General features: G+C 72.6%; 55 protein-coding genes and 3 pseudogenes (2 of these 58 cut by a window edge). 35 read left to right on the forward strand and 23 right to left on the reverse strand.

Going from position 1 to position 54729, the window contains the following annotated elements:
* A protein-coding gene (locus RBL05_RS08315; protein ID WP_308739904.1) for a helix-turn-helix domain-containing protein crosses the window boundary here: on the reverse strand, window positions 1-244 show its 5' portion. Its footprint begins 659 nt before the window's first position; the window shows 244 of its 903 coding nt (coding positions 1-244); it begins with the start codon at window positions 242-244; its stop codon lies off the left edge, out of view.
* A 137-nt stretch (window positions 245-381) separates the two neighbouring features.
* Between RBL05_RS08315 and RBL05_RS08320 the strand changes: the two genes are divergently transcribed.
* Window positions 382-1404 carry a zinc-dependent alcohol dehydrogenase family protein gene (locus RBL05_RS08320; RefSeq protein ID WP_308739903.1) on the forward strand — a complete coding sequence of 341 codons (1023 nt, stop codon included), beginning with the start codon at window positions 382-384 and terminating at the stop codon, window positions 1402-1404.
* A gap of 75 nt (window positions 1405-1479) precedes the next feature.
* On the opposite strand, the gene RBL05_RS08325 is transcribed toward RBL05_RS08320, so the two are convergent.
* Window positions 1480-2538, reverse strand: coding sequence for an NAD(P)/FAD-dependent oxidoreductase (locus RBL05_RS08325; protein WP_308739902.1), 1059 nt, complete (start codon window positions 2536-2538; stop codon window positions 1480-1482).
* A gap of 92 nt (window positions 2539-2630) precedes the next feature.
* Here RBL05_RS08325 and RBL05_RS08330 point away from each other — a divergent pair, with 92 nt between their 5' ends.
* The 10 genes from RBL05_RS08330 (at window position 2631) to ykgO (ending at window position 6898) form a co-directional block, all read left to right on the forward strand.
* Window positions 2631-3209, forward strand: a complete 579-nt coding sequence (locus RBL05_RS08330; RefSeq protein ID WP_308739901.1) for a helix-turn-helix domain-containing protein — start codon at window positions 2631-2633, stop codon at window positions 3207-3209.
* Between the two features lie 349 nt (window positions 3210-3558).
* Window positions 3559-3804 (forward strand): hypothetical protein, encoded by a 246-nt coding sequence (locus RBL05_RS08335; RefSeq protein WP_308739900.1) that lies wholly within the window; start codon window positions 3559-3561, stop codon window positions 3802-3804.
* A gap of 132 nt (window positions 3805-3936) precedes the next feature.
* Window positions 3937-4209 (forward strand): type B 50S ribosomal protein L31, encoded by a 273-nt coding sequence (locus RBL05_RS08340; protein WP_308739899.1) that lies wholly within the window; start codon window positions 3937-3939, stop codon window positions 4207-4209.
* Window positions 4210-4498: 289 nt separating this feature from the next.
* On the forward strand, window positions 4499-5347 hold the full coding sequence (locus tag RBL05_RS08345) for a PrsW family intramembrane metalloprotease (protein WP_263312102.1): 849 nt from the start codon (window positions 4499-4501) through the stop codon (window positions 5345-5347).
* Window positions 5348-5456: 109 nt separating this feature from the next.
* Complete coding sequence (locus RBL05_RS08350; RefSeq protein ID WP_263312101.1) at window positions 5457-5726, forward strand: hypothetical protein; 270 nt, start codon at window positions 5457-5459, stop codon at window positions 5724-5726.
* Window positions 5727-5810: 84 nt separating this feature from the next.
* Window positions 5811-5996, forward strand: a complete 186-nt coding sequence (rpmB, locus tag RBL05_RS08355) for a 50S ribosomal protein L28 (RefSeq protein ID WP_263312100.1) — start codon at window positions 5811-5813, stop codon at window positions 5994-5996.
* Window positions 5997-6009: 13 nt separating this feature from the next.
* Entirely contained in the window at window positions 6010-6177 is a 168-nt protein-coding gene (gene rpmG, locus RBL05_RS08360; protein WP_308739898.1) for a 50S ribosomal protein L33, read from the forward strand.
* Complete coding sequence (rpsN, locus tag RBL05_RS08365; protein WP_308739897.1) at window positions 6177-6482, forward strand: 30S ribosomal protein S14; 306 nt, start codon at window positions 6177-6179, stop codon at window positions 6480-6482. The genes rpmG and rpsN overlap by 1 nt, the downstream gene beginning before the upstream one ends.
* Window positions 6483-6524: 42 nt before the next feature.
* Window positions 6525-6776 carry a type B 50S ribosomal protein L31 gene (locus RBL05_RS08370; RefSeq protein ID WP_263312097.1) on the forward strand — a complete coding sequence of 84 codons (252 nt, stop codon included), beginning with the start codon at window positions 6525-6527 and terminating at the stop codon, window positions 6774-6776.
* Window positions 6773-6898: a type B 50S ribosomal protein L36 gene (gene ykgO / locus RBL05_RS08375; protein ID WP_308741193.1), complete on the forward strand. Its 126-nt coding sequence runs from the start codon at window positions 6773-6775 to the stop codon at window positions 6896-6898. Before RBL05_RS08370 ends, ykgO begins: the two co-directional genes overlap by 4 nt.
* Here ykgO and RBL05_RS08380 read toward each other — a convergent pair.
* The 7 genes from RBL05_RS08380 to RBL05_RS08410 all read right to left on the reverse strand — a co-directional run bounded on the left by RBL05_RS08380 (window position 6876) and on the right by RBL05_RS08410 (window position 13779).
* Window positions 6876-7001 carry a hypothetical protein gene (locus RBL05_RS08380; RefSeq protein WP_318604302.1) on the reverse strand — a complete coding sequence of 42 codons (126 nt, stop codon included), beginning with the start codon at window positions 6999-7001 and terminating at the stop codon, window positions 6876-6878. The two genes, ykgO and RBL05_RS08380, sit on opposite strands and share 23 nt — an antisense overlap.
* Before the next feature lie 121 nt (window positions 7002-7122).
* Window positions 7123-8298: a Gfo/Idh/MocA family protein gene (locus tag RBL05_RS08385; protein WP_308739896.1), complete on the reverse strand. Its 1176-nt coding sequence runs from the start codon at window positions 8296-8298 to the stop codon at window positions 7123-7125.
* A 224-nt stretch (window positions 8299-8522) separates the two neighbouring features.
* Entirely contained in the window at window positions 8523-8909 is a 387-nt protein-coding gene (locus tag RBL05_RS08390; RefSeq protein WP_318604303.1) for a hypothetical protein, read from the reverse strand.
* A gap of 43 nt (window positions 8910-8952) precedes the next feature.
* Window positions 8953-10341 carry a serpin family protein gene (locus tag RBL05_RS08395; protein WP_308739894.1) on the reverse strand — a complete coding sequence of 463 codons (1389 nt, stop codon included), beginning with the start codon at window positions 10339-10341 and terminating at the stop codon, window positions 8953-8955.
* Window positions 10342-10604: 263 nt separating this feature from the next.
* Window positions 10605-11567: a carbohydrate ABC transporter permease gene (locus RBL05_RS08400; RefSeq protein ID WP_308739893.1), complete on the reverse strand. Its 963-nt coding sequence runs from the start codon at window positions 11565-11567 to the stop codon at window positions 10605-10607.
* Window positions 11564-12448, reverse strand: coding sequence for a carbohydrate ABC transporter permease (locus RBL05_RS08405; protein WP_308739892.1), 885 nt, complete (start codon window positions 12446-12448; stop codon window positions 11564-11566). The genes RBL05_RS08400 and RBL05_RS08405 overlap by 4 nt, the downstream gene beginning before the upstream one ends.
* Window positions 12445-13779: an ABC transporter substrate-binding protein gene (locus RBL05_RS08410; RefSeq protein ID WP_308739891.1), complete on the reverse strand. Its 1335-nt coding sequence runs from the start codon at window positions 13777-13779 to the stop codon at window positions 12445-12447. The genes RBL05_RS08405 and RBL05_RS08410 overlap by 4 nt, the downstream gene beginning before the upstream one ends.
* A 158-nt stretch (window positions 13780-13937) precedes the next feature.
* On the opposite strand from RBL05_RS08410, the gene RBL05_RS08415 reads away from it, so the two are divergent.
* The 4 genes from RBL05_RS08415 to RBL05_RS08430 all read left to right on the forward strand — a co-directional run bounded on the left by RBL05_RS08415 (window position 13938) and on the right by RBL05_RS08430 (window position 19570).
* A complete protein-coding gene (locus RBL05_RS08415) occupies window positions 13938-15662 on the forward strand; it encodes an ABC1 kinase family protein (RefSeq protein ID WP_318604304.1) in 1725 nt (574 codons plus the stop codon).
* 189 nt (window positions 15663-15851) lie between these two features.
* Window positions 15852-17549, forward strand: a complete 1698-nt coding sequence (locus RBL05_RS08420) for a sodium:solute symporter family protein (protein ID WP_318604305.1) — start codon at window positions 15852-15854, stop codon at window positions 17547-17549.
* A 20-nt stretch (window positions 17550-17569) separates the two neighbouring features.
* Window positions 17570-17899 carry a hypothetical protein gene (locus RBL05_RS08425; RefSeq protein WP_308739889.1) on the forward strand — a complete coding sequence of 110 codons (330 nt, stop codon included), beginning with the start codon at window positions 17570-17572 and terminating at the stop codon, window positions 17897-17899.
* 153 nt (window positions 17900-18052) lie between these two features.
* Window positions 18053-19570: a S10 family peptidase gene (locus tag RBL05_RS08430; protein ID WP_308739888.1), complete on the forward strand. Its 1518-nt coding sequence runs from the start codon at window positions 18053-18055 to the stop codon at window positions 19568-19570.
* A gap of 73 nt (window positions 19571-19643) precedes the next feature.
* Here the strand turns inward: RBL05_RS08430 and RBL05_RS08435 are convergent, their stop codons facing one another.
* The gene (locus RBL05_RS08435; protein ID WP_308739887.1) at window positions 19644-20609 is read right to left on the reverse strand and encodes a hypothetical protein; all 966 of its coding nucleotides are present in this window, start codon (window positions 20607-20609) and stop codon (window positions 19644-19646) included.
* A 203-nt stretch (window positions 20610-20812) separates the two neighbouring features.
* The gene (locus RBL05_RS08440) at window positions 20813-22204 is read right to left on the reverse strand and encodes a dihydrolipoyl dehydrogenase family protein (RefSeq protein ID WP_308739886.1); all 1392 of its coding nucleotides are present in this window, start codon (window positions 22202-22204) and stop codon (window positions 20813-20815) included.
* A 115-nt stretch (window positions 22205-22319) separates the two neighbouring features.
* On the opposite strand from RBL05_RS08440, the pseudogene RBL05_RS08445 reads away from it, so the two are divergent.
* The 7 genes and pseudogenes from RBL05_RS08445 to RBL05_RS08475 all read left to right on the forward strand — a co-directional run.
* Window positions 22320-22484 (forward strand): annotated as a pseudogene (locus tag RBL05_RS08445) (glycoside hydrolase family 15 protein); the annotation flags it as partial.
* A 90-nt stretch (window positions 22485-22574) separates the two neighbouring features.
* Window positions 22575-24053 carry an NAD-dependent succinate-semialdehyde dehydrogenase gene (locus RBL05_RS08450; protein ID WP_308739885.1) on the forward strand — a complete coding sequence of 493 codons (1479 nt, stop codon included), beginning with the start codon at window positions 22575-22577 and terminating at the stop codon, window positions 24051-24053.
* 184 nt (window positions 24054-24237) lie between these two features.
* The gene (locus RBL05_RS08455; RefSeq protein WP_308739884.1) at window positions 24238-25221 is read left to right on the forward strand and encodes a hypothetical protein; all 984 of its coding nucleotides are present in this window, start codon (window positions 24238-24240) and stop codon (window positions 25219-25221) included.
* A 106-nt stretch (window positions 25222-25327) separates the two neighbouring features.
* On the forward strand, window positions 25328-25654 hold the full coding sequence (locus RBL05_RS08460) for a DUF3870 domain-containing protein (protein ID WP_308739883.1): 327 nt from the start codon (window positions 25328-25330) through the stop codon (window positions 25652-25654).
* Window positions 25655-25820: 166 nt separating this feature from the next.
* Window positions 25821-26972, forward strand: a complete 1152-nt coding sequence (locus tag RBL05_RS08465; protein WP_263311005.1) for a DUF819 domain-containing protein — start codon at window positions 25821-25823, stop codon at window positions 26970-26972.
* Entirely contained in the window at window positions 26969-28111 is a 1143-nt protein-coding gene (locus RBL05_RS08470; protein WP_308739882.1) for a dipeptide epimerase, read from the forward strand. Before RBL05_RS08465 ends, RBL05_RS08470 begins: the two co-directional genes overlap by 4 nt.
* A gap of 82 nt (window positions 28112-28193) precedes the next feature.
* Window positions 28194-29282: a C40 family peptidase gene (locus RBL05_RS08475; protein ID WP_308739881.1), complete on the forward strand. Its 1089-nt coding sequence runs from the start codon at window positions 28194-28196 to the stop codon at window positions 29280-29282.
* A gap of 33 nt (window positions 29283-29315) precedes the next feature.
* Here RBL05_RS08475 and RBL05_RS08480 read toward each other — a convergent pair whose 3' ends face one another.
* A complete protein-coding gene (locus RBL05_RS08480; RefSeq protein ID WP_308739880.1) occupies window positions 29316-30107 on the reverse strand; it encodes a serine hydrolase in 792 nt (263 codons plus the stop codon).
* 129 nt (window positions 30108-30236) lie between these two features.
* Between RBL05_RS08480 and RBL05_RS08485 the strand changes: the two genes are divergently transcribed.
* The 6 genes and pseudogenes from RBL05_RS08485 (at window position 30237) to RBL05_RS08510 (ending at window position 36567) form a co-directional block, all read left to right on the forward strand.
* Complete coding sequence (locus RBL05_RS08485) at window positions 30237-31268, forward strand: LacI family DNA-binding transcriptional regulator (RefSeq protein ID WP_308739879.1); 1032 nt, start codon at window positions 30237-30239, stop codon at window positions 31266-31268.
* Between the two features lie 239 nt (window positions 31269-31507).
* Window positions 31508-32515: pseudogene (locus tag RBL05_RS08490) on the forward strand (ABC transporter substrate-binding protein); the annotation flags it as partial.
* A 301-nt stretch (window positions 32516-32816) separates the two neighbouring features.
* Window positions 32817-33791, forward strand: a complete 975-nt coding sequence (locus RBL05_RS08495) for a carbohydrate ABC transporter permease (protein WP_308739877.1) — start codon at window positions 32817-32819, stop codon at window positions 33789-33791.
* Entirely contained in the window at window positions 33784-34623 is an 840-nt protein-coding gene (locus RBL05_RS08500; RefSeq protein WP_308739876.1) for a carbohydrate ABC transporter permease, read from the forward strand. The genes RBL05_RS08495 and RBL05_RS08500 overlap by 8 nt, the downstream gene beginning before the upstream one ends.
* Window positions 34624-34654: 31 nt before the next feature.
* Complete coding sequence (locus tag RBL05_RS08505) at window positions 34655-35389, forward strand: sugar phosphate isomerase/epimerase family protein (protein WP_308739875.1); 735 nt, start codon at window positions 34655-34657, stop codon at window positions 35387-35389.
* Window positions 35390-35433: 44 nt separating this feature from the next.
* Window positions 35434-36567: a Gfo/Idh/MocA family protein gene (locus tag RBL05_RS08510; protein WP_308739874.1), complete on the forward strand. Its 1134-nt coding sequence runs from the start codon at window positions 35434-35436 to the stop codon at window positions 36565-36567.
* A 578-nt stretch (window positions 36568-37145) separates the two neighbouring features.
* On the opposite strand, the gene RBL05_RS08515 is transcribed toward RBL05_RS08510, so the two are convergent.
* The 3 genes from RBL05_RS08515 to RBL05_RS08525 form a co-directional block, all read right to left on the reverse strand.
* Window positions 37146-37994, reverse strand: coding sequence for an aldo/keto reductase (locus RBL05_RS08515; protein ID WP_308739873.1), 849 nt, complete (start codon window positions 37992-37994; stop codon window positions 37146-37148).
* Between the two features lie 68 nt (window positions 37995-38062).
* Window positions 38063-38530, reverse strand: coding sequence for an NUDIX domain-containing protein (locus RBL05_RS08520; RefSeq protein WP_308739872.1), 468 nt, complete (start codon window positions 38528-38530; stop codon window positions 38063-38065).
* On the reverse strand, window positions 38527-39030 hold the full coding sequence (locus RBL05_RS08525) for a PTS sugar transporter subunit IIA (protein WP_318603557.1): 504 nt from the start codon (window positions 39028-39030) through the stop codon (window positions 38527-38529). Before RBL05_RS08525 ends, RBL05_RS08520 begins: the two co-directional genes overlap by 4 nt.
* A 111-nt stretch (window positions 39031-39141) precedes the next feature.
* Here RBL05_RS08525 and RBL05_RS08530 point away from each other — a divergent pair, with 111 nt between their 5' ends.
* Window positions 39142-40107, forward strand: coding sequence for a sugar-binding transcriptional regulator (locus tag RBL05_RS08530; protein ID WP_308739870.1), 966 nt, complete (start codon window positions 39142-39144; stop codon window positions 40105-40107).
* On the opposite strand, the gene RBL05_RS08535 is transcribed toward RBL05_RS08530, so the two are convergent.
* From RBL05_RS08535 to RBL05_RS08550, 4 genes are all read right to left on the reverse strand, one after another.
* Window positions 40108-41007 carry an aminodeoxychorismate lyase gene (locus RBL05_RS08535; RefSeq protein ID WP_308739869.1) on the reverse strand — a complete coding sequence of 300 codons (900 nt, stop codon included), beginning with the start codon at window positions 41005-41007 and terminating at the stop codon, window positions 40108-40110.
* Window positions 41008-41079: 72 nt separating this feature from the next.
* Window positions 41080-42159 (reverse strand): hypothetical protein, encoded by a 1080-nt coding sequence (locus RBL05_RS08540; RefSeq protein WP_308739868.1) that lies wholly within the window; start codon window positions 42157-42159, stop codon window positions 41080-41082.
* A 249-nt stretch (window positions 42160-42408) separates the two neighbouring features.
* On the reverse strand, window positions 42409-43185 hold the full coding sequence (locus RBL05_RS08545) for a hypothetical protein (RefSeq protein WP_308739867.1): 777 nt from the start codon (window positions 43183-43185) through the stop codon (window positions 42409-42411).
* Between the two features lie 12 nt (window positions 43186-43197).
* Window positions 43198-43353, reverse strand: coding sequence for a hypothetical protein (locus tag RBL05_RS08550; RefSeq protein ID WP_308739866.1), 156 nt, complete (start codon window positions 43351-43353; stop codon window positions 43198-43200).
* Between the two features lie 164 nt (window positions 43354-43517).
* On the opposite strand from RBL05_RS08550, the gene RBL05_RS08555 reads away from it, so the two are divergent.
* Both RBL05_RS08555 and RBL05_RS08560 read left to right on the forward strand, forming a co-directional pair.
* Window positions 43518-45014, forward strand: coding sequence for a glutamate--cysteine ligase (locus tag RBL05_RS08555; protein ID WP_308739865.1), 1497 nt, complete (start codon window positions 43518-43520; stop codon window positions 45012-45014).
* Between the two features lie 66 nt (window positions 45015-45080).
* Window positions 45081-46069: pseudogene (locus tag RBL05_RS08560) on the forward strand (bile acid:sodium symporter family protein).
* 21 nt (window positions 46070-46090) lie between these two features.
* Here the strand turns inward: RBL05_RS08560 and RBL05_RS08565 are convergent.
* Entirely contained in the window at window positions 46091-47890 is a 1800-nt protein-coding gene (locus RBL05_RS08565) for a BCCT family transporter (protein WP_308739864.1), read from the reverse strand.
* A gap of 235 nt (window positions 47891-48125) precedes the next feature.
* Here RBL05_RS08565 and RBL05_RS08570 point away from each other — a divergent pair, with 235 nt between their 5' ends.
* On the forward strand, window positions 48126-48836 hold the full coding sequence (locus RBL05_RS08570) for a DUF4352 domain-containing protein (RefSeq protein WP_318603559.1): 711 nt from the start codon (window positions 48126-48128) through the stop codon (window positions 48834-48836).
* Here RBL05_RS08570 and RBL05_RS08575 read toward each other — a convergent pair.
* Window positions 48779-49279 carry a DUF2306 domain-containing protein gene (locus tag RBL05_RS08575; protein ID WP_308739862.1) on the reverse strand — a complete coding sequence of 167 codons (501 nt, stop codon included), beginning with the start codon at window positions 49277-49279 and terminating at the stop codon, window positions 48779-48781. The genes RBL05_RS08570 and RBL05_RS08575 overlap by 58 nt on opposite strands.
* Window positions 49280-49362: 83 nt before the next feature.
* Between RBL05_RS08575 and RBL05_RS08580 the strand changes: the two genes are divergently transcribed.
* Entirely contained in the window at window positions 49363-50103 is a 741-nt protein-coding gene (locus RBL05_RS08580; RefSeq protein WP_308739861.1) for a MerR family transcriptional regulator, read from the forward strand.
* Window positions 50104-50306: 203 nt separating this feature from the next.
* On the opposite strand, the gene RBL05_RS08585 is transcribed toward RBL05_RS08580, so the two are convergent.
* Entirely contained in the window at window positions 50307-51071 is a 765-nt protein-coding gene (locus tag RBL05_RS08585) for a hypothetical protein (protein ID WP_308739860.1), read from the reverse strand.
* 110 nt (window positions 51072-51181) lie between these two features.
* Between RBL05_RS08585 and RBL05_RS08590 the strand changes: the two genes are divergently transcribed.
* Together RBL05_RS08590 and hrpB are read left to right on the forward strand one after the other, a co-directional pair.
* A complete protein-coding gene (locus RBL05_RS08590) occupies window positions 51182-51727 on the forward strand; it encodes a hypothetical protein (protein ID WP_308739859.1) in 546 nt (181 codons plus the stop codon).
* A gap of 32 nt (window positions 51728-51759) precedes the next feature.
* Window positions 51760-54258: an ATP-dependent helicase HrpB gene (hrpB, locus tag RBL05_RS08595; RefSeq protein ID WP_308739858.1), complete on the forward strand. Its 2499-nt coding sequence runs from the start codon at window positions 51760-51762 to the stop codon at window positions 54256-54258.
* Here the strand turns inward: hrpB and RBL05_RS08600 are convergent.
* Window positions 54245-54729: the 3' portion of a GOLPH3/VPS74 family protein gene (locus tag RBL05_RS08600; protein ID WP_308739857.1), read on the reverse strand. It continues 169 nt past the right edge of the window; only the last 485 of its 654 coding nucleotides appear in the window; the start codon falls outside the window, past its right edge; its stop codon occupies window positions 54245-54247. The two genes, hrpB and RBL05_RS08600, sit on opposite strands and share 14 nt — an antisense overlap.

Raw genomic sequence — 54729 nt, forward strand, 5'->3', positions numbered from 1 at the left:
GCTCGGTCTCGTCCATCCGCAGCGCGGTGGCGAGCGCGTCGAGCACCGCGGCGGAGGCGCCGGCGATCGCGCCACGCTCGAGCTTCGCGTAGTACTCGACGCTCACCCCGGCGAGCTCCGCGACCTCGCTGCGGCGCAGCCCCGGCACGCGGCGGGCGCCCGCGGCGTGCAGCCCCACCTCCTGCGGCGTCACCTTCGCGCGGCGCGACATGAGGAACTCGCGCACCTCGGCTCTGTTGTCCATGGGGTCAGGGTAGGCCGCACCGCCCTGACGCGTCCCGTGCGAGGGGCGCCCTGTCGGTACACCCCCTGCCAGGGACTCCCCCACGCTCCGAGCAGGGCATGGAATGGACCGCGTCCCGATCAGAAGGAGAACACCCCATGCGCGCAGTCATCATGCACGCCCCCGGCGACGTCCGTGTCGAGGACCGCGAGGACCCGCGGATCATCGAGCCGACCGACGCCGTCATCCGCCTCGCCGCCACCTGCATCTGCGGCTCCGACCTCTGGCCCTACCGCGGCGCCGACGCCCCCGACCACCAGCACATGGGCCACGAGTACGTGGGCGTGGTCGAAGAGGTCGGCTCCGCGGTCGAGACCCTCAAGGTGGGCGACTTCGTGGTCGGCTCCTTCGTGATCTCCTGCGGGAAGCGCGAGATCTGCCGCGAGGGCCATCCCTCCCGCTGCGTGCACGCGATCTTCGTGGACGGGCAGATCGGCACCCAGGCCGAGAAGGCCCGGATCCCCTTCGCCGACGGCACCCTGGTCAAGACCCCCGGCATGCCCGACCCGGAGCTGATCCCCTCGCTGCTGGCCGCCTCCGACGTGCTGGGCACCGGCTGGTTCGCGGCCGACGCCGCCGGTGCCGGACCCGGCCGGACCGTCGCCGTGGTCGGCGACGGGGCGGTGGGCCTGATGGGCGTGCTGGCCGCCCGGCAGATGGGCGCCGAGCGGATCATCGTCTTCAGCCGCCACCCCGAGCGGCAGGCCCTGGCCCGCGAGTACGGCGCCACCGACATCATCGAGGCCCGCGGCGACGAGGGCGTCGCGGCGCTGAAGGAGCTCACCGGCGGGCTCGGCGCGCACTCCACGATCGAAGCCGTCGGCACCCAGGAGTCGATGATGCAGGCGATCCGCGCCACGCGCCCCGGCGGCGCGGTGGGCTTCGTGGGCGTCTCCCACGACGTGCAGATCCCCGGGGACGAGCTGTTCTTCTCCGCGGTCCGTCTCCACGGGGGCCCGGCGCCGGTGCGCCGCTACCTGCCCGAGCTGATCGACCTGATCTGGCGTCGCGAGATCGATCCGGGGAAGGTCTTCGACCTCACGCTCCCGCTGGAGGACGCGGCCGAGGGCTACGCCGCGATGGACGAGCGCCGCGCGACGAAGGTGCTGCTCACGCTCTGAGCGGCAGGGGGCCAGGCGCGGCGACAGGACGGCCTCCCGTCGCCGCTCCAGGCCGTCACGCCGCGGCCGGCGCCCTCAGCCCTGCAGGACGAGCGCGGCGACCGCCGCGTCGGCGTCGGCAATGACGAGCGCGCCGTGCAGCTGCGCGCCGGCGAGCGCCCCGGCCGCGGCGGACGCCCCGACCTGCGCGGTGGGGTCCGCGGCGTTCCCGGCGACCCACACGCCGGGCACCTCGGTGGAGCCGGCCTGGCCGGTGGCGACCTTCTGCCCCATCCCGGCGGGCAGCTCCTCGAGGGCGAGCCCGAGGCCGTCCAGCCCGTCCAGGCGCGGGGTCATCCGGGTGCCGGCCGCGAGCACGGAGCGCGCGACCACCTCGCCGCGCGCGAGGCGGACCCCGTCGATCCCGCCGTCGGGCCCGGCGAGGACCTCCTGGATCGCGGTCTCGTGCACGGTGACGCCGAGCGCGGCGAAGCGCTCGCGGGCGACGGGATCGAACTCCACACCTGCGGCGAAGACCTCGACGTCCTCGCTCAGCGCACGGAACAGCAGGGCGAGGTGCGCGTGGGAGGGCAGGCTCGCGATCACGCCGATCGCCTGGTCGCGCACCTCGTAGCCGTGGCAGAAGGGGCAGTGGACGAGGTCGTGGCCCCAGTGCTCGGCGAGGCCGGGGATCTGCGGGAGCTCATCGCGTATGCCGGTGGCGACCAGGACCCGGCGGGCGGTGAGGGCGCGCCCGTCGGCCAGGGTGATCTCGAAGCGCAGATCGCCTTCGGCCGACGGCTCGACGGCGCGGGCGGAGGCGACCTCGCCGCGGACGACGAGCCCTCCGTACTGCCGCACCTCGGCCCGGCCGCGGGCGAGGTACTCCCCGGGCGCCGTGCCCTCGTTGCCGAGCAGGCCGTGGATCCCCTCGGCGGGGGCGTGGCGCGGGTGGCCTGCGTCGAGGACGACGACGCTGCGGCGGGAGCGGGCGAGCATGAGCGCGCCGTTCAGCCCGGCGGCGCCGCCGCCGATCACGACGGCGTCGACGAGGGCCTCGGGCAGCGGGTCGGAGTGCGCCGGGTCGGCGGCGAGCGGGCTGGTCTCCGTCGGCTCGGGCCGGGAAGGGGCGGCGTGCTGGTCATGGCCGGTCATGGCAGGGGTCCTCTCGGTCGGGTGCTGCGCCCCTCGGCGGGGCGATGACTCCACCCTGGACCGACTTGCCCTGCCTGCATACACTCTTGCTCATGTCGCAAGGAACGGCGGAGCTCGACGACCTGGTGCGCAAGAGGCTGCGTGCGCTGCGTCTCGCGCAGGGGCTCACGCTCGACGACCTCGCCAGGCGCACCCACCTGAGCGCCTCGACGCTCTCGCGGATCGAGAGCGGCGGACGGCGCCTGGCCCTCGATCAGCTGGTGGACCTCTCGCGCGCCCTGGACACCAGCCTCGACGAGCTCGTGGCGATGCAGAGCGAGCAGGTCGTCTCGAACCCGGTGAAGGACCACGGCATGGACGCGCTGCGCTGGCAGATGCGCCGCGCTCCCGACACCGTGATCCTGCGCCGACGGGTCGTGGACCCGCCGCCGGATCCCGCACGGATGCGCGCCCACACCGGCCAGGAGTGGCTGGTGGTGCTCTCGGGGACGCTGATCCTGCAGCTCGGCGCTCAGCGCCATCGCATCACCCAGGACCAGTCCGCCGAGTTCGACACCCTGGTCCCCCACGCCTTCGGCGCCGAGGGCGGTCCGGCCGACGTGCTGCTGATCGTGGATCGGGCCGCCGGGCGCGGCCACCACGACGAGGCGCGGGCCGACGGCAGGTCGTGACACACTGGGTGACGCACCCGCGGGAATAAACCCCTGGACATCCCCGTTGATGACCCCGTAGCGTGCAGAGCTCCGGACGACGGCCCCAGCCGTCGTCGGATGTGCGAGCCTCCCGGCCGGACCCGCCACGACGGCGGCGCCCCGGCCCTCGCACCGCGTGTAGCGCGAGCAGCCCGCCCCAGCGGGCGCCGCGAGCACCCCGCCATGGCGCAGCGGCATCGACAGCCCTGCGCAGCGGGACACGGATACCTCGCTCCGCCCCGGCGGAGCTGCCGCACGCACACCCACCCGGCACCGTGCCGGGCACAGACATCACGTCGGCCGCGAGCCGACCTCGAAGGAGAACCACATGACCGACCACCGACAGCACCATCGACCTCAGCCCCATCTCGTCGTCTTCCGCGACCAGAGCGCCGGGCTGCGCTACCTCTCCCGCTCCACTCGCACCTCGGAGCACTCGACCACCTGGGAGGACGGGAACATCTACCCCGTCATCGAGGTGGACCTCTCCTCCGCCGCGCATCTGGAGCGCACCGGAGGCCGTGCCGTGCAGGAGGAGCAGTCCCGACGCACTCTCGTCGGCACCTCCGCCTGACCCTGCGCGGCGCCCGTCGCTTCACGACGGCGGGCGCTGCGACCAGCCGCGACAGACGGCCGGGCCGCGCGGGAATACGTGAACCCCCAGCGTCGTTGACCCTTCAGTCATCGACACGGTGAGGAGAACGCCATGCAGAAGAACATCCACCCTCAGTACCGACCCGTCGTGTTCCGGGACCGGAGCGCCGGGGAATCCTTCCTGACCAACTCGACCCGCACCTCGGACAACACCGTGACCTGGGAGGACGGCCGGGAGTACCCCGTGATCGACGTCGAGGTCTCCTCGGCCTCGCATCCGTTCTGGACCGGTCGCGGCACCGTGCTGGACACCGCCGGGCGCGTCGAGCGCTTCCGCCGCCGCTACGGCGACAAGGTGCTGCCGGCGAGGACCGCGACCGCCTGAGAGCGCCTGCGCCGCCCCGACGGGCGGCGCACACGCACACGTTGAGAGCCGTGATCCGGCGCCGACGAGCGAGCTCGTCCGGCCCGGGTCACGGCTCTCGTCGTCGGCGGGACGCGCCGCCGGCGCCGGCTCGGCGTCGGAGTCGTGCGCACCAGCGCCTCGATGAGGAGTGACCGAGCAGACGATGCCGTCGCCTCCCCGCGGGGGCATACTGTCCTCGACGCCGCCGCGATGACGACGCCTCACCTCGGGTGAGCACGAGCGAGCCCGCCGGATGAAGGAGCGGGCGATGACCGCACAGTTCCCCGTCACACAGGGGCCAGCACCTCGGACCCCGGCCCCGCACGCCCCGGCCCGCTACCCCTGGCACCTGCGCCTCTCCTGGCTGCTGGTGCTGGCGGGCGGGCTGCTCGGCTATGTCACGACCTTCGTGATCATGCTCCTCACCGGCAACCCGATCCTGCTGCCGACGGTGCTGCTGGTGGGCGCGGCGACGATCCCCGTGACCGTGCTGCTGCTCGCGCAGTCCACCCGCAGCGGCCCCGTCGTCCCCGGACGGATCGTGCTGGTCACGGTCGCGGCGAGCGGCCTGTTCGGCATCTGCGCGGCCGGCCTCGAGGAGCGGATCGCGGGCGCCGTGCTCGGCGGCGCCTCGATCCTGCTGGTCGGGGTGATCGAGGAGTCCGCGAAGCTCGTGGTGCCGCTGATCGTGCTCGCGCTCGCCCATCGCGCGACCCGCGGCGGCGGGCTCGTGATCGGCATCGCGGCCGGCACGGGCTTCGCGGTGCTCGAGACGATGGGCTACGGCTTCGGGGCGCTGCTGTCCAGGGGCGGCGGGCTCGGCGCACTCGATGCGACGCTCGTGCTGCGCGGGGTGCTGGTCCCGGCCGGGCACGTGGCCTGGACGGGCGCGGTGTGCGCGGCGCTGTGGTTCCTGGTCGAGACGCCTCATAAGGCCCGGGGGGCGCTCGCCCTGGTGGTCGCCCTTCTCGGAGCGGTCGTGCTGCACACGGCCTGGGACGCGACCGGCAGCCCCGTGCTGCGTATCGTGGTGGCGGCGGTGAGCGTGGGCGCGCTGCTCACCCTCGTGGTCCTCACCCACCGCAGCCACGCCCGACGCACCGTCACGGCAGCCTGAGCACGCCCGCCGCCCCTCTCACACCCTGGCGTCCCGCTCCCCGAGCCAGGGTGCGAGGGGGTCCTCGGCGCCGAGCCACGGCGCGAGGCCTCGCGCCCACTCCTGCGGGGTGGGCGAGGTCGACCAGCTCGTGCTCGCGCACCCCGCCGGCCGCGACGACGAGGCGTCGCAGCGCGGAGGAGTCCTCGACGACCTCGTAGCGCAGGGCGAGGAGTCCCTCGGCGTCCAGGAGGAGGCTCGCCACCAGGGCGTCGCGCAGCACCTCGTCGAGCGCCGTGACGATCGCGACAGGGCGGGAATGCTGAGCCCCCGGGAGCGGTTGGGGGAGACGGGCTTCGAGGAGCGGCTCGCGGGCATGGGTTCTGCACTTCCTGCTTGACGATAACCATTCTCATTACTAGTATCGCTGCCCATGTCCCAGCGCTGTCAAGTCACCGGAGCGGTTCCCCGCTTCGGGTAGTCCGTGTCCCATTCGCACCGCCGCACCTCGCGGCGCTTCGACCCCGACGTGCAGACGAAGAGGTTCTTCGTTTCGTCGCTCGGTCGCACCGTGCGCCTGCGCGTCTCCACCCGGGGACTGCGCACCATCGACCGCCGCGGGATCGAGGCGGTCGTCGCCGAGATCCGCGCCCGCGGAGAGAAGATCTGAGAGGAAACCCCTTATGGCCAGGAAGAACGACATCCGAGGCGTGATCGAGATGCGCTCCACCGCCGGCACCGGATTCACGTACATGACCACCAAGAACCGTCGGAACACCCCCGACCGGCTCGTCGCGCGGAAGTTCGACCCCCGGATGCGCGAGGTCGTCGAGTTCCGCGAGGAGCGCTGATGGCGAAGACCTCGAAGATCGCCGCCGACGCACGGCGCCGCGGGACCGTGGCCCGATACGCCGAGCAGCGTGCGGCCTTGAAGTGCACGATCAAGGACAAGCAGGCGACGACCGCGGAGAAGGTGCTCGCCCAGCGGGCGCTGCAGCGCCTGCCGCGCGATGCGAGCCCCACCCGACTGCGCAACCGCGATGCGATCGACGGCCGTCCGCGCGGGTTCCTGCGCACGTTCGGGCTCTCCCGGGTGCGCTTCCGCCAGGCCGCCCATCGCGGCGAGCTGCCGGGCGTGACGAAGTCCAGCTGGTGAGCTCCGGCTCGCCCCACCCCATCCTCTGAAGGAGGACATCCCATGAAGCCGTCCATCCATCCCGACTACCGGCCCGTCGTCTTCCGCGACGCGAGCGCCGACTTCTCCTTCCTCACCCGCTCCACAGCCACCTCGGAGCGCACCATCACCTGGACCGATGGCCAGGAGTACCCGGTCATCGACGTGGAGGTCTCCTCCGCCTCGCACCCCTTCTACACGGGGCAGTCGAAGGTGCTGGACACCGCCGGTCGCGTGGAGCGCTTCCGCCGCCGCTACGGGCAGGGGACGCGCTGAAGGTCCGCTCCTCGCTCCGCTCCCTCGCCGCCCGCCCCGGCGCCCAGGTGCTGCGCCGCCGCGGCCGGCTCTACGTGATCAACAAGGAGGAGCCCCGCTTCAAGGGGCGACAGAAGGGGTGAGGCAAGACTCCGCGAGCGCCTCGGCCATCCGGGGCGCGAGCCGCTCGGCCATCACCCGGTAGCCCTCGGGCGTGGGGTGCAGCTGGTCGCCGAGCAGGTGCATCTCCTGCGCTGTGATGACCTCGGTCCCGTCGACGACCGTGAGCAGCGGGTCCTCGGCCGCGAGCAGCTCCGCGCCCTGATGGACGATCTCCGCAGGCGGCTTGCACCGGGACCGCGCGACCTCAGACCTGTCCGCCGTCGAAGTACTCCCTGATCTCGTCCGCCACCGGCGGCACCTCGAGCGGCACGCCGCCGGAGCGGATCGACTCCGCGCCGCGCACCCCGGTCGCCACCGCCTCGCGAGCCGCGATCACGGAGACCTCGGTGCGGCCGCCGCTACGGGCGAAGCGCAGGAACTCGGCGACGAGGCTCGGGTCGGCGCCGCCGTGGCCGCCCTCGGCGCGGGCGATCACCACGACGTCATCGGGCCTGCCCGGTCCCGAGCGGCGCGAGGTCCAGAGGTGGATCTGGTCGCCGGCGCCGTCGCCCATGTTCTCGATCCGTCCGGCGTCCCCGATCACGGTGTAGTTCCGCCAGTAGTCGGGGGTGAAGTGGCACTGCTGGTAGGAGGCGAGAACGCCGTTGTCCAGCGTCATCTGCAGCATCGAGATGTCCTCGACGTCGACGACGGGGTTGAGCTCCTTCTGCGCGGTGGACGGCCAGATGTCCTCGTCGTACCACTCCCCCATGCGGCGGTCCGAGTTGTCGCGGCGGTCGGTGATGTCGCCGTAGACCGCGAGGTCGCCGATGCCGGAGACGCGGCGGGTGGCGCCGCCGGCGAGCCAGTGGATCACGTCGATGTCGTGGGCACCCTTCTGCAGCAGCAGGCTCATGGCCTTCTCGCGCTCGGCGTGCCAGTCCTTGAAGTAGAAGTCGCCGCCGGCACCCACGAAGTGACGGCACCAGATCGCCCGCACCCTGCCGATCCGGCCGGAGTCGACGATCGCCTTCATCTGCCGCACCACCGGCATGTGCCGCATGTTGTGGCCGATGTACAGCCGGGCCCGCTTCTCCTTCGCGAGCTCGAGCATCCCGTCGGCGTCCTCGAGGGAGATCGCCATCGGCTTCTCGCAGAAGGTGGGGATCCCGGCGGCGAGGGTCTGCCGCGCGATGCCGGCGTGCGCGAAGTCGGGGGCGAGGATCATCACCGCGTCGACCTCGTGCTCGGCCAGCAGCTCCTCGAAGGAGCGGGCGGTCGCCACGTCCTCGCCGAAGCGCTCGCGGGCGAGATCACGGCCGCGCTCGGCCGGGTCGGCGACGGCGGTGACGCGGGAGCCCTCACCGGGGCGGTGGGCATGGGACGCGAGATCGGAGCGGGCACCCATGCCGATCACGCCGATGCGCAGGTCAGTGGTCATGGAATTCAGTCCTCCTCGATGGCGGGGACGGCGCGGGCGGCGCACTCGACGCGGTGCTCCTCGGCGAGCGCGGCGGACTTCGTCGTCGGCCCTCTCCGCGGTGAATCGGTTTTCGCCAGTCTGTCAGCCGACGAGCGCCTGCGCGAACCGGCCCGCCCACGGGCACGCCGACGGACGGCCCGTGCTGTTCAGCGCTGTCCCGAGGATGGTCTCGGGCAGCACATTCAGCCCTGCCCGGTCAGGAACGCGCGCATCTGCGCCTCGCGTTCCTCGCGCAGACGGCGCGCCCATCCCGGGTACAGGAACCCCGGAAGCGGCAGCGGGGCGATCAGGAAGTACAGGGCGGGGACCGCCAGCACCACCATCCCCGCGATCGCGAGCAGGCGGAGCACGGTCCACTGATGGGGTGCGGCGACCACCGCGAGGCAGACCAGCAGCGCCCCGACAGTCGGCATCCCGAGCAGCACCACCCGTTCTTCCATCCAGTTCTCCGAGAGCGGGTTCATCCAGCGACGCATCGCCGCCGGCCATCCTGCACGCAGCCAGAGCCCGAGGCCGATCATGAGCAGGCCCACCAGGCCGACGACAAGGGGCACCACCAGGTCGTTCATGGGCGACATCCTCGCAGATAGGGAGGAGGACGACGGCCCGCCCTCACCTGGTCTGCCGCGGATCCCCGATCCAGCCGGCGACCAGCGGCGCGCGGGTCGAGCGCTCATAGGCCACGAACAGGAACGGCCGGTCCAGGACGAGCTCCTTCGGCTCGACGGGGGCGGCGGTCGTGCCGGCGATCGCCGCGGTAGCGGCCGCGGCCTCCATGCCCACCTCGTCGACCGTGATCACGGCCTTCTGCAGGATCTCGGTGATCATCAGGTCCTCCTCAGCGGTGATGCCGGAGAGGTCCGCCGCCGCGGAGAACACCTCGGTCATCCCGAGCCCCTCCAACACCGCCACCAGGGAGGAGTCCCAGGCGATGTCGAAGGACGGCACGGCGAGGTCCACCTGCTCCGAGGAGTCCTCGAGCCCGTCGAGCAGCCCGCCGAGGCCCGCCGCGGACGTTCCTGCCACCTCGGCCCAGGCGTCCATCGTTTCGCCGATGCCGTCGGCGGGCTGGACCAGCGCGAGGGCGAGCTCGCCGCCGGCGGCCTCGAGCGCGGTGGCGCGGCACACCGAGTCCTCGAACCAGGCGGAGGTGCTGCCGTGGAGCAGCTCGACGGAGAGCTCCTCGCCCTCGTCGGTGGTGAAGGTGCCGCCGCGCCGCTCGAGCGGGCTGCGCCAGGCCGCCTTGAGGTGCAGGGCGTTCACGAGCACGGCCCGGGTGCGGTCGGAGAGCGCCCCGTCGGGCACGAGCTCCGCGATGAGGTCGTTCGTCTGCGCGAGCACCCAGTCGTTGATCCGTTCGCGGCCCTCCTCGCGCGCCGCCTCGTCGAGGAAGTCGACCTCGAAGACGCCGCTGCCGAACCATTCGGCGAGCCCGTCGAGGAAGCCCTGCTCGACCTGCATGCCCTCCTGCAGCCAGGTGCTGCTGACGAGGGAGGCGACGGCGGGCTCCGGCCCCTCGGGGTCGTCCTCCTCCCGGGCCGCGTCCCCCACGGCGGCGAGCACCGCGGAGAGCGTGTTGGCAGTGGTGGCGAGCTCCTCGACCGTGCCGCCGAGCACCTCCTCCATCTGGGCGAGCGTGTCCCCCGCCGCGCCCAGCGCGGCCATGGTCAGCACGGTCTGCGCCGAGAGCGGGGAGCAGACAGCGTTGACCGGCTCGCGATCGATGCCGGCGAGCAGGCGGGCGGTGAAGGGGACGACGCGCCGGCCGATCCCGTCGGCCTCGGCCGGCTTCCGGCGCGGCAGCTCGGAGACGAGGTCCGGCTCCATGTCGTCACCGACGATCCCCTCGAGCACGCCGCAGCCCGACAGCCCGGCCCCGGCCAGGGGCAGCGCCGCCGCCGCGGCGAGGACGGAGCGCCGCCGCGGCGGGGAAGGGAGCCGGTCCGCGGTCGGCGCGGGGCGTCGGGCAGGGACGGGGGCAGGGCCGCGGGAGGAGCTCATCACTCCATCCAAGAGCACCCGGAGCCGTCCCGCCACCGGATTCCGAAAGCGGGCGGGCTCGGGCGGCGCCGAGGACGCACGCCGCCGCGCCACGGTCCCGGCGGCGCTGCGTACGGGCGCTCGGCAGCACGACGTGGCATATATGCCATGTCGTGCTCCCATGAGCCCGCGCGACGACGACCGCCCCGCCCCCGTGGTCACGGGGTGCGGGGCGGTCGCGGTGGAGGGCGGTCGTGGCAACGGCCGCTCGTGGCGGGGCGGGATCAGCCCTTGACGGAGCCCTCGGTGAGGCCGCCGCGCCAGAAGCGCTGCAGCACCAGGATCAGGATCGCCAGCGGGATCACCGACAGCAGCGCGCCGCCGGTGGTGAGCTGGAAGAACTCCGGCAGGCGGTCCGTCTGGGCCCGCCAGTTGTCCAGGCCCAGGGTGATCGGGTACAGCTTCTCGTCGGCGAGCATGACCAGCGGGAGCATGTAGTTGTTCCAGATCGCGACGAACTGGAACAGCAGGATGGTCACGATCGCCGGGGTGAGCTGCGGCAGGGCGAGGCGGTGGAACAGTCCCAGCTCGCCCACGCCGTCGATCCGGCCGGCCTCCAGCAGCTCGTCCGGCACGGCGGCGCTGGCGTAGATCGAGGCCAGGAACAGCCCGAAGGGGCTCACCAGCGACGGGATCAGCACCGACCAGTACGTGTTCGTGATCCCGATCGAGCTGAACAGGAAGAACAGCGGCAGCGCCACGGCGGTGCCGGGCACCAGCACGCCGCCCAGCACGAGCACGTACACGAAGCGTCGGCCCGGGAAGCGGTACTTGGCCAGCGCGTAGCCGGCCGCGGTGGCGAAGTAGGTGGCGAGCACGGAGCCCACTCCCGCGTACAGCACGGAGTTCAGGCCCCAGCGCGGGAAGATCCCGTCGTTGGCGCTGAGCACAGAGCGGAGGTTCTCCACCAGCTGGAAGCTCTCGCCGAACCAGAACCCGCTGGTGCCGAAGAGGTCCTCGGTGGACTTGGTGGCGTTGATGACCACCCAGTACACGGGCACCAGGAAGTACAGGGCGACGATCACCAGGATCGCGGTGACCAGGATGGTGGTGGTGGGCTTGCGGCCGGCGTCGCGGGCCCCGGTGCGGGACTCGGCGGCGGCGCGCCGGGAGGCGGCCCGTCGGCGCCCGGAGGCCGCGTCGGCATCGGGGCGGGCGGTGTCGTGGGTGGGGTGCGAAGTGGTCATCGACGCTTCTCCGTCCAGGAGGAGACTCCCAGCGCGATCGCCGAGAGGAGGAATGCGGAGACCGCGATGATCACGGCCTGGGCGGCCGCCATGCCGATGTCGTTGTACTGGAACGCGAAGGCGTAGGCGGACATGTTCGGGGTGTACTCCGAGGTGATCCCGGCGCTCATGGTCTGCATCAGCCGCGGCTCGGCGAACAGCTGCAGGGTGCCGATGATCGAGAAGATCACCGTGAGCATCACGGCGGGGCGGATGAGCGGCAGCTGGATCGAGGTGGCGACCCGGAAGGAGCTCGCCCCGTCGATCTTCGCGGCCTCGTAGAGCTCACCGGGGATCGCCTTCAGCTGGGCGATGATGATGAGCATGTTGTAGCCGGTGTAGGTCCAGGTGACGATGTTGGCGATCGACCACAGCACCATCCTCGGGCCGAGGAAGTCGATCTCGATCCCCACCAGCTGCAGCACGTCCACGATCGGCGAGAGGCCGGGGATGTACAGGAACGACCACAGGATCGTGGCGATCACGCCGGGGATCCCGTAGGGCAGGAAGTAGGTGGCGCGGAAGAAGCCGGGCCACTTCGCGTTCGCGCTCTCCAGCAGCAGCGCGAGCACCACCGCGGCCACGATCATCACGGTCACCTGCACCACGCCGAACAGGATCATGCGCCCGATCGACTCCACGAAGTTCACGTTGGAGAGGGCCTTGACGTAGTTGTCGAACCCGGCGAAGGAGTTGGTGATCCCGCCCTCGCCGAGCAGGCCGGAGCGCTCGACGGAGCTGAAGGAGTACCCGATCGCCATCACGATCGGCACGATCATCGTGCCGAGGAAGACGATCAGGAACGGTGCCAGCAGGATCCAGGGTGCGCTCTTGGACCTCATCGTGCCTCCTCCGCGTCCAGTCCCATGTCGCGCATGATCTCGACGATCCGCGTCTGCGTCGCCGGGAGCATGTCCACGAGCGGGACCTCCCCGGTGACGGCGGTGCTCATCCCGTCGCCGACCATGTCCTGCGCGCGCTGCATCATCGGCGCCCACGTCCAGTCGAGGTTCTGCCCCTGCGCCATCGGCAGGATCACCTCCTCGTTGTAGTTCTGGCCGGAGAAGAACTCCGAGGGCTGCTGGCGCACCTCGCCGATGTAGTCCTTGGCGGGCGACCAGCCGATGCCGGAGAACTCGATCATCGCGTCGATCCCCTCGGGGTCGGTGCACATCCAGGTGAGGAACTCGAGCGCCTCGGCGGGGTGCTGCGAGGTGGACAGGATCGCGGCGGAGGAGCCGCCGTGCGCACCGGAGGCGACGCCGTCGGGCCAGATGGGCATGGGCGACACGGCCCACTTGCCCTCGCCGTTCGGGACCGACTGGATGAGCGCGTCGGACCATGAGCCGCCGATGGTGGCCAGCACGTTCCCGTCGCCGGCGGCGGCCATCCACGGCGTGGAGAAGGCGCCGTAGCCGGTGCCGATGATCCTCGCGGCGAGGATCTCGTCCCAGAACTCGGCGACCCGCATCGAGGCGTCGCCGGTCATGTCCACGATCCAGCCGTCGCCCTCGGGGCGGAACCACACGGCCCCGGACTGCATCATCCAGGAGATCAGGTAGGAGCCGTCCGAGGGGTCGAGGGTGATGAGGCTCCTGCCGGCCTCGGAGACGGTGCCGGCGATCTCGCGGAACTCGTCCCAGGTGGCCGGGGGCTCGAGGCCCATCTCCTCCTCGAGCACCTCGCGGTTGCAGAAGGTGGCCACCGGGCCGGTGTCCTGGGGGACGGCCCAGTAGGAGTCCCCGACCTGCACCTGGGTGAGGGCGCCGGGGTCGAAGGCGTCGGTCTGCGCGGCGAAGTCGTAGCGGGTCAGGTCCACGAGCGCGCCGGCGAGGGCGAACTCGGGCACCTGGCGCAGCTCGACCTGGGCGACATCGGGCCCGCCGCCGGCGGAGACGGCGGAGAGGATCTTCGCGTAGCCGCCGCTGTTGCCGCCGGGGATCCAGGTGGTCTCCACCCGGATCCGGTCCTGCTTCGCGTTGAAGATGTCCGCGACCTTCTGCAGGTCCTTCAACCAGGCCCAGTAGGTGATGGTCACCGGGCCGTCGCTGGGCGGGATCGGCGGGAGCGCGTTGACGCTGCCGGGGTTCGGTGGTGCGCAGGCGGCGAGCCCGGCCAGCACCCCCGCCCCGCTCCCGGCCAGCGCGGTGCGCCGGGTAAGACGTGGATCCATGGTTCTGACGTCGTCCTTCCTCATCGTCGAGTGCCCCGTGAGCGTATCCGCGGGGGACGCGGGGCGACACCCCGCAGGGCGTGAACGTTCACGGATCGTGATCGTACTCGACGTCCCCTCTAGCATCGGGGACGTTCCCCTCGACGAAGGAGATGGGCATGGCCCTCCCGCATTCCGCCGCCCGCTACCGCCAGATCGCCGAGATCCTGGTGAGCAACGGCTTCTCGGCGCTGGTCGGCCAGCTCGGGCTGACCGAGCACGTGCCCGAGGTGCTGCGCCGCCGGCTGCTGGCGAAGGCCGCGACCGGCCCGGCCGGGGCCGGGGAGGCGAGCGGGCCGCTGCCGGGCCCGGCGCGCCTGCGCCACGCGCTCGAGCAGCTGGGGCCGACGTTCGTGAAGCTCGGACAGATGCTCGCCACGCGCGACGACCTGCTGCCCGCCGCGTACACCGAGGAGCTCACCCGGCTGCAGGACGCGACCGACCCGGTGCCCTTCGAGGCCATCGCCGCGACGCTCCGCGAGGAGCTCGGCGTCGAGCTCGCCGAGGCGTACGCGCACATCGAGGAGGTCCCGCTCGCCACGGCCTCGATCGGCCAGGCCCACCTCGCGCGCCTGCACGACGGGACCGAGGCCGTGGTCAAGGTGCGCAAGCCCGGCGTGCAGGAGTCGGTGATCGCGGACCTCGACATCCTGCGCCATCTCGCCGGCATCGCCGCCCGGGAATGGGATCTCGCCCGGGACGTCGACGTCGAGGGCCTGATCTCCGCCTTCGACCGCAGCCTGCGCCGCGAGCTGGACTACCGCGCCGAGGCGGCCAACGCCCGCCGCTTCGCCGAGGACCTCGCCGACGACCCCGTCGTGCACATCCCCCGTGTGCACGAGGAGCTGACCACCTCGCTCGTGCTCACCGAGCAGCGCGCCCGTGGCATGCGGATCACCGACGCCGCCGCGCTCGATGCCGCCGGGGTGGACCGGCCCGCGCTGGCCCGCGCCGCGACCCGCACGATCGTCTCGATGGTGCTGGTGAATGGCTTCTTCCACGCCGATCCGCATCCCGGGAACATGTTCGTGCGCGAGGACGGCGGCCTGTGGCTGATCGACTTCGGCATGGCCGGGGAGCTCTCGGCCTCCGAGCGGGAGGAGATCGTGCGTCTGACCTTCGCGCTGTCCCGGCACGACGCCGACGGCGTGGCCGCGGCCCTGCTCCGCCTCGCACCGCCGCAGGGGGCGCACGACCGCCGCCGCTTCGCCCGCGACGTGCGCGCGCTGCTGGACACCGTCGAGGGCAGGGCGCTGGTGGACATCTCGCTGTCCGCGTTCTTCGAGAAGCTGACCACGCTGCTGAGGCGGCACCGCCTGCAGCTGCCGCCGGAGATCTCGCAGCTGCTGCGCATGCTCGTGCTCACGGAGTCCAGCGCGATCGCCCTGGACCCCGCCTTCCACATCACCGAGGTGCTGCAGGAGGTCGTCCCGGTGGCGCTCGCCCAGATCTGGGGCCCGCTGGCCCTCCTGCGCCGCGCCGCCGCGACCGGGATGGACGCCCTGCGCTTCGGGACGGAGGCACCGGAGCGCCTCGAGCACCTGCTGGACGACTACGACGCGCACGGCATCCGGGTGCGGCTCGAGGCGGGGGATCTCGACCCCGTCATCGAGCGCGTGGAGTCGACCGGGGACCGGATCATCGCGGGCATCACCATGAGCGCGCTGCTGGTGAGCCTCGGCCGGGTCGCCGCCGCCGGAGCGGGCAGGGCACGCGGCGGTCGCGACCCGCTGACGGTCGTGGCGGGCGGTGCCACCGTGCTGCTCGGCGCGTACCTCGCCGCGGGGACCGGGCCGGCCCGCAGCGTGGGCCGGCTCCTCCGCCGCAGCGCGCGGGGGCGCTGAGCAGGACCTCCCACCCGTCGGCCTGCCACATACCACACAGGTCCCGGATCCGTCCCGCGATCGCCCCGATCGGCCGACCACGGGCGCGCCCGCGGTGGTAACGTCGGCGCTCAGCACCCGAGCCGCCGCCCCGTGAGCGACCACGGCGCAGCCCCGGGCACCCCCTCCCCGTCCCCAAGGAACCGCCTCATGGTCGACCTCCGCCTCGACGCCCAGTGGATCGACTACGCGATCATCGCGTTGTACTTCGTCTTCGTCCTCGGTGTGGGCTGGTACGCCAAGCGCGGCGTCTCCACCTCGATCGAGTTCTTCCTCTCCGGCCGCTCGCTGCCCGCCTGGGTCACCGGACTCGCCTTCGTCTCCGCCAACCTCGGCGCGGTCGAGATCATGGGCATGTCCGCCACCGGCGCCCAGTACGGCATGCCGACGATGCACTACTTCTGGGTGGGCGCGATCCCCGCCATGCTGTTCCTCGGCGTGGTGATGATGCCCTTCTACTACGGCTCCAAGGTGCGCAGCGTCCCCGAGTTCATGCGCATGCGCTTCGGGAAGGGCGCGCACCTGGTCAACGCGATCTCCTTCGCGGTCGCACAGCTGCTGATCGCGGGCGTGAACCTCTCGCTGCTGGCCACGATCGTGAACCGCCTGCTGGGCTGGCCGATGTGGGTGGGCCTCGTGCTCGCCGCCGCGTTCGTGCTCTTCTACATCACCGTCGGCGGCCTCTCCGCCGCGATCTACAACGAGGTGCTGCAGTTCTTCGTGATCGTCGCGGCGCTGCTGCCGCTGACGCTGATCGGCCTGCACCGCGTGGGCGGCTGGTCCGGGATGAAGGAGCGCATCGCCGGCGACGGGATGCTCGGCTCCGAGCAGCTGCACTCCTGGCCCGGCCAGGCCCTCTCCGGCTTCGACTCGCCCGTGCTGTCCGTGATCGGCATCGTGTTCGGCCTGGGCTTCGTGCTCTCCTTCGGCTACTGGACCACGAACTTCGTCGAGGTGCAGCGCGCGATGGCGTCCAAGTCCATCACCGCCGCGCGGATGACCCCGATCATCGGCGCCTTCCCGAAGATGTTCATCCCCTTCATCGTGATCATCCCCGGCATGATCGCCGCGGTGCTGGTCGGGGAGCTCACCGAGTTCAAGCAGCTCGACCACGCGGGCGACGCCTCGGGCGCTGCTGCGACGGGCGTGAACTACAACGACGCCCTGCTGCTGCTGATGCGGGACGTGCTGCCCAACGGCCTGCTCGGCGTCGCGATCGCGGGCCTGCTCGCCGCGTTCATGGCCGGCATGGCCGCGAACATCTCCGCCTTCAACACGGTGATCTCCTACGACCTCTACCAGCAGTACGTGAAGAAGGACGCGCCCGACGACCACTACACGAAGGTGGGCCGGCTCGCGACGGCCGCGGCCTGCGTCATCGCGATCTTCACCGCGCTGATCGCCGCGCAGTTCTCCAACCTGATGGACTACCTCCAGACCCTGTTCGGCTTCTTCAACGCGCCGCTGTTCGCGACGTTCATCCTGGGCATGTTCTGGAAGCGGATGACGCCGACCGCCGGCTGGACGGGCCTGGTCGCGGGCACGCTCTCGGCCGTGATCCTGTGGGGCTCCTCGACCTTCCTCGGGGTCTTCTCCCTGCCAGGCCAGGGCCTCGCGTTCATGAGCGCTGCGACCGCCTTCGTGGTCGACATCGTGGTCTCGGTCGCGGTCACCCAGATCACCGCCCCGAAGCCCGCCCACGAGCTCAAGGGCCTGGTCTACTCGGAGACGCCGAGGGCCGATCTGATCGACCCCGAGGAGAAGGACATGCCCTTCTGGCGCCGCCCGGTGCCGATGGCGGGCATCGCCCTGGTCCTGGTCATCGTCCTGAACATCGCGTTCGCCTGAGCAGACGGAGGAGAGAAGCAATGAGAACTTCCGAGGAGAACACCCCCGCCGGGGCCGACGTCCCGGCCGACGCGACCGTGCAGACCGCCGGCGCGTTCGACATCCGCAACTTCATCGGCACCCTGCTGGGCCTGTTCGGTCTGATCCTCGTGATCATGGGCCTGGTGGCCTTCTCGCCCGACGAGGCGGCGAAGACCGACGGGATGAACGCGAACCTGTGGGCCGGCCTGGCGATGCTCGTCGTCGGCGTGCTGTTCGTGGTCTGGACGAAGCTCGACCCGATCCGGATGGTCGTGCGTGACAACGAGCCCGGCGCCGAGGAGTCCAAGGACATCGCTGCGCTGGACTGATCTCGCCGCCGCGTCCGCACGAAGGGGACGTGAGCGGCACGCTGCGCGGCTGAGCTCCGCGGCGTGCCGCTCACGTCCCCTTTCCGCTGGAGGGCCCGCGCAGCGGGCCCGCGTAGCATCGAGCGCGATGCCGCATCCGACGAAGGAGCTCGTGTGAACGACCAGCCCGCCGCCCCCAGCACCTCCCCCGCGACCGGCAGCAGCCCGGATTCCGACACCGACCGGACCGCCCCGGAGGACCGCCTGGTCACGACCCTGCACAGCCTCGCGCTCGAGGACGGCCCGCTGAACTACACCGCCACCGCCGGCACCGTGGTGCTGCGCGAGGAGCCGGACGGCGAGGAGTACGGCCGCGGCAAGCCCTACGCGGAGCTGTTCTCCGTCTCCTACGTCGCGACTTCCCCGGGCGAGGAGCCCCGCCCGGTGGTGTTCGCCTTCAACGGCGGCCCCGGCGCCTCCACCGTCTGGCTGCACCTGGGCCTGCTGGGCCCGCGCCGCGTGGACTCCGGGGACGCGGGAGCCCCCGCCGCTCCCCCGCACCGCCTGCTGGACAACCACGAGACGATCCTGCGCGACGCCGATCTCGTCGTGGTCGACGCGATGACCACGGGCTTCTCCCGCCCCGCGCCCGGGCAGAAGCCCGACCGCCATCACGGCCTCGCCGCGGACCGCGACCTGATCGCCGCCTTCGTCATCGACTGGCTGACCCGCAACGACCGCTGGACCTCCGAGGTCCATCTCGCCGGCGAGTCCTACGGCACCACCCGCGCCTCCGCCGTCGCGGCCCGACTGCTGGACCGCTACTACCTCGCCGTCGCCGGGATCGTGCTGATCTCGCCGGTGCTGGACTTCGGCACGATCGTGTTCTCCCCCGGCAACGACCGCCCCTACCTCCACTACCTGCCCACCTATGCCGCGATCGCCCACGCCCACGGCAAGCACGAGGACCGACTGCTGCAGGACGTGGTCGACGAGGCCGAGGCCTTCGCCGAGCAGGAGTACCCGGCGCTGCTCGCGGCGGGGCTGCGGCTGGACCCCGCGCAGAAGCAGGAGGCCGCGGCCCGGATCGGGGCGCTGATCGGCGTGGACCCGGACTGGGTGGAGCGCGCGGACCTGCGCGTGGAGCACCAGGCCTTCCTCGCCGAGCTGCTGCGGGACGAGGGCCTGGTGACCGGCCGGATCGACGGCCGCTTCACGGCGCCCGCCGGGGACGGCAACGCGGCGCGGATGGAGACCGATCCGTCGATCGACCAGCTCGCCCCGAGCTACACCGCGGCGATCAACCACTACCTGCGCGGGGAGCTCGAGTTCTCCTCCGACGTGGTCTACGAGATCATGTCCGGTCGCGTGCACCCGTGGAGCTACAAGGACTTCGAGAACCGCTCGGTGGAGGTCGCCTCCGATCTCGCCCGCGTGCTGCGGAAGTCCCCGCACACCCGGGTGCTGGTCTCCCACGGCTATCACGACGCGGCGACCCCGTTCCATGCCAGCGAGCACGTGCTCGCCCAGCTCGCGATCCCGCGCGAGGACTACGCCGAGCGGATCCGGGTGGAGTACTACGAGGCAGGGCACATGATGTACTGCCACGAGCCGAGCCGCCTCGAGCTCTCCGCCCACCTGCGCGAGTTCGTCGCCGGGGCGGGCGGCACGGAGGACGACGGGCAGGCCTGAGCGCCGACAGGCCGGGCCACCTGGGACCGCTCGGCCCCGCGCGGCCGGACCTGCCGGAGGCGCCGCCGACGGGTCAGCTCTCGGAGCCGGTCGAGCCCGATCCGCTGCCCGAGGCAGCGCTGCCGGAGCTCGCACTGCCCGAGGAGCCGCTCCCGGAGCTGCCGCTCTCGGACGACCCGCTCCCGGAGGCGCCGCCGCCGTCCTGGCCGCCGCTTCCGGAGGAGCTTCCGCCGGAGGAGCTGCCGTCGCCGGTGGTGCCGTCGTCGGTCGTGCTGTCCTGCTGCTGCGGGTCGACGGTGGTGCCGTCCTGACCGTCCTGCTCGCCGGTGCCGTCCTGCTGCTCCGTCCCGTCCTGCTGCTGCGTGCCGTCCTCGCCGGTGCCGTCCTCGGACGTCCCGTCCTCGGTCGTGCCGACGGAGTCCTCGCGCGGGGCCACGTGCTCGGTGCCGGTGACGGAGCGCTGGATCTCGCCGGTGCCCGGGGAGAGCTCCGTGCCGGTCAGACGCTGGACGCCGAACACGGCGGCCATGCCGAGCAGGGCGATGACCACGCTCATCAGGGCGATCCTCCCGATCCGTCGGCCGCGACCCGGCGTCTCCCCGGAGGCGCCGTCCGCACCGGCCCGGTGCTCGGACGTCCCGGCGGCGTCCGTCCCGACGGCGCTGTCCTCGCCCGCACCGCGGCGGGTGCGGGAGGAGTGCACCTCCCCGCCTCGGACGCGGGGCTGCGCCTTCTCCCCCGCCTTGGCCTTGACCTGCTTGAGCCTGCGGGCGGTGCCGTTGACGGAGTCGGTGTAGAAGGCGACCACGGCCGCGGAGATCACGGAGGTGATCGCGGCACCGAGCACGGTGCCGCTGATGCCGAGCTGGCCGCCGATCACGGAGGTGGTCGCCGCGGCGGCGCCGCCGGCGAGCAGGCCGGGCACGGAGAGGCTCTTGATCTCCGATGCCGAGGCGCCCGCCGCGTCCTCGACGGGCGGGGCGTCGGGGCCCTGCGGGGAGTGAGGAGGCGCCGGGGAGGAGGGCGGGGTGGAGTTCATGGACCCACGCTCCGCACCGTGCCTCGGACTTCCGTCGAGGAACCCTCGGAGAACCCTGGAAAAGGGTCGGGAAAGCGCCTGCGATCAGGGGGTTCGCTGGTGGATGAGTTGCCTCACCCTGCCGGGGCCGACGGTCGGCGGGGCGAAGCGGAGCACGGCGGGGCAGACGCTGTCCCCGGCCGAGGACCCGCCGCGCCCGCGGCTCACTCGACCGGCGCGAGCTTCCCGAGCGTCTCGTTGAGCGCCTCGGTCGAGGAGGGGTGGGTCCAGATCCCGTCCCGCAGCTGCGTCGCCGTGGTGCCGGCGCGCATCGCGAGGGCGATCAGGTTGATGACCTCCTGGGCGTCGACGTGGAACAGTCGTGCGCCGAGGATCTCGTCGGTGCCCGCGTCGACCACGATCTTCACCAGTCCGCGGGGGTCGCCGAGGGTCTTCGGGCGGGGCATGGCCTTGATCGCGGCGACCTTCTGCGTCGCGACCAGGACGTTCCGTCCCTGCTCCCGTGCCTCCGCCTCGGTGAGGCCCACGGCCGCGAGCGGCGGGGTGAGGAAGGTCGTCGTCGGCACCGCGACCCGGTCGGAGGTGGAGCGGGAGCCGTCGCCGGTGAGCTGGGAGAGGACGATGCGGTGGTCGTCGAGCGAGAGGTAGGTCTGCTGGGCGCCGCCGTGCACGTCGCCGAGCGCGTAGACGCCGTGGGCGCTGGTGCGCAGGTGCTCGTCGACCACGATCGCGCCGCGCTCGTCCACGTCGATGCCCGCCGGCTCGAGCCCGAGGTCGTCGGTGGCGGGGCGGCGCCCGGTGGCCAGCAGGACGGCGTCGGCCGCGAGCTGGCGCGACCGCCCCGCGACGTCGAGGCGCAGCAGCGCCTGCTCCGGGCCGTCCTCGACGCCGCGGAGGTCCGCCTCGTGCAGCACGGTGATGCCGTCGCCCTCGAGCACGGACTGCACCTCGGCGGCGACGTCCTCGTCCTCGGCGGGCAGCAGGCGGGGGCGACGGTTCAGCACCGTCACCTCGGCGCCGAAGCCCGCGAACATCGAGGCGAACTCGAGCCCGATCGGCCCGGCGCCCACCACGGCGAGCCTCCGCGGGAAGGGGTCGGCGTGCTGCAGCGAGGTGGAGTCGTGCACCCGAGGGGAGTCGATCCCGGGCAGGTCCGGTCGCGAGGGCACGGCGCCGGTGTTCACGACGACCGTCGGCGCGGTGACGGTGAGGCGGTCCTCGCCGCCGCTGACCTCCACGGTCCGCTCGCCCACGAAGCGGGCGCGGCCGTCGACGAGGGTGACCGTGTCGAGGTCGGCGAGCAGGTGGTGGTTGACGTCGCGGAGCGTCCCGATGAGGGTGTCGCGGCGCTGGACGGCCCGTGCCCAGTAGGAGGCGGCGTCATCGTCCTCGCGGCGTTCCTGGGCGTCGTGCACGAGGGTCTTGGTGGGGACGCAGCCGATGTTGATGCAGGTCCCGCCGTGCATCGACGCGAACTGCTCGACCATCGCGACCTTCTGCCCGAGGCCGGCGAGGGTCGCGACGAGGGTCTTGCCGCCCTTGCCCCAGCCGATCACGAGCACGTCCACGGACAGGCTGCTCCCGGAGTTCGTCATGGGCTCACCGTAGTCCGGCTGCCCCGCTCGCCCACGGTTCCTCGTCGCCGGCTCAGGACCGTCGGCCGGCCGTCCGTGATGCACTGGTCCCATGACCGCCGCCACCGACAGGCGGGACGAGGCGGAGGAACTGATGGAGACCCTGCTCGCCTGCGGGAACGACCTGCACCTGTTCGCCGAGGAGTACGACGTGACGCACCGCCGCATGGTCGGGAACTTCCCCCAGGCCTTCAGCCACCTGGGCCTGATCGGCGCGGTCGACGCCCTCGCCGCCGGCTGAGCGCGGCCCGGCACGACTGAGAACGAACGGGCACGGCGGGGCGGGACGGGTGCAGACTGGAGGAAACATCCGTCGACGCAGGAGGTTCCGATGTCCCAGCAGCCCGCCCTCACCCCCACCCGGATCGCGGAGGTGCTCGAGCGCACCCCGACCAGCTCCTTCGTCGGCGGCCGCTTCCTCGGCGGCACCGCCGCGCTCGAGGTGATCGACCCCGCCACCGGCGCGGCGCTGACCCGTGTGGTCGACGCCGACGCCGCCTCCGTCGGCGCGAAGGCCCTGGACGCCGCCTGCGCCGCGCAGGAGGAATGGGCCGCGACCACGCCGCGCGAGCGCTCGGAGATCCTGCGCCGCGCCTACGAGCTGTGCCACGAGCGGGCCGACGACCTCGCGGCGCTGATGACCCTGGAGATGGGCAAGCCGCTCGCCGAGGCGTACGGCGAGGTGAGCTACGGCGCGGAGTTCCTGCGCTGGTTCAGCGAGGAGGCGGTGCGCGAGCCCGGCCGGTTCCGCCACGCCCCCGCCGCCGACCACGCCGTGCTCACCACGGTCCGACCCGTCGGCCCCACCCTGCTGATCACGCCGTGGAACTTCCCGCTGTCGATGGGGACGCGGAAGATCGGCCCGGCGCTCGCGGCCGGCTGCACCGTGGTGCTGAAGCCCGCGCAGAAGACGCCGCTGACCTCGCTGGCGCTGATGGCGATCCTCGCCGAGGCCGGAGTGCCGGACGGGGTGGTGAACTGCGTGGTCACGAGCGACTCGCGGACCTTCTCCTCCACGCTGATGGCCGATCCGCGGCTGCGGAAGGTCTCCTTCACCGGCTCCACCGCGGTGGGCCGCACCCTCATCGAGCAGTCCGCCCAGCACGTGCTGCGCACCTCGATGGAGCTGGGCGGCAATGCACCCTTCCTGGTCCTCCCGTCGGCCGATGTGGAGACCGCGGTCGAGGCGGCGATGCTCGCGAAGTTCCGCAACAACGGCGAGGCCTGCACCGCCGCGAACCGCTTCTACGTCCACTCCTCCGTGGCGGAGGAGTTCACCGACCGGCTGGTCGAGCGCACGCGACAGCTCGTGCTCGGCCCCGGCGCGGATCCCGCCACCACCCTCGGACCGCTGATCGACGCCGCCGCCGTCGACTCCGTCCAGGAGCTGATGGCCGACGCGGTCGAGCGCGGCGCGAAGGTGCTCACCGGCGGCGGCACCGGCGAGGGCGAGGGCTTCTTCCACGAGGCGACGGTGCTGGCCGACGTGCCGCGGGACGCGCGCGTGCAGCGCGAGGAGATCTTCGGCCCGCTCGCGCCGATCACGGTGCTGGACGACGTCGAGGAGATGATCGCGGCGGCCAACGCCACCGAGTTCGGGCTGATGGCCTACGTGATGGGCGAGGACCTCGGCGAGGTCACGGCCGTCACCGGACGGCTCGAGTCGGGGATCGTCGCGGTGAACCTGGGCATGGCCTCCGACCCCTCGGCCCCCTTCGGCGGGGTGAAGGAGTCGGGGCTGGGCCGGGAGGGCTCCCATGAGGGGCTCGCCGAGTACCTCGAGACGACCTACGTGCGCCTCCCGCTCTGACCTGCGGTCGGGGCGAGCGGGACGAGAGCTGGTCGCTCGGGGCACGAGCAGGGGAAATCTCGGTGAACTCCCGCGAATCTGGCCGAATCGATTGTCCGGTGTGATGTGAGTCGCTACGGTCGTCACGCACCACTATCGAACCCCACAGCCCCGCCCTGCCCGGCGCGGCGACCAAGGAGCCCCAGTGCGCACCCTCTCCCGTTCCGTGACCCTCCTCTCCGCCGCCGCCCTCGCCGCCGCCGGCATCGCCGCGACCGCCGGCTCCGCGAGCGCCGCCCTCACCACCCGCTGCGACGGCGAGGCCTCCTCGGTCACCGTCCCCGGCGACCTCGTCGTGGCGAAGGGCAAGTCCTGCGTCCTCACCGACGTCACCATCGAGGGCGAGGTGCGCGTCCAGGCCGGCGCCGACCTCCTCATCACCGACTCCTCGGTCGACGGCCGCGTCCTCGTCCAGGGCGACGGCTACTTCGACGCCTCCACCTCCGAGATCGCAGGCAACGTCGTCTCCAACGGCGGCTACGGCGTCTACCTCGACGAGTCCGCGGTGGACGGCAACTACAACGGCCGCGCCGCCGAGGGCGCCTCGCCCTTCCTGTACTCCTACGACTCCTCGATCACCGGCCGCGTGAACGTCGCCCAGGGCCTCGTTCACCTCAGCGGCAACACCATCGGCGGCAACGTGACCAGCGAGAACTCCGAGTTCACCGACATCCTCGACTCGACCGTCGCCGGGAACCTGACCGTCACCGGCGCGACCGAGGGCACCACCTTCTGCGCCGGCGAGCTCGACGGCGACGCGACCCTCACCGGCAACGCCGGCGTGCAGCTCGGGTCCGGCGGTCAGAAGATCACCTGCGAGGGCGCCACCTACTTCGGCGGCGACGTCACCGCCTCGGACAACACCGACGGCGTCGACGTCACCGACACGATCATCCGCGGCGACCTCACCGGCGAGGGCAACGACCCGGCGCCCACCGGCTCCGAGAACCGCGTCCGCGGCGAGCTCGGCGGCCAGTTCGTCGACCTCCAGCCCGCCGCCCAGAAGCGTGCGCTGATGACGCAGTCCGCCCCCGCGGACAACGCCGAGGAGCTCGACACCCAGCGCGAGGAGCGTCGCGCCGAGGCCGAGAAGGCCGCGGAGCAGGCCGGTCCGGCGAACCTCCGCTGACCTCCTCCCTCCCATGACCTGCGGCCCTGGGCCGGGCACCGCCCGGCCCGGGGCCGCTCCCGTCGTCGGCCGCGCCTCATCTCCAGGACCCGCATAGGATCACCGGATGACCCGCACGATCTACCTCACGGGGGAGGCGAAGTCCCCGAGCAACAATCCGATCACGACGCAGTGGGGATTGTTCTTCGTCGGCCTCGTCGTCGATACTGAGACCCACGTCATCCAGGCAGCCGACTGCACCGCCACACTGACGCTCACGGTCGAGTTCGTCCGCGAGCTGGTGGTCGGTCGGTCCCTGCTCGAGGAGGACGCCCTGGTGGAGTCGATCACCGACAGGTACCACGGGTCCTCGCAGAAGGCTCTCGCCGCCGCCGTGCGCAGCGCCGCCGCGAAGTACCGCGACCTGTCGGCCCTCCCCGGCCAGGAGTCATAACCGCATACACGCAGCCGTCCGCCCGGAACCTCACCGAACCGGATCCCGTCGGAAGCACCGCACCGCGCCTCGCCCGAGGCGCCGGTTCCCGGTGCTTCCGATTTTTTGTCCCCGGAGCCGCCGGGGGCACGGCCGCATCCCCTTCCCCACTCACCGAGGAGACCCCGTGATCACCGACGGACTGCTGATGCTCGGCGTCCTGCTGGCGCTCTCGTGCGCGCTGATCGTGCTCGAGCGCACCACCGGCTGGAAGCTGTTCAAGTACGTGCCCGGCATGGTGCTGATGTACCTGCTGTGTGCGGCGCTGAACTCCCTGGGGGTGTTCGGGCAGGACGACGCGACCCGCGCCCCCATCGCCGCCGTGAAGGACGTCGTCCTGCCGGCGATGATCCTCCTGTTCCTGTTCGGCTGCGACCTGCGCCGCATCATCAAGCTCGGCCCGCGGCTGCTGCTGACCTACGCCGTCTCCGCCGCCTCCCTGTTCGTGGCGATGGTGGGCGTGTTCCTCGTCTTCCAGAGCGCCCTGCACCCGGAGGCGTGGAAGGTGCTCGGCGCACTGCTGGCCTCCTGGACCGGCGGCAGCGCGAACATGGTCGCGGTGCAGGACATCCTCCAGGCGCCGGAGAACATCTTCGGCTACGCCCTGATCACCGACACGCTCATCTACTCGATCTGGCTCACCGTCGCCTTCTCCTCCGTCGCCGTCTCCGGCCGCTTCGACCGATTCACGAAGGCCCGCTCGACGCACCTGACCGACCACGGCGACGACCTCGAGACCGAGCAGTCGCCGATCACCGTGCAGTCCCTCGCGACCGTCGTCTTCGGCTCGATCTTCGTCTCCGTCGTCGCGACCTGGATCGGCGGCCTGCTCCCGGAGCTGGGCGACGTCGTCAACGCCACCACCTGGACGATCGTCATCGTCTCGGTGCTCGGTCTCGTCATCGCCCAGACGCCGCTGGGCCGGATCGGCGGGTCCACGGAGATCGCGACGCTGATGCTGTTCGTGGTGATCGGTCAGATCGCCTCCGGCTCGGACTTCTCCGCGCTCACGCAGGCGCCCCTGTACCTGCTGATCGGCCTTCTGGTCGTGCTCGTGCACCTGGCGATCATGGTCGTCTACGCCAAGCTCACCCGCACCGACCTGTTCTCGATCGCTGTCTCCTCGACCGCGAACATCGGCGGGATCGCCTCCGCGCCGGTCGTGGCCAGTGCCTTCAACCGCCAGCTCGTGCCGGTCGGCGTGCTGATGGCGCTGATGGGCTCGTTCCTGGGCACCTTCCTCGGTCTCGCCGCGGCGCAGATCATGTCCGCACTGTGACCGCCGGGACCATGGAGCACGGCGCCGACCGAGCGACGCTCGAGGTGGTGGCGGTGCGCCGCCACCACCACCGGGCGCCGCTGCGGCACCCCTTCGTCACCGCCGCCCGCCGCACCGAGGCGGTCGAGTACGTGGTCGCCGAGGTGGAGATCGCCGGCGGAGCGGTCGGGCAGGGCTCGGCCGCGGAGACGGTCGCGGTCACCGGAGAGGATGCCGCCAGCATCCTCGCCGCGCTCGACGGGCCGCTCGGCGCCGCGCTGCGCGGCGCACGGGGCACGATCGGCGAGCTCTCCGCCCGGATCGCGGGGGCGATGCCCGGGGCGACGAGCGCGAAGGCGGCGCTCGAGGTCGCCCTCCACGACGCCTGGGCACGTGCGGCGGGCCGGCCGCTCGTGGAGCTGCTGGGCGGGAGCGCCGAGGAGACGATGCGCAACGACATGACCGTCTCCCTCGAGGAGCCGGCGACCATGGCGCAGCGGGCGCGGGAGGCCGTCGCGGCCGGGCACGAGATCCTGAAGATCAAGCTCGGCCACGACATCGCCGAGGACCGCGAGCGGCTCGCCGCGGTCGTCGAGGCGGCCCCGTCGGCGCGGCTGCGGCTGGATGCGAACCAGGGCTGGCTGCCCGACCAGGCGGTCCGGATCATCACCGGGTTCGAGAAGGACGGCCTGCCCGTCGAGCTCGTCGAGCAGCCCGTCGCGGCCGGCGACGTGGAGGGGCTCGCCCGCGTCACCGCCGCGGTGTCCGTGCCGATCATGGCCGACGAGGCCGTGTGGTCGGCGGCCGATGCGCACCGGCTCCTCGAGGCGCGGGCCTGCGACCTGCTGAACATCAAGCTCGCCAAGACCGGCGGGCTGCGCGGCGCGATCGAGGTCGCCGAGGCGGCACGTCGGGCCGGGATCGAATGCATGCTGGGGGCCATGATGGAGCCGCGCATCTCGATCACGGCCGCCGCGCACCTGGCGCTCGCGCACCCGGCGATCACGATGATCGACCTGGACCCGCCGGCCTGGTTCGCCTCCGCGCTGCCCCGCGGCGGGATCGTCCAGGAGCACGGCATGCTGCGCCTCGCGGGCGGGCCCGGGCTCGGCCTCGAGCTGCTCCGCCCCGACGAGGACGCCGAGGGAGGTGATCGGTGAGCAGCCAGATGTCCGACCGTCCCCGATCCCGCACGCCCCTCCCCCGTCGGCGCCCCGGCGCCGACCCCCTGAAGGAGATGCCATGACCATCCGCCGATTCCCCGACCTCACCCGACGCGACGGGCTGCGCCTGGCCGCGACCGGCACCGCCGGTCTCGCCGTCGCCTCCCTCGCCGCGCTCGGCCCCGCCTCCGCCGCCCCCGCGCCGCGGCCCGCCGCCGGCACGGCGCCCGCGCCGGGCGATCGCGCCCATGTCGCCGTCTCCGCGACGACGCTGTGGGTCGATCCGCGCACGAACCGGCCCGGGATCGACGACCCGGCGGTGTCGGCCCCCGTCGACCTCGACGCCTGGAACGCGAACATGGAGGACACCGAGACCCGCCGCTGGCTGACGGGCGAGCTGGAGAGCCAGGCGGTGCTCGGCAGCGAGGTGATCGTCGACGAGATCGACGGGGAATGGGCCCACGTGGTCGTCACCGCGCAGTCCACCCCGCGCGATCCGCGCGGCTACCCCGGCTGGGTCCCGGTCTCCCATCTCGTGGTCGACGAGGGCTTCGCCCGCCGCGCCGAGACCTCCCAGACCGCGACCGTCACCGCGCTGACCAGCACCCTCACCGGGACGCCGTCCGGGAACCACCCCGGGATCGACGTCTCCTTCGACACGATCCTGCCGGTGCTCGGCCGCACCGCGAAGGCCGTGAAGGTCGCCGTCCCCGGCGGTCGTCCCGCCTATCTGCCCTCCGCCGACGTGATGGTGCGCGCGCAGGGCGAGCAGCCGCCGGCACCGACGGTCGAGGACGTGATCGCCACCGGCGAGCGCTTCCTGGGCCTGCGCTACCTGTGGGCGGGCGTGAGCGCCTGGGGCTTCGACTGCTCCGGGTACACGTACACGCTCTTCCACCACCACGGCATCCGGATCGCCCGCGATGCCGGCGACCAGATGAACCACTCCGGTCTCGCGGAGGTGGCGCGGGAGGACCTGCGCCGCGGCGACCTGGTGTTCTTCGCGACGGAGCCGGGCGGCGACTCGATCCGCCACGTCGCCCTGTACCTCGGGGACGACCTGATCATGCAGGCCCCGAACGCCTCCCGCAGCGTGGAGATCATGTCGCTGACCGAGTACGACCCGACCGGGGAGTACGCCGGGGCGCGTCGCGTGATCGACGCCTGAGCCGCGTGCGGCCTGCCCCCTCGAGCTCCGCTCTCAGGCGGTGAGACCGGGCAGGAGCTCCCTGGCGAGTGCGGTGATCCGCGCATCGGCCTCATCCTCCGCGAGTCCCGCGGTCATCACCGCGAGGATCCGGTGCCCGGCCCCGGCGGGATCCTCGACATCGGCGACGTCGTGCCGGTACCCGTCGACCCACCCGGACTTCGACCCCCATCGGACGCCGTCGCGCAGCACGCTCCCGATGATCGGGATCGTCTGCGCGTGCAGCGCCGCGAGGGCGAGCTCGCGGGAGTCGCGTGAGAGGCCGGGGCCTGCGACGAGGTGGCGCATGGTGCGGGCGAGGTCCGCGGCGGAGGTCTCGTTGGTCAGGCCCCGCTCGAGGGCCGCGGCGTCCCCGATCAGCCTCTCGACCCGAGTGGCGGTGAGCCCCAGCTCACCGACGACCGCCGCGACCGCGTCCAGGCCGACGAGCTCGAGCAGCTGATCGGTCGCCTCGTTGCTGGAGCGGTCGATCATCCGCGTGGCGAGGTCGCGGAGCGCGATCGGGGCGCCAGGCTCGGGGTGGGTGGGATCGAGGTGATCGCCGGACAGGGTGAACTCCTCCCCGTCGGCGCCGGTGAAGGTGCGCGCCGCGGGCAGCTCCGCGTCGAGGTCGAGCTCGCCCTGCTCGGCGGCGCGCAGCACGGCCAGCAGCACGTGCAGCTTGATGGTGCTCGCGGCGTAGAACGGATCGTCGGCACGGGAGGCGGAGAGCACGGCGCCGTCGGCGTCGAGCAGGCAGTGCGCGAGGCGCACCTCGGTCGGGGCGGCGGCGGTGGGCAGCGACATGCCCCGACCCTACGGCCCCGGCCGCACCCCACCGAGGGCGACAGGTCATCCGGCGGGTGATCAGCGCGCCGGACCTATCATGTGCCCAGCCGCGACGCGGCCGGCCCGCCCACGATCCGGAGACCCCGCATGCCGCAGAAGCCCTCGTCCCGCCCCACCGTCGCCACGATCGCCCGGGACCTGGGGATCTCGCCGGCGACCGTGAGCTACGCGCTCAACGGCAAGCCCGGGGTGGGCGCGGCGACTCGTGAGCGAGTGCTCGAGCATGCCCGGGCCGTGGGATGGACGCCCCATTCCGGTGCGCAGGCCCTGCGCCGCGGTCGCAGCGGGAACATCGGCCTGGTCCTGGTGCGCGATCCCGAGGAGGTCTCGCGCGAACCCTTCTACTCCTCGGTGACCGCCGGCATCGAATCGGCCACCAGCGCGCACGGCTACGAGCTGCTGATCCGCTTCGTGCAGGGAGGGGGGCAGCAGGAGATCGAGGTGTTCCGCACCTGGTCGCACCAGCGCCGCGTCGACGGGGTGGTGCTGCTGGATCTCGCCACGGACGATCACCGCCCCGCGGTGCTGGAGTCCTTCGGGATGGACTTCGCGGTGCTGGGCCACTACGAGGGACCGGAGGACTTCGTGAAGGTCGCCTCGGCCGAGCCGGAGGACGCGGCGTCCGTGGTCGAGCACGTCGCCGCACTCGGCTACGACGGGTGTCTCCAGCTCACCGGCCCGCTCGAGTACGCGCACGAGAGGCGGCGCCTCGAGCTGATCGAGGCGCTGTGCGCCGAGCACGGCCTCGCCCATGCGCACCGGGCCGGGCGGTACACGATCTCCTCGGGCCAAGAGGCCTTCTGGCAGGCGGATCGAGGATTCTGCTCCCGGCCCGCGATGATCACCTCGAGCGATCTGATCGCGATCGGGGCGCTCCGTGCGGCGTCGGACCTGGGGGTGAGCATCCCTGCGGACATGGGCCTGGTGAGCTGGGACGACTCCCTGATCGCCGAGGTCGCCTCCCCCTCGATCACGGCCCTGGCTCGCCGCCCGTTCACCATGGGCAGGGCGGCCGGCGACCTGCTCGTGCGCCGCGTCGAGGGAGACGTGGGGCCGGGCGAGACGGTGCAGACCGCCCCGGCCGAGCTCGTCAGGCGCGCCTCGACCGCTCGCGCCTGAGGGGCGGTCCGCCCGAGGACGGAGCGCCCTCGGCGACCGTGACCCGTCCGTGATCCGACGTCGTTGACAGTCCCGATCCGCCTGAGCCATACTCGCCGAATCGATTAAGTACCGAATCGATTCGGTCGCTGCGTCAGCACCCCGTGACGCACCGCGGTGCACAGCAGCACCCGCAGGACCGAGCAGGCGACAGCCCCCACCCCGCCCGTCATCGACGACGGCCCCTCAAGGAGATCCCGATGCGACGTCGCACCCTTCTCACCGCCGCCCCTCTCGCCGCCGCCGGCGCCACAGGCCTCGCCGCCTGCGGCTCCTCCGGCTCCGGCGGCTCCAACGACTCCCTCACCTACTGGGCCTCGAACCAGGGCACCAGCCTCGAGAACGACAAGGAGGTGCTCACCCCCGTCCTCGAGAAGTTCACCGAGGAGACCGGGATCGAGGTCTCCCTCGAGGTGATCGGCTGGGCCGACCTGCAGACCCGCATCCAGACGGCGATCACCTCCGGCCAGGGCCCCGACGTGCTCAACATCGGGAACACCTGGGGCGTCAGCCTGCAGGCCACCGGCGGGCTGCTCGAGCTGGGCGATGCCGAGTTCGAGGCCCTCGGCGGTCGCGAGCAGTACGTCGAGGCGGCCCTCGCCACCGGCGGCGAGGAGGGCACCGACCCCGCCTCCATCCCGCTCTACGGGCTCGCCTACGGCATGTACTACAACGTGAAGATGTTCGAGGAGGCGGGCATCGAGCCGCCCACCACCTGGGAGGAGATGGTCGAGGCCGCGAAGGCGCTCACCGACCCGGACAAGGGCGTGTACGGCATGTCCCTCGCCGCCGGCTCCTACACCGAGAACAACCACTTCGCCTTCATCAACGCCACCCAGAACGGCGCCGCCCTGAACGACGCCGACGGCAAGCCCACCTTCACCGAGGACGGCGTCGTCGACGGGATCCTGCGCTATCTCGACCTCATGCAGGAGCACAAGGTCGTCAACCCCTCCAACGCCCAGTTCGACAACGGCACCAAGTCCGTCACCGCCTTCGCCAACGGCGAGGCGGCGATGATCATCAACCAGAACAACGCCAACGCCACCATCGAGTCCCAGGGGATGTCCCCCGAAGACTTCAAGGCCATCCCCTTCCCCGCCCCGGCCGACGCGGTCGACGACTGCGCCTCCCACCTGGCCGGCATCAACCTCGCCGCCATGGCCGACACCGACAACCGCGACGGCGCGCTGGCCTTCATGAAGTTCATGACCTCCCCCGAGATCCAGGCCGAGCTCGGCAAGCCCTTCGCCTCGCTGCCCGTACTCGTGGACGGCGAGCCCACCTTCACCGAGGACGCCGAACAGGCGGAGATGTTCATGGAGATCTATGCGGAGCGCTCCACCCCGCTGCCGCTGGTGCCCTGGGAGGACCAGTTCGAGACGACGGTCGGCCAGGCGATGAACTCGATGTTCGCGACCATCGCGACCGGGGGAAGGTCACCCGCGAGGACATCGTCACCGCGATGCAGACGGCCCAGGACTCGATCCGGGCCTGAGGAAGGGCACCATGACCACCACCGTCCCCCACGGGACCACGACGCCGTCCTCGAACGCGGAGCCCTCGGCCCCGCGCCGCCGACAGCGCACCTGGTTCCCGTACCTGATCCTGCTGCCGGCGGTGATCCTCGAGCTGCTCATCCACGTGGTCCCGATGATCACGGGTTTCTGGATGAGCTTCGTGGAGCTGACGAAGTTCTTCATCCGCCGCTGGACCGAGGCCCCCTTCGCCGGGCTGGACAACTACCGCATCGCGGTGGACCTCGACACCCCGATCGGCCAGGAGCTGCTGAGCTCCTTCCTGGTCACCGTCGCGTTCACCGCGCTGGTGGTGGGGCTGAGCTGGGGCCTGGGCATGGCCGCGGCCGTCGCCCTGCAGCGCCCCTTTCGGGGACGCGGGGTGTTCCGCACCCTGTTCCTGGTCCCCTACGCCCTGCCGCTCTACGCCGCCGTGATCACCTGGAACTTAATGCTCCAGCGGGACACCGGCGTCATCAACCACCTCCTGGTCGACCAGCTGGGGATCCTGGACGAGGCCCCGTTCTGGCTGATCGGCGACAACGCCTTCGTCTCCGTGGTGGTCGTCGCGATCTGGCGCATGTGGCCCTTCGCCTTCCTCATGTTCATGGCCGGGCTGCAGTCGATCCCCGACGAGCTCTACGAGGCCAGCGCCATGGACGGCGCCACCCCGCTGCGGCAGTGGCGGGCGGTCACCCTCCCGATGCTGGCACCGGTGAACCAGACGATGCTGCTGGTGATGTTCCTGTGGGTGTTCAACGACTTCAACACCCCGTACATCCTCTTCGGCACCGCGCAGCCGCCCGCCGGAGACCTCATCAGCTTCCACATCTACAACGCCTCGTTCCTGTCCTGGGACTTCGGCGTGGGCAGCGCGATGAGCGTGCTCCTGCTGCTGTTCCTGCTGGCCGTGTCGCTGCTCTACCTGTACGCCACCCAATGGAGGAAGGGGCGCTCCCATGCGTGAGACCCTCGGAGAGAAGATCTTCCGCGCCGTCGTGCTCGTGGTGCTGAGCGTCTTCGTGCTGCTGCCGCTGTACGTCATGGTCACCACGAGCCTCAAGCCGCTGGGCGATGTGCAGGCCGGATTCTCCTGGCTCCCCAGCCGGGTGACGATCGAGCCGTTCATCGAGATGTGGTCGACGGTGCCGCTCGCGCGGTACTTCATGAACTCGCTCGTGGTCACCTCGATCGCCACCCTGTTCAGCGTCGCGGTCGCGATCTTCGCGGCCTACGCCGTCTCCCGCTGGCGCTTCCGCGGGCGCACCCCGTTCATGACCGCGGTGCTGTCCACCCAGATGTTCCCCGGCGTGCTGTTCCTGCTGCCGCTGTACCTGATCTTCGTCAACATCGACGCGACCTTCGGCGTCCCGCTGGTGGGCACGCGGATCGGCCTGATCATCACCTATCTGACCTTCTCGCTGCCCTTCTCGATCTGGATGCTCGCCGGCTACTTCGACGGGATCCCGCGCGAGCTGGACCAGGCGGGCAAGGTCGACGGCGCCGGCAACCTCACGATCCTGCTGCGGATCATCCTCCCCGCGGCGCGGCCCGGCATCGTCGCCGTCGCGATCTACGCCTTCATGACGGCGTGGGGCGAGGTGCTCTTCGCCTCCGTGCTGACCACGGAGGAGACCCGCACCCTCGCCGTCGGCCTGCGGCAGTACGCCACCCAGACCAACGTCTACTGGAACCAGGTCCTCGCCGCCTCGATCGCGGTGTCGATCCCGGTGGTCGTCGGCTTCCTGATGATGCAGAAGAACTTCGTCGCCGGGCTCACCGCCGGCGCCGTGAAGTGACCGCCCCTCCCCCACTCCCAGAGAGGACCCCATGGAGATCTCCGTCCAGCTCTACAGCGTGCGCGAGCAGCTCGCCGAGGACCACCTCGGTACGCTCCGTCGCCTGGTCGACCTCGGGCTCGTCCATGCCGAGCCCTTCCACCTGCTCGAGCATCGCGATGCGCTCGTGCGCGCCCGCGGCGAGCTGCCGCTCGACTTCCCGAGCGCGCACCAGTCCCTCCTCGGCGAGGTGGACCTCCCCGCCGTGCTCGAGGCCGCCGAGGCCGTCGGCGTGCAGTATCTCGTCGATCCCTACTGGGACCCGGCGGACTGGACCGACGCCGACCGGGTGCGGGCGCTCGCCGATCGGCTGAACGAGCGCGCCGCGATCGCCGCTGAGCACGGCCTGCGCCTCGGCTATCACAACCACCACTTCGAGATCGCCTCCCGGCTCGAGGGCCGCACCGCGCTCGAGGTCTTCGCCGACGCCCTCGACCCCCGGGTGGTGCTCGAGATCGACACCTACTGGGCCGCCGTCGGCGGGGCCGACGTCCCCGCCCTCCTCGCCTCCCTCGGCGAGAGGGTGCAGCTGGTCCATCTCAAGGACGGCGACCTCTCCGAGGATCCCGCCGCGCAGCTCCCGCTCGGCACCGGTGCGATGCCCCTGGCCGAGACGCTCGCCGCGTCCCGGGACGTCGCCTACGGCGTGATCGAGTTCGACGACTACGCCGGCGACATGCTCGAGGGCATCGCCGCGTCCCTCGCCCACCTGCGCACCGCCGCCTGATTCCCTCCGCACCACCCTCCCGACCTCCACCGCAAGGACCCTCCATGCCTCAGCAGCACACCGGACCCGTCGGCGTCGGCCTCATCGGCGCCGGCACCATCTCCGCCGAGTACCTCACCCATCTCACCTCCTTCCCGGACGTGACGGTCCGCATCGTCGGGGACCTGTTCCCCGAGGCCGCCGCGGCCCGCGCCGCCGAGTTCGGGGTGCCTGCCTCGGGCACTGCCGACGACGTCCTCGCCCATCCCGATGTCGAGATCGTCGTGAACCTGACGATCCCCACCGCTCACGCCGAGGTCTCGCGCGCGATCGTCGCGGCAGGCAAGCACGTGTGGACCGAGAAGCCGATCACCACCGACCCGGCCGACGCGAAGGCCCTTCTCGAGGCGGCCCGCGACGCGGGGGTGCGCGTCGGCGGCGCGCCGGACACCGTGCTCGGCGCCGGGATCCAGACCGCGCTGCGCACCCTGCGGGACGGCGAGATCGGCGCGCCCGCGAGCGCGCTGACCCTGTTCCAGTCCCCGGGGCCGGAGTCCTGGCACCCCAACCCCGCCTTCCTCTTCCAGGAAGGCGCCGGCCCGCTGTACGACATCGCCCCCTACTACACGACCACCCTGGTGCTCGCGCTCGGCCCGGTCGTCTCGGTCAGTGCGGTCGGCTCGAAGGCGCGCGAGCAGCGCACCATCGGCTCCGGCCCCAAGGCCGGGGAGGTCTTCGACGTCACCGTCCCGACCCAGGTCGCGGCCCTGCTGCGCTTCGCCTCGGGCCAGAACGCGACGGTGCTGCTGAGCTTCGACTCCCCGCACACCCGCACCGGCTTCGTCGAGGTGTACGGCACCGAGGCGACGCTCGCCTTCCCGGACCCGAACGTCTTCGACGGCGACAGCGCCCTGACGGCCTACCGCGGCACGGAGGCCACGCCGGTCCCGGCTTCCGGGGCGACGACCGGTCGCGGCCTGGGCGTCCTCGAGATGGCCCGTGCGCTGCGCGCCGGGGTGCCGCACCGCGCCCAGGGCGAGATCGCTGCGCACGTGCTCGACGTGATGGTCGGGATCGAGACGGCGATCGCCGAGAACCGGATCGTGGAGATCGGCTCGACCTTCGCCGAGGTCGAGCCGATGCCCGCGGACTTCGACCCTCATGCCGCGACGCTCGAGGGCGCGACCGTCCGCGCCTGAGCCCGTCGGCGCCCGCGTCGGCGCAGCCCGGCCCACGTTCTGTCACGCCACGACTCATGCGCGCCGCCGCGTGAGTCGTGGCGTGACATCTCCTGCTCGGGACCCTTCAGCCGGTGGGCAGTCGCCATCACGCTCCCTCGCGCAGCGTCATCGTCCCCGTGCCGACGGCAGACGAAGCGGAGGACGTCGCCGTACGTGCCGTCGAACAGCGCGGTGAATCGCTGCTCGGGATCGGGACTCTGCGGTGTGCTCACATCCCTCTCCTGTCCGGCACCGGCACCGGTGTGTCGAAGCCCGACCCTAAGGCTGCGCCGCCCGCACCTTCTGTGACGCCACGACTCATGCCCGGGCGCAGATGAGTCCTCACGGCAGCAAAACCCTCCGCAGCCGGGCTCGTGAAGGCGGCCGGGCGAGTGCAGCGACCGGACGGCGAGGACGGCCGGCCGACGGACGGCGTCACCCCGGCGGCGGAGCCGACCTCGTCGGAGCTCTCCCCGCACGACGACGCGCCGCGCCTCCCAGGTGGGAGACGCGGCGCGTCGTGGCGTGCGGCGGGGCCGCGGCCGTACGGGTCGAGCTCAGGCGCCCTGGTGACCGGCGAAGGTGTCGGGGTCCGGGCCCTGGCGGCCGGCGGCGCCCTTGTCGAGGGCGGCGATCTTCGCGATCTCGTCATCGGTGAGCGTGAGCTCGAGGGAGGCGAGGTTCGCGGCGATCCGCTCGGGGGTGACGGACTTCGAGACCACCACGTTGCCGAGCGCGAGGTTCCAGGCGAGCAGCACCTGGGCGGGGCTCGCGCCGTGCGCCTCGGCGACGGCGGTGACCACCGGGTCCTCGAGCTCGCCGCCGCCCTGGCCCAGCGGCGACCAGGCCTCGGTGACGATGCCCTTCTCGGCGTGGAAGGCGCGCAGCTCGGCGTTGCCGAGGTACGGGTGGACCTCGATCTGGTTCAGGACGGGCAGCACGCCGGTCTCGGCCTCGATCGTCTCGATGTCCTCGCGGCGGAAGTTCGAGACGCCGATGGAGCGGATCCGGCCCTGCTCCCTGAGCTCCACGAGCGCCTTCCAGGTCTCCAGGGCCAGGCCCTTGGACGGGGCGGGCCAGTGGATGAGGTAGAGGTCGAGCTCGTCGAGGCCCAGGTCCTCCATGGTCGCGTCGAAGGAGCGCAGGGTCGCGTCGCGGCCCTGGTCCTGGTTGGGGACCTTCGAGGTCACGAAGACCTCGTCGCGCGGGAGGCCGGCGGCCTTCAGGGCCTGGCCCACGCCGGCCTCGTTGTTGTAGCCGCGGGCGGTGTCGATGTGGCGGTAGCCGGCCTCGAGGGCCTTGACGACGACGTCGGCGGCGACCTCGTTCTCGACCTGCCACACGCCGTAGCCGAGCTGCGGGATGGAGCGGCCGTCGTGGAAGGAGATGCGGGGCGAGGTGGTCATGGGGCTCCTTGCTCTCGGGTCGCGGCGGACTCGACCGCCGCTGGACACTCCCCCAGGCTATCGCTCGCTCAGCCGCGGCACACTCCGAGGCTGAACGGCCGGGAGCCGGGGTCCTGCTCGAGCCAGCGGGCGAGCTCGGGCGGGTGGACGACGTGCTCGCCGAGCCGGTCCAGCGCCAGCCAGGCGGTGCCGGCCTGGCCGGGGTCCGGCTGGGTGCCCTCCCCGGGCTCCTCCCCTTCGGCCAGGCCGCACCAGTAGGCGACGTTGACCTGGTGGAACGGCGGGATCGGGGAGCCGTCGACCATGCGTCGGTCCATCATGATCTCGAACAGGCAGGCGGGCTGGTGCACCTCGACCTCGGCGCCGATCTCCTCGCGGCACTCGCGGACCATCGCCGCGGTCTGGTCCTCGCCGTGCTCCTGCCCGCCGCCGGGCAGGGCGAACACCTCCCGACCGTCCGGTTCCAGGTAGCGGTTCATCAGCACCTGCCCCTCGCGGACGATCAGCGCCTTCACTCCCAGTCTGGGGCTCCTCATGCGAGCTCCTCCTCGTCCTCTGCCCGTCCCAGCAGCGCCTCGGCCCGTGCCCTCAGCGTCCGCCCGTCCTCGGCCTCGAGCAGCGCGGCGACCGCCTGCTCGTCCTGCAGCAGGGCCATCAGGCGCTGCAGGGCGGCGAGGTGCTCGCGCGCGTCGGTCAGCAGCGGCATGGCCAGCAGCTGCACCGGGACCTCCCCGCCGCCGGCCCCCATCTCGCCGAAGGCGACGGGGCGGGCGAGGGTCGCGAGCGCCAGGCCCGGGACGAGCACGTGCTCGGGGTCGGCGTGCGGGATCGCGGTGGGGATCGGGGTGGGCAGGCCCGTCGGGTAGCGCTGCTCGCGCGCCTGCAGCGCTTCGGGGAAGGCGTCGGTGACGGCGCCGTCGTCCAGCAGGTGCCCGGCGAGGGTGCGCAGCGCGTCGGCCGCGTCGGCCGCCTCGAGGCGGGCGAGGACGAGGCTCAGCGCGAGCGGTGCGCGGGGCGTGCGCGGATCTGTGCTCATGGTTCCTCCCGGACGGCGACCCCCTGATTCTGGCACCCGTCGGCGCTCGCCTGCGTACGCTGGGCTCGTTCCGTCCGGCGCGTCCCGCGCCGCCGCCCGCCAGGAGAGCCCATGCCCGCCCCTCGAGACACCGCCCTCGTGGTGCGCGCGGCGCGCCTGTACCACGAGCAGGGCCGCTCGCAGACGGAGGTGGCGAAGGAGCTGGGACTGTCCCGCTCGAACGTCTCGCGGATCCTCTCCCAGGCCAGGGAGCGCGGGATCGTCGAGATCACGATCCACGACCCCGACGGCCCGCCGCGCCGCGACGTGGCGCTCGAGGCAGCACTGCGGGCGACGTTCTCGCTGCGGGAGGCGCATGTGGTCTCCGCGCCGCGGGCCTCGGCGATGGAGTCGGTCGCGCGACAGGGCGCAGCACTGATCGCCGAGCGCGCGGGCCGTGTGCGCAGCCTCGGCGTCTCCTGGGGGCAGACGGTCCAGAGCGTCGTCGCCGCCCTGGACTCCCTCCGCCCCCGGCCGACGCCGACGGTGCTGCCGCTGGTGGGCGGGCACAGCGCCCTGGACCAGTTCGACTCCGGCGAGTCCGTGCTGCGGGTGCTCGCCTCGCGGCTCGGGGCGACGCCGCGGACGCTCTACGCCCCGGCGGTGCTGGAGTCCGCGACAGCGGTCGCCACGCTGCGGGCGGAGTCCTCGATCCGCACCGTGCTGGAGGCGGCCGCGCAGGTCGAGCTCGCGGTGGTGGGCATCGGCTCGCTCGGCGTGCACTCCTCCCCTCACGTGCTGGACCTGATGGCGCTCGGCGAGGAGGAGCGCGAGGCCTTCGAGGCGCAGCGCCCGGTGGGCGATGTGTGCGGCCGGTTCGTGGACGCCGAGGGGATCCCGCTCGGGGCGCCGACGGATCAGCGGGTGCTCGCGGTGACCTTCTCGGAGCTGCTGCGGATCCCGGAGGTCCTGGGCGTCGCGGCCGGGGAGGAGAAGGCGCCCGGGGCGGTGGGGGTGCTGCGCAGCGGCGCGATCGACACCCTGGTGGTGGATGTCGACCTCGCCCGCGAGGTGCTCGCGCTCAGGTCCCGCGCCTGATCAGATCCCGCCCTTGAGCACGCGCTCGAAGCGGGCGGTGAGCTCGGCGTCGACGGGCAGCTCGTGCTCGTCGAGGTGGGTGATCGGGGCGGCGAGGCGGGTGGAGGACAGCAGCCAGGCGCCGTCGGAGCCCTTGACGTCCTCGATGGTCATGAGCTCCTCACCGGTGGCGAGGCCCTGCTGCTCGCGCAGCCATTCGAAGAGGGTCGCGACAGCGGTGCCCGCGAGCACGCCGGCGCTCGCGGGGGTGGTGAGGAAGGAGTCGCCGCGGCGCACGAGCAGGGTGGAGGTGGGGCCCTCGAGGGCGTAGCCGTCGCTGGAGACGAAGAGGACGTCGGCGGCGCCGCGGCGCTTCGCCTCGCGCACCGCGGCCATGTTCACGGCGTAGCTGAGGGTCTTCGCGCCCTGCAGCAGCCAGGGGCTGGTCTCCGCGGCGGTGGTGGCCAGGCCCCGGTCCAGCACGGCCACCTTCATCCCGGCCCGGTACGGGCTCCAGTCGTCGGAGGCCTTGGCGTGGATCCAGCAGGTGGGCGTGCCGGTGCCCTCGACGCCGCGGGTGTACATCACGCGCACGCTGAGCTCGGCGACGCTCTCGTGGGCGGCGATCGCGGCGTCGACTGCCTCGGCGAGCAGCGCCTGGTCGGGGGCGGGCAGGTCGATCATCTCGGCGCTGCGGGCGAGGCGGGCGAGGTGGGGGCCGACGTTGACGGGGCTGCCGTCGAAAGCGCCGATGGTCTCGAAGACGCCGTCGCCGCGGGTGGCGACGAGGTCGGTGACGGAGAGCTGCGGGACCGTGGGGTCGGCGAGGCGGTAGCCGGGTCCGCCGCCCGACGGGGCCCCGGTCGCGCCGGGGACGAGCACGAGCACCGGGGCGGGGGTACGGGGGCTGGTCGCGGTCATGTCACTGCTCCTTCACGGGGCCCGTCGGGATGCGGAGCCGTCTCACCAGGGTAGACCTGCCGCGCCGACGGCTCAGCCCCAGCCGATCCCCTCGCCGATCGCCGAGGCGCCGCGTGGGCTCGGGGCGTCGCCACCGGAGGCGCCGCCGAGCTTCTCTCCGATCATGGCCACCAGGCGCTCGAACAGGGTGCCGTGCTCCTCGGCGCCGGGCGCCTCGAGCCGCCCCGCGGGCAGCGAGCCGGCGCTCTGCGCCGGGCCGTCCACGAGTCCCTGGACGCCCATCGCACCACCGGCCGCAGCGCCCTCACCGGCGCCCTCAGCAGCACCGCCGCCCGAGGCCTCCGCACCGCCAGCACCCTCAGCAGCACCGCCCCCGCCGGAACCGCCGCCCGACGACGAACCTCCACCACCACCGGAGCTGCCACCGGACTCGCTCCCGGCCCCGCCGCCGGACTCACTGCCCGCGGACCCCCCGGAACCACCAGCACCCTCTACGCCGGCTCCAGAGTCCGCACTGGCTCCTCCACCGGCACCGCCACCGGGCCCCTCGCCCAGGCGCCCCTCCTCCCCGATCAGGTTCCCGAGCCCGCCGCCAGCGCCGAGCCCGGCCAGCAGCTCCTCGAGCAGCATGCCGAGGGCGAGACCGCGCAGGACGAGGTCGGCGAGCAGCCCGCCGAGCAGGTTCCCGAGGAAGGCGCCGAGCAGCGCGGCCCGCCCCTCGGGGGTGGCGAGCGCCTCGCGCAGCATGTCGGCGAAGCGGCCCGCGGGCCCGCCCTCGCCGCCGAGCGCGCCGCCGCCGAGCAGGTCCCGCAGCATCCCCTGCGCCCTCCGCGCCATGTCCGCGAGGAACTCGCCAGGGTTCGACCAGGGGCCGCCGAAGCTGTCGGGGCTCGAGGCGGCCTCCTGCTCCTCGGCGTGCTGGGCGAGGCGTCGCGCCTGCTGGCGCAGCTCGAGACCGCGGTCCTGGAGACCGGGGCGCACGCTCCCGGACCAGTCGGCGCGGAACCGCTCGGCGTCCTCCCCCACCCACTCGACGGTCTCGATCACCGCGGAGAGCCGCCCCTCGAGCTCGTCGAGCAGCTCCGCACGCCGGGCGCAGAACGCGCCCATCGTCCGCAGGGCCTCGGCGTCCGCCCCCCAGAATCCGTTCATGCCTCCCCGTTCCCCTCGCAGTGACCGTGTCGCAGTCCCCGCCTCGTGCCTCGCCGGGCACGCCCCCGAACCTATGCGTCCCGGCCCTCACCCCGCCATGGGGAGGACTCCCCATCCCGGCCGCGACCGGCGGAGTCAGGGGTCTCCTAGGGGGACGCGCGGTGCTCGTCGGAGGTCCCAGCCGTACGCGATCTGCCCCTCGCCGTCGGTGTCACAGGTGCCGTGCCTGGGCGTCACCGCGCGCCCGGCTCAACCCCCGTGCACGGCGAGCACGAGGCCGTGCGCGCGCCAGCGCAGATGCATCTCCAGCGGGTCCCCGTCGGTCTCGACCTCCATCGGGTCCACGCGGGTGCCGAGCGCGGCGCCGCGCAGGTCGGCGAGCGCGAGCGCACCCTCCGCCTCCCCCGCGGCAGGGGCGACGAGCTCCGCCTCGGCCACGTCCTCGACCATGCCGAGGATCGCCGCGAAGAGGTGGGCGTCCATGAGCTGCTCGGCGGCCTCGGCGCGCTCGCCCTCGGAGTCGTCCTCGGCGGGGCCGCGGGAGGAGAGCTCGGCGAGTGTCGCCTCGAGCGCATCGGTGAAGAGGCCCAGGTAGGTGGGCAGGTCCGGGGCGGCGAGCTGCAGGGCGAGGTCCTCGCCGATGCCGTAGACCGCCCCGGGGGTCCCGAGCTCGTCGAGGGTCAGCACCACGGCGGTGTCCGGGGTCTCGTACAGGGGGTAGTAGCTGGTCGCCTCGCCCAGCAGCGTGTACGGCCCGACGTCGGTGCGGTTCTCGACCAGCAGGGTCAGCACCGGCAGGCCGCACAGGGTGATCCCGCCGAGCTCGTCGACGAGCTGCTCGAGGGCGGGCGGCGGATCGGCGGCGACCTCCTCCTCGGTGACGGCGAGGCCGGGCACCATGGCGACGTCCTGATCGTGGACGGTGACGAGGGAGGCCAGGCGGTCCAGGACCGGGCGCAGCGGGGCGATCGGCAGCACCTCGGCGCCGTCGGGCCAGGGCAGGGAGGTGTTCATCGGCGTGCTCACCCGCCCAGTCTGTCACGCGCCGCCGGGCCGGATCCTGCTCTCGAGCGCGTCGATGTACAGGTCACCGGCCTGGGACCGGGCGATCAGCTCCCGCGCGGCGGGCACCGGGCCCCAGGTGTTCCACAGCGGCACGGCCTCCACCACGCCCTCGTCGAGACAGTGGACCACCGCGGCGCGGTGCTCCTCGCCCCGCAGCGCGCGACCCGATGTCCACCACGGCAATCCCGTCCCCGGATGTGCGCCATCTCCCGCGGGGCGGATGGACCCTGCCGCACCGCCCCCGCACGTGCTTGGATGAGCGGGCACACCCGTCAGGACCGGAGGTCACCCCCATGGGACGCGAGATCGGCAGCACCGAGTACACCCGTTCCCAGCGCACCCGCTATCGGCGGGAGCTGCGACGGAATCTCGACCTCTTCGAGAGCTTCCTGGACACGGCCGAGTTCGTGGACGAGGGGACCGTCGGCGTCGAGCTGGAGATGAACCTCGCCGACCGCGACTCGATGGCCCCGGCGCTGATCGCGGACACCCTGCTGGAGGACCTCGACGACGAGCAGTACGTCCACGAGATCGGCCGGTTCAACCTCGAGGCGAACCTCCCGGTGACCCATCCGACGGGGACCGGGCTGCGGGAGCTGGAGACGGCGCTCGGCGCCGCCGTCGACCGGGCCGACGAGGCGGCGCAGGCCCGCGGGGCGCGCGTGGTCCCCGTCGGCCACCTGCCCACGATCTCCGAGGACCTCTTCGCCGACGAGGCGTGGCGCGCCCCGGGCGCCCGCTACGAGGCGCTGGAGTCCAGCGTGATGGAGGCCCGCGGCGAGGAGATCACCCTGCGGATCGAGGGCGAGGGCCGCGGCGTGGACACCACCTTCGACTCGGTCGCGCCGGAGAGCGCGTGCACCTCGATGCAGCTGCACCTGCAGGTGCCGCCGGAGCAGTTCGCGGCCGCCTGGAACGCGGCGCAGGCGATCGCAGGCCCGCAGGTCGCGCTCGCCGCGAACTCCCCGTTCCTGCTGGGCAGGCGGCTGTGGCACGAGACCCGCATCCCCACCTTCGTGCAGGCGCTGGACACGCGCCCGCCCGAGTACGCGGCGCAGGGGGTGCGGCCGCGGGTGTGGTTCGGGGAGCGCTGGATCACCTCGATGTTCGACCTCTTCGAGGAGAACGTGCGCCTGTTCCCGGCGCTGATCCCCGAGTCGCGGGAGATGGCGGAGGAGCCGCTGCTGACCGATGGCCACTCCCCCCGCCTGCACGAGCTGATGCTCCACAACGGCACGGTGTGGCGCTGGAACCGGCCGATCTACGACCCCGGCACGGACCTGCCCCATCTGCGGCTGGAGAACCGCCTGCTGCCGGCCGGCCCGACTCCCGCGGACATGGCCGCGAACGCCGCGTTCTTCTACGGCATCGTCCGCTCGCTGGTGCACGAGCGCCGGCCGCTGTGGTCGCGGATGAGCTTCGAGCAGGCCGACGACTCCTTCCAGCAGTGCGCGCGCTGGGGCCTCGAGGCGCGGGTGCGCTGGCCGAAGGTGGGCCGGGTGCGGGTCGCGGACCTCCTCCAGGAGCATCTGATCCCGCAGGCGATGCAGGGGCTGCGCGAGCTCGGCGCCGACGCACAGGTGATCGCCCGCTACCAGGAGATCCTCACCGAGCGCGCCCGCACGGGCCGCAACGGCGCCCGCTGGCAGATCGACACCGTCACCTCGCTCGAGCTGCGCGGCGGCACCCGTGAGCAGGCGCTCGCGGAGATGACCCGCCTCTATCGCGCCGCCGTCGACTCGGGTGAGCCGGTGCACGCCTGGCAGGTCCCGGCGCGCCAGCGGGGCTGACGGCCGGCACGACCACCAGGCGTCCACATCTCGGACAGCCGTCTCACAGGGCAGTACAGTGCTCCCATGAGCACCCAGACCCCCTCCCCCGCGCCCGCGAGCACCGCGCGCGCCTCGGAGGACCGCTCCGCGCGCATCGCGGTGACGGTCTTCCCCGCCCTGATCCTCGTCGCCGCGGCGATCGGCTTCCTCGCCCCGCCCGTGGGCCAGGCCCTTGCGCCGTTCACGAGCATCTACCTGGGCGTGATCATGTTCGCGATGGGACTCACCCTCACGCTCCCGGACTTCGCACTCGTCGTGCGCCGCCCGCTCCCGGTGCTCATCGGCGTCGTGGCCCAGTACGTGATCATGCCGCTGATCGGGCTCGGGGTCTCGCTGCTGCTGCAGCTGCCCCCGAGCTGGCCGTCGGCGTGATCCTCGTGGGCTGCGCCCCCGGCGGCACCAGCTCGAACGTGATCTGCTATCTCGCGAAGGCGGACACCGCACTGTCGGTGACGATGACCTCGATCTCGACCCTGCTCGCCCCGCTGTTCACCCCCTTGCTGACCCTCTGGCTCGCCGGCTCGTACCTCCCCGTGGACGCGGGCTCGATGGCGCTGTCGATCGTGCAGATGGTGCTGATCCCGGTGGTCGGCGGCCTGGTGGTGCGCCTGATCGCCGGGAAGCTCGTGGACCGGATCCTGCCGGCCCTGCCGTGGGTCTCCGTCGCCGGCATCTCGCTGGTCGTCGTCTCCGTGGTCTCCGGCTCGACCGAAGCGATCGTCTCCGCCGGAGCGATCGTGCTGCTGGCCGTGGTGCTGCACAACGGCCTCGGCTACCTGATCGGCTACTGGGCCGCCCGCCTGCTGCGCCAGGGCGAGCGCGCCGCCCGCACCACCTCCGTCGAGGTCGGGATGCAGAACTCGGGCCTCGCCGCGACGCTCGCCGCGGCGTCGTTCAGCCCGGCCGCCGCGCTGCCGGCCGCGATCTTCTCGATCTGGCACAACCTCTCCGGCGCGGTGCTGGCGATGTACTACCGCCGCAGCGCGGGACGCCACCAGGTCGACCCCGCCTGATCCTCGGACGGGTCGGGCGCCTCAGCGCGACATGTCCCGCCCGTCCTCCGGCAGCGCCGCCCGTGCGCTGCCGGTGCGGGCCGGCAGCGTCCCGGCATCGGGCGCCGTGTCGGGCTCGACCTCCTCGATGTCCTCGTAGATGTCGCTCATGACCGGCACCTCGGTGGTGTAGGTCGGCTCGACGACGTAGTCGTCGGTGTCGTACTCCTCGTCCTCCTCGCGCCGCTCGTACTCCTCGGGCGGCAGCACCTGCGCCCATTCGCGGGTGCGGATCTGCGGCAGCTCGCCGGCATCCTCCTTCAGCGCGCGCAGCAGGGCGTACATCTGGAACCAGCCCATGATGAAGAACGGCAGGCCGACGAGGATGATCGTGGACTGCAGTGCGGTCAGACCGTCCTCGCCGGAGAACACCAGCAGCGTCGCGGTGATCAGCCCGATCGCGACGCCCCAGAAGATGCGCTGGCCCAGCGGGTTGTAGTCCTCGTGACCATTGGCCATCGAGTCGGTGACCAGGGCCGCGGAGTCCACGGAGGTGACGAAGAAGATCACCACCACGATGATCGCGATCACCGAGACGAAGAACGCGGCCGGGTAGTTGTCCAGGAATGCGAACAGCGCGCCGGGGATGTCCCCCTCGCCCACGACGCGGTCCACGAGCCCGCCCTCGCCGCGCAGCTCGATGTCGAAGCTCGCGTAGCCGAAGATCCCGAACCAGATCACGGAGAAACCGGCCGGCACCGCGAGCACGCCGGAGACGAACTGGCGGATGGTGCGGCCCTTGGAGATGCGGGCGATGAAGATGCCCACGAAGGGCGACCAGGTGATGGTCCACGCCCAGTAGAAGACGGTCCAGGTGTTCTGCCAGCCGGAGTCGGCCTGGGTGTCGTTCCACAGCGCGAGCTCCGGCAGGGCGACCAGGTAGTTGCCGAAGGACTCCAGGGTCCCCTTGACGACGAAGAGGGTCGAGCCGCCGGCGACCAGCACGAACAGCAGCAGCAGCACGGCCATGACGATGTTGAGGTTGGAGAGGACCTTGATCCCCTTCTCCAGGCCGAGGGACACCGAGATCAGCGCCAGCCCGCTGACCACGCCGATGATGACGAGGTTCCAGACCGCGTTCTCCGGGACCCCGAACAGCTGGTTGAGGCCGCCGTTGATCTGCAGGGTGCCCAGCCCCACCGAGACCGCGACCCCGAAGACGGTGCCGATGATCGCGATGATGTCGATGATCTTGCCGATCGGCCCGTGGATGCCCTCGCCGAGCAGCGGCTGGAAGATCGAGCTCACGCGCGGGGGCAGGTTCCGCTTGTGGATGAAGTAGGCGAAGCACAGGGCGGGCAGGGTGAAGATCGCCCAGGTGTGCAGCGTGAAGTGGTAGTAGGTGAAGTTCATGGCGTCCCGGGCGGCGGCCCAGGTGCCGGCCTCGAGGCCGAGCTCGGTGGCGCGCGGCGGGTCGCCGAAGTGGCTGATCGGCTCGGCGACGCCCCAGAACATCAGGATCGAGCCGATGCCGGCGGCGAAGAGCATCGCGAACCAGGCCGTGCCGGAGTGCTCGGGCGGCTCGTCGTCGGGGCCGAGCTTGACGCGGCCGAAGCGCCCGGCCGCGATGAAGATCAGGAACGCCAGGAACACGGTGACGCCGAGGATGTAGAACCATCCGAGGTTGGTCATCAGCCATTGCGAGGCGCTGTCGGTCGCCGCCCCCATCGGCTCGGTGAAGGCGATCGTGGCGATCACGAAGGCGAGGATGATCGCCGCCGAGCCGAAGAAGATCGTGGGGGAAGTGCGCAGTCGCAGCGCGTCGTGGAGTCTCGTCAGCACGGTGCTCGTCTCCTCCTCGGACGGCACATTCGCTCGGGTCTCGCTCGTCGGTCGTGCCGCCGCAGGGTGGGCTGGTCGTCGGAACGCTCTCCAGTATGGCGGAGCCTCGGGCCTCGGGGGCGCGCTCCCGCAGGATCCTCGGCCCGGGATCCGACGGGGAGTCCTCCCCATCGCGCCCCGCCCGACCCCGGGATAGCGTGGTCCACGACGCTCCCGGCAGAGGTGGAGGACCTTCATGAGCACCCCGTACGGCATGCCGCCGACCCCTCCGACCGGAGCGCCCCCGCTCCCGCCGGCGAAGAGCCGCACCCCGCTGTACATCGCGCTGGTCTGCGGCTGCGTGCTCGTGCTGATGCTGGTCGTCGCCGGCATCGGCGTCGGCCTCTATCTCGTCGGAAAGGACGGCGGCGAGGAGCCGACGTCGCCCCCGAGCTCGATCGTGGACCCTCCCCCGAGCGAGGACCCCTCCGACGATCCCCCCGACGACCCGAGCACTCCCACCTCGGACGCCCCCACCGAGATCGAGACCGACCAGCCGGTGGACAAGCCCACCGAGGGCCCCTCGGCCGACGCCACCGAGCCGAGTGACGAGACCTTCCAGTTCACTGTCTCCAAGCCCGAGGAGGGCACCACGCTCGATCTGGGCGGCGAGACGAAGACCCCGGAGAACGACAAGTTCATCGGCGTGGCGGTGACGATCGTGAACAACAGCTCGCAGGACATCGGTATCGGCTCCGACCGCTTCCGCCTCTACGACGACTCCGGCGCGGAGATCGACATCCGCTACGGCGCCTTCTCGACCTCCGGCCCGGAGATCCCGGCCGGCGAGGAGGCCGAGGCGCAGCTGTACGCCGACGTCCCCGAGGACACGGTGCTCGCGGAGATCAGCTACACCGACGAGGTCGGCACCGGCGGCCAGGAGTTCCGCGTCCCCGTCGGCGGCTGAGAGCGCACCACCGTCACCACCAGCACCGTGAGCGCCGCGGCGACGGCCAGCACCGTCACCGCCACGATCAGCGGCTCGCTGCGCAGCAGCTGCGGGATGAGCCGCACGGGCACCAGCGCCGCGAAGGCGAAGGCGATGAGGGTTCCGAGATAGGAGCCGACCATGAAGCCGCGGTGCATCTCGACGCTCCCGCTGCGGATGCCCACGATCGCCGCGACGAGGCAGACGAGGGTCCAGATCGACAGCCCGTGCAGCCAGCTGAACCCTCCGCCGCGGATCCAGAAGCTCGAGACGCAGGTGACCACCATCGCCGCCGCCCACACGCCGCCGAGGATCCGGTGGGCGCGGTCGCGGCGCCGACGGAGGATCTGGAGGGGCCCGAGCAGCAGGACGACGAGGGCGGAGACGGCGTGGAGGGTGATCACTGGCGTGAGAGCGTCCATGAGAGGGACGATAGTGCCGCTATCCACGCCGGCGCCATCAAGATAGTCGCTGGTCGGCGCACTATCCGAGGGGAGAACGGGTCATGCTCCTGCACGAGCTCGCGGAGGCGACGGGGGTCTCCGCCGCCTCGATCAAGTACTACCGGCGCGAGGGGCTGCTGCCGCCGGGCGAGCGGATCACGACGACCCGGCAGGACTACGGCCGCGCCCACGTCGAGCGCCTCGAGCTGATTCAGGTGCTGCGCGAGGTCGCCGGCGCCCCGATCGCGCGGATCGCGCAGGTGACGGCCCTGCTCGACGATCCCGACGTCCCGCTGATCGAGGTGCTCGCCGAGTCGCAGACCCTCGCCCTGGGCCTTGAGGACCCGGCCGACGGGCAGAGCGCAGCGGGCAGGGCGGACGGGGCGGAGGCGGCGGGCGGCGAGCACCCCTCGATCGCTCCGCTGCTCGCGCACCTCGGCTGGCCCGACGTCGACTCCGCCCCGCGCCGCGCGCTGGATCGGCTGCTGCGTTCCCTGGACGAGTGGGAGGCGCCGACGGATCCGGGGATGCTGCTGCGCTATGCGGAGCCGATGGCGCAGATCGCCCGCTCGGACGTGGACTGGATGAGCACCGGGGCGGGGCCTGTCGAGGCAGGGCCGGCGGGGGCCGAGCCGTCCGTCTCGCAGGACGTGGCGGTGATGCGCGCGGTGGCGGGCGCGATCGCCTTCGACCGACTGGTCCGGCTGCTGCGCCTGCTGGGGCACGCGAGCTTCTCGATCCTCGATGCGATGCAGGTCAGCGAGGAACCCGGGCCGCCCGGACCCCCGATTACCAGGGAATGAACAGCCTCGGCACAGTGCTTTTTCCGGCAGCGCGTGTTCACTGTTCTCAACGCGTCACCGGAGGATCCCGCTGACTGAGGAGGAGGCGGGATCCGCTGATCCGGGACGCGGGGGAAAGGGATGGCCCCGGCTCGTGGGGACGAGCCGGGGCACTTTCCTGTTCGGGGGTGATCCGCTCCGGCGCCGCCCTCGCCGGGGCGCTCTCAGCGCCGCAGGTCGATGCCGAAGACGCGGCGTATCTGCGCGACGGCGTGCCGCGTGAAGCGGCGGTCCGAGGGGGTCGAGGCGAAGGGCAGCACGAGCCCGGGATGGTCGGGATGCGTGACGCGGCCGTGCGTCGCCCCGGGGGTGATGACGAACCCCGCCTGCTGCATGCGCCCCAGCAGCTCGCGGCGCGAGGTGGGGTGGCGCGTGCCCTGTCCGCCGCGGGTGGAGGGGCCGGCGGCGTCCTCGGCGATGTCGAGGGCGGGCTCGTACTCGTCGGGGCGCACGCTGAGCGCGTAGCGGGCGGAGAACAGGCCGATCACGGCGTTGTCCGCGCGGCGCACCTGCACGACGAGGTCGTCGCGGAGGAAGTGGTCGCTGGTCCCGGCGTCGGCGGTCCAGGCGTCCTCGGGGTCGGCGACGGCCTGCACGATCCGCTCGCCGTCGGCCCCGGTCACGCCGACGGCGCGGATGTCCTCGTCGCGGATCCGCAGGGGCCGGGGCAGGGGTCGAGGATCGTCCGCGTCGAGCGTGTGCACGGCATCGCTCGGAGCGGCCGACGCGGCCCGGGGCAGCTGGACCGTCCGGGCCCGCCGGCGCGGCAACGGCGCGGAGGGCAGGTCGGCTTGCTCGGGCCGCGCGGCCGGCTCGGGTCGGCGCCCCGGCACGGCGGTCCAGTCCACGGGCCGCACGGAGTGGGCGGGGTCCTTGCGCCCGGCGAGCGCCTTCGGGCTCGGGACGGGTCGCTCGGGCCTGCTCGTCATCTCGTCCCCTCCCCTGCACGCTCGTGACCGCCCGGCTGCCGGGCTCTCCCCCGATGGTGCCACGAGGGCACCGGTCCGCTAGCGTGTCGCCCGTCTCGTCCCGTCCTGCCGTGAGGATCCCCGTGGCCGTCACCGTCGCCCGCCGTTCCCGCTCCGCACGTCTCGTCGCCGTGCTGGCCGCCGTGCTCCTCGCCGCCGGCTGCAGCGGCTCCCCCGAGGAGGAGAGCTCCTCCCCCGCCGCCCAGGGCACGACCGCCGAGGAGCCCGCTGCCTCGGACGGGGACGACTCCGCCGGGGGTGCCTCCGACGAGGGCGGGAAGACCGCGGCCGTCGTGCCGCAGGAGTCCTACGAGGTCACGCCCGCACCGGACGGCTTCGTCCCGCCGGAGCCCTGCACGGGCGAGGGCGCCTTCTACGCGGAGCTGGGAGGGGAGGCGAACCCCGGCCTGCCCGAGCGCGGCGGGGAGTCCCTCACCGTCTCCCTCGAGAGCATCGAGGGCGACAGCGCGCAGCTCATGGCGCAGGTCGGCGACAGCCCCGCCCGGGAGATCGGACCGATCACCCTGGGCGAGACCGTCGCCGTGGACCTGTGGACGCTGTCGGTGACGAGCGTGTGCGCCGACTCCGAGCAGGTCGAGTTCGATCTCATCGACTGAGGCGCGACCTCCGCACCAGGGATGATGGGGGCATGACGGACCGCTCCCCCGCCCTGCACCGCTTCGACCTGGACGTCGTCGGGGCGGGGCTGTCCGTCGCCGCGGCACGGGAGGAGCTCGGGGCCGCGGCGCGGACGGGCGCGATGGTGGTCACCGCCCCGCCCGGCACGGGCAAGACGACGCTGGTGCCGCCGCTGGTCGCGAATCTGGTCGACGGACTGACTCTCGTCACCCAGCCGCGCCGGGTGGCGGTGCGTGCGGCGGCGCGCCGTCTCGCGTCCCTCGACGGCAGCCCGCTCGGCGGCCCCGTCGGCTTCACGGTCCGCGGCGAGCGGACGGTCGGGAAGGGCACGGCCGTCGAGATGCTCACCCCGGGCGTGCTGCTGCGGCGCCTGCTGGCCGATCCGGAGCTGCCGGGTGTCTCGGCGGTGGTGCTCGACGAGGTCCACGAGCGCTCCCTGGAGACGGACCTGCTGCTGGGCATGCTCGCCGAGACGCGGCAGCTGCGGGAGGACCTGCTGGTCGGGGCGATGTCGGCGACGCTCGTCGCGCGGGCGGTCGCGGAGGTGCTGGACGGCGCGGCGATCGTGGAGGTGCCGAGCGCCCTGCACCCCCTGCGCACCGAGCACGCCCCCTGCCCGTCCCCGCGCCTGGACGCCCGCGGCGTCACCCGCGAGTTCCTCGACCATCTCGCCCGCACCGCGGCCCGCGCGCAGCGGGAGGAGGGCTGCGACGCGCTGGTCTTCGTGCCCGGCGCTCGGGAGGTCGACGAGACGGTCACCCGCCTGCAGGGCCTGGTGGACGGGGTCGAGGTCCTCCCCCTGCACGGCCGGCTGCCCGCCGCCCAGCAGGACCGCGCCACCGGCGGGCGCCGCGCCGGGGAGCCGCCCCGGATCGTGGTCTCCACGGCGCTCGCCGAATCCTCCCTCACGGTGCCCGGGGTGCATCTGGTGGTCGATGCGGGGCTGTCCCGCGAGGTGCGGCGGGATCGCGGCCGGGACATGTCGGGCCTGGTCACGGTCAGCGCCTCGCGGGCCGCGATCGAGCAGCGCGCCGGCCGTGCCGCCCGTCAGGGCCCGGGCCGGGCGGTGCGCGTGTTCTCCGAGGCGGAGCTCGCGGGGATGCCGGCCCAGTCCCCGCCGGAGATCACCGCCGCGGATCTCACCGATGCGGCGCTCTGGCTCGCCTGCTGGGGGACGCCGCGCGGGGAGGGCCTGCCGCTGCTGACCCCGCCGCCGGCCGCGGAGATCCGCGCCGCCGAGGACACCCTGCGGGCCCTCGATCTGGTCGACGAGGAGGGCCGCCCCACCCCGGCCGGTCGCCGCACCGCGAAGCTCCCGGTCGGGGTGCGCGAGGCGCGGGCCCTGCTCGCGGGCGGGCCGTCGGCCGCCGAGGTCGTCGCCGCGGTCTCCGACGACCACCGCCCCACGGGTGCCGATCTCCCCCGCCTCCTCGCCGATCTCCGCGCCGGCCGTGCCCCCGGCGCCGACCGCTGGCGCCGGGAGCGCGACCGTCTGACGCGCCTCGCCGGCTCATCGGGCGGGCGCGCCTCCCCCGGCGCGGCCCTCGCCCTCGCTCGGCCGGAGCGGATCGCGCGGCGGGTGGCCGACGCCTCCCGCTCCTATCTCCTCGCCTCCAGCACCCGGGCGGCCCTGCCCGAGGGCAGCGGCCTGCTCGGCGCGCCGTGGCTCGCGGTCTGGGAGGTGCAGCGCGCGGAGGGACGGGCCGCCGACGGCACCGGCGCGGTGATCCGCGCCGCCGCCCCGCTCACGGAGGACGAGGCCCTCGACCTGGGCGCCGGTCTGCTCGTCGAGGAGCGCACGGCGAGGCTCGAGAACGGCACCGTCCGTGCCCGCCGCCGACGCGCCCTCGGCGCGATCGAGCTGTCCTCCACCCCGGTCGCGCCGACGGCCGAGGACACGGTCCCCGCGGTGCTCTCCGCGGTCCGCGAGAGGGGCCTGGTGGCGCTGACCTGGTCCGACACCGCCCGCAGCCTGCGAGGCCGGCTCGCCCTGATCCACCGCGAGCTCGGTGACCCGTGGCCGGCGATGGACGAGGACGCACTCCTGGCGACCCTCGAGACCTGGCTCGCCCCGCACGTGAGGACCCGCCTGGACGGCATCGACCTGGTCTCGGCGCTGCGCACCATGCTGCCCTGGCCGGAGGCGTCCGAGCTCGACGCCCTCGCTCCCGAGCGGCTCCCTGTCCCCTCGGGATCGACCGCCCGGATCGACTATCCCGCGCCGGACGAGGAGGGCGGCCGGCCCGTCGTCGCGGTGAAGCTGCAGGAGCTGTTCGGTCTCGCGGAGACGCCGCGGCTGGTGCGGGGCAGGGTGCCGGTGCTCTTCCACCTGCTCTCCCCGGCCCGTCGGCCGCTCGCCGTCACGGACGACCTGCGCTCCTTCTGGGACGGGCCGTACCGGGAGGTGCGCAAGGAGATGAGGGGGCGCTATCCGAAGCACCCCTGGCCGGAGGATCCGTGGACGGCGCCGGCCACCGCGCGGACGACGGCGCGGCTCAGGTCGAGCTGACCGTCGTGACCACGGTGGCCGCGGCGAGCGCCGCGGTCATGTCGTCCACGACCCGCTTCACGGCCGTCGCGGCGGGGCTGTCGATCTCGAGGGCCTCGATCCGCTGATCGAGCTCGCGGCGCGAGAGGCCGGGCAGGTCGTCCTTGAGGATCCGATGTGCGATCCCGAGGGCGCGCAGGATCTCCAGCAGCAGCCCGTCCTGCAGGGAGGCGCGGGCGGGGTCCTCGACGGCGGCGGCGAGCCGGGCGCGCAGCGCGGTCTCGAGCTCGTCGTCGTGGGTGGGCCAGGTGGTGGTGAACCAGCCGTCCTTGCGCTGGACGGCGCCGACGGCGGCGAAGCCCTCGCCGATCACCTCGGTGAGGTTCATCGTGCGGTGGCCGATCGCGGACTTCAGCGACTTCCCCTCGAGCTCGGCGAGCGCGCCGAGGGCCTGGTCGAGGACGGGCAGGTCGGTGGACTCGGTGGAGAGGA

It is taken from the genome of Brachybacterium sp. GU-2, from assembly GCF_030866705.2.
Taxonomy (GTDB): Bacteria; Actinomycetota; Actinomycetes; order Actinomycetales; family Dermabacteraceae; genus Brachybacterium; species Brachybacterium conglomeratum.

What these genes read in the sequence shown, in the direction of transcription:
- RBL05_RS08320 (WP_308739903.1), top strand. Translation starts at nt 382, where the DNA reads ATGCGCGCAGTCATCATGCACGCCCCCGGCGACGTCCGTGTCGAGGAC.
- RBL05_RS08325 (WP_308739902.1), bottom strand. Translation starts at nt 2,538, where the DNA reads ATGACCGGCCATGACCAGCACGCCGCCCCTTCCCGGCCCGAGCCGACG.
- RBL05_RS08330 (WP_308739901.1), top strand. Translation starts at nt 2,631, where the DNA reads ATGTCGCAAGGAACGGCGGAGCTCGACGACCTGGTGCGCAAGAGGCTG.
- RBL05_RS08335 (WP_308739900.1), top strand. Translation starts at nt 3,559, where the DNA reads ATGACCGACCACCGACAGCACCATCGACCTCAGCCCCATCTCGTCGTC.
- RBL05_RS08340 (WP_308739899.1), top strand. Translation starts at nt 3,937, where the DNA reads ATGCAGAAGAACATCCACCCTCAGTACCGACCCGTCGTGTTCCGGGAC.
- RBL05_RS08345 (WP_263312102.1), top strand. Translation starts at nt 4,499, where the DNA reads ATGACCGCACAGTTCCCCGTCACACAGGGGCCAGCACCTCGGACCCCG.
- rpmG (WP_308739898.1), top strand. Translation starts at nt 6,010, where the DNA reads ATGGCCAGGAAGAACGACATCCGAGGCGTGATCGAGATGCGCTCCACC.
- rpsN (WP_308739897.1), top strand. Translation starts at nt 6,177, where the DNA reads ATGGCGAAGACCTCGAAGATCGCCGCCGACGCACGGCGCCGCGGGACC.
- RBL05_RS08370 (WP_263312097.1), top strand. Translation starts at nt 6,525, where the DNA reads ATGAAGCCGTCCATCCATCCCGACTACCGGCCCGTCGTCTTCCGCGAC.
- RBL05_RS08380 (WP_318604302.1), bottom strand. Translation starts at nt 7,001, where the DNA reads ATGCACCTGCTCGGCGACCAGCTGCACCCCACGCCCGAGGGCTACCGG.
- RBL05_RS08385 (WP_308739896.1), bottom strand. Translation starts at nt 8,298, where the DNA reads ATGACCACTGACCTGCGCATCGGCGTGATCGGCATGGGTGCCCGCTCC.
- RBL05_RS08390 (WP_318604303.1), bottom strand. Translation starts at nt 8,909, where the DNA reads ATGAACGACCTGGTGGTGCCCCTTGTCGTCGGCCTGGTGGGCCTGCTC.
- RBL05_RS08395 (WP_308739894.1), bottom strand. Translation starts at nt 10,341, where the DNA reads ATGAGCTCCTCCCGCGGCCCTGCCCCCGTCCCTGCCCGACGCCCCGCG.
- RBL05_RS08400 (WP_308739893.1), bottom strand. Translation starts at nt 11,567, where the DNA reads ATGACCACTTCGCACCCCACCCACGACACCGCCCGCCCCGATGCCGAC.
- RBL05_RS08405 (WP_308739892.1), bottom strand. Translation starts at nt 12,448, where the DNA reads ATGAGGTCCAAGAGCGCACCCTGGATCCTGCTGGCACCGTTCCTGATC.
- RBL05_RS08410 (WP_308739891.1), bottom strand. Translation starts at nt 13,779, where the DNA reads ATGGATCCACGTCTTACCCGGCGCACCGCGCTGGCCGGGAGCGGGGCG.
- RBL05_RS08415 (WP_318604304.1), top strand. Translation starts at nt 13,938, where the DNA reads ATGGCCCTCCCGCATTCCGCCGCCCGCTACCGCCAGATCGCCGAGATC.
- RBL05_RS08420 (WP_318604305.1), top strand. Translation starts at nt 15,852, where the DNA reads ATGGTCGACCTCCGCCTCGACGCCCAGTGGATCGACTACGCGATCATC.
- RBL05_RS08425 (WP_308739889.1), top strand. Translation starts at nt 17,570, where the DNA reads ATGAGAACTTCCGAGGAGAACACCCCCGCCGGGGCCGACGTCCCGGCC.
- RBL05_RS08435 (WP_308739887.1), bottom strand. Translation starts at nt 20,609, where the DNA reads ATGAACTCCACCCCGCCCTCCTCCCCGGCGCCTCCTCACTCCCCGCAG.
- RBL05_RS08440 (WP_308739886.1), bottom strand. Translation starts at nt 22,204, where the DNA reads ATGACGAACTCCGGGAGCAGCCTGTCCGTGGACGTGCTCGTGATCGGC.
- RBL05_RS08450 (WP_308739885.1), top strand. Translation starts at nt 22,575, where the DNA reads ATGTCCCAGCAGCCCGCCCTCACCCCCACCCGGATCGCGGAGGTGCTC.
- RBL05_RS08460 (WP_308739883.1), top strand. Translation starts at nt 25,328, where the DNA reads ATGACCCGCACGATCTACCTCACGGGGGAGGCGAAGTCCCCGAGCAAC.
- RBL05_RS08475 (WP_308739881.1), top strand. Translation starts at nt 28,194, where the DNA reads ATGACCATCCGCCGATTCCCCGACCTCACCCGACGCGACGGGCTGCGC.
- RBL05_RS08480 (WP_308739880.1), bottom strand. Translation starts at nt 30,107, where the DNA reads ATGTCGCTGCCCACCGCCGCCGCCCCGACCGAGGTGCGCCTCGCGCAC.
- RBL05_RS08485 (WP_308739879.1), top strand. Translation starts at nt 30,237, where the DNA reads ATGCCGCAGAAGCCCTCGTCCCGCCCCACCGTCGCCACGATCGCCCGG.
- RBL05_RS08495 (WP_308739877.1), top strand. Translation starts at nt 32,817, where the DNA reads ATGACCACCACCGTCCCCCACGGGACCACGACGCCGTCCTCGAACGCG.
- RBL05_RS08500 (WP_308739876.1), top strand. Translation starts at nt 33,784, where the DNA reads ATGCGTGAGACCCTCGGAGAGAAGATCTTCCGCGCCGTCGTGCTCGTG.
- RBL05_RS08505 (WP_308739875.1), top strand. Translation starts at nt 34,655, where the DNA reads ATGGAGATCTCCGTCCAGCTCTACAGCGTGCGCGAGCAGCTCGCCGAG.
- RBL05_RS08510 (WP_308739874.1), top strand. Translation starts at nt 35,434, where the DNA reads ATGCCTCAGCAGCACACCGGACCCGTCGGCGTCGGCCTCATCGGCGCC.
- RBL05_RS08515 (WP_308739873.1), bottom strand. Translation starts at nt 37,994, where the DNA reads ATGACCACCTCGCCCCGCATCTCCTTCCACGACGGCCGCTCCATCCCG.
- RBL05_RS08520 (WP_308739872.1), bottom strand. Translation starts at nt 38,530, where the DNA reads ATGAGGAGCCCCAGACTGGGAGTGAAGGCGCTGATCGTCCGCGAGGGG.
- RBL05_RS08525 (WP_318603557.1), bottom strand. Translation starts at nt 39,030, where the DNA reads ATGAGCACAGATCCGCGCACGCCCCGCGCACCGCTCGCGCTGAGCCTC.
- RBL05_RS08530 (WP_308739870.1), top strand. Translation starts at nt 39,142, where the DNA reads ATGCCCGCCCCTCGAGACACCGCCCTCGTGGTGCGCGCGGCGCGCCTG.
- RBL05_RS08535 (WP_308739869.1), bottom strand. Translation starts at nt 41,007, where the DNA reads ATGACCGCGACCAGCCCCCGTACCCCCGCCCCGGTGCTCGTGCTCGTC.
- RBL05_RS08540 (WP_308739868.1), bottom strand. Translation starts at nt 42,159, where the DNA reads ATGAACGGATTCTGGGGGGCGGACGCCGAGGCCCTGCGGACGATGGGC.
- RBL05_RS08555 (WP_308739865.1), top strand. Translation starts at nt 43,518, where the DNA reads ATGGGACGCGAGATCGGCAGCACCGAGTACACCCGTTCCCAGCGCACC.
- RBL05_RS08570 (WP_318603559.1), top strand. Translation starts at nt 48,126, where the DNA reads ATGAGCACCCCGTACGGCATGCCGCCGACCCCTCCGACCGGAGCGCCC.
- RBL05_RS08575 (WP_308739862.1), bottom strand. Translation starts at nt 49,279, where the DNA reads ATGGACGCTCTCACGCCAGTGATCACCCTCCACGCCGTCTCCGCCCTC.
- RBL05_RS08580 (WP_308739861.1), top strand. Translation starts at nt 49,363, where the DNA reads ATGCTCCTGCACGAGCTCGCGGAGGCGACGGGGGTCTCCGCCGCCTCG.
- RBL05_RS08585 (WP_308739860.1), bottom strand. Translation starts at nt 51,071, where the DNA reads ATGACGAGCAGGCCCGAGCGACCCGTCCCGAGCCCGAAGGCGCTCGCC.
- hrpB (WP_308739858.1), top strand. Translation starts at nt 51,760, where the DNA reads ATGACGGACCGCTCCCCCGCCCTGCACCGCTTCGACCTGGACGTCGTC.